Raw genomic sequence first — 57,671 nt, forward strand, 5'->3', positions numbered from 1 at the left:
CCCCCCCCCCCCCCCCCCCCCCCCCCCCCCCCCCCCCCCCCCCCCCCCCCCCCCCCCCCCCCCCCCCCCCCCCCCCCCCCCCCCCCCCCCCCCCCCCCCCCCCCCCCCCCCCCCCCCCCCCCCCCCCGCGGCACCCCGCCCCGCCCCTCTTCCTCCACTGGAGAACACCATGCCCATCCTGACCGCCGCCGTCGTGCTCGTCGGACTCCTGTGCGTGCTGGACCTGCTGCTCAGCTTCGGCATCATCCGGAGGCTGCGCGAGCAGAACGAGACCCTGAAGAACGTGCAACAGAACGCCGTCGCCCAACCGGAGATCGCGCTGCCCGCGGGCGCCACGATCGGCGCCTTCGCCGCCACCACGGTCCGCGGGGCGGACCTGACCAACGTGGACATCGAGGGTTCCCGCGCGCTCGTCGGCTTCTTCTCGCCGAACTGTGAGCCGTGCAAGGAGCGGATGCCCGAGTTCATCGAGTACGCCACCCGCTTCGAGGGGAAGGTGATCGCGATCGCCGCCGGGAGCGAAGAGGAGACGACCGACATGGTCGTCCGGCTCGGCGAGGTCGCCGAGGTGATCCGCGAGTTCGACGGTGGTGACGTGCACCAGGCCTTCGGTGCCTCCGGCTACCCCGCGCTCTGCGTGGTCGAGGCCGACCGGACCGTGCTGGCCAGCGGGTGGGAGATGTCGGCCCTGCCGGTACCGGCCAAGCTGTGAACACCTCCCTCGGCGCCCGCCGGGTCCTGAGCCTGCTGGCGGCGGCGATCCGCCTCACCAGGCAGGCCGCCCCGGTGGGCACGCCGCTGTACCTGGTGCTGTCCCTGCTCGCCGGTGCCGTCCCGATCGCGACCGCCTGGAGCACCAAAGTGCTCCTCGATGGGCTGGCCGCCGGCGAGGTCTGGCTGACGCTGCTGCCCTGGGCGGTCGCCCTCGCCGTCGCCGGCCTGATGGCGGGCTTGCTTCCCGTCGTGACGGAGTACCTGAAGCAGCGGCTCGACCGCTCGGTCGCCGTGGTGACGATGGACCGGCTCTACCGGGCGATGGGCAGGCTGGCCGGGATCGCGAGGATGGAGGACCCGCGATTCCGCGACAAGCTGAGGCTCGCCCAGCAGACCGGCCGCAGCGGTCCGGGCCAGCTCGTCGACGACGGAATCGGCTCGGTGCAGGCGGCCGTCATGCTCGGCGGCTTCCTGGGGACGCTGCTCGTGATCAATGCCGGGATGGCGTTGATCGTGCTGCTGGCGGCCATCCCCGCCTTGATCGCCAACCTGCGGTTGAGCCGGGCGAGGGCCCGCGTCATGTGGTCGATCGCGCCCACCGAACGCCGTGAGGTGTTCTATGCCGACCTTCTGGCGAGCCTGGACGCCGCCAAGGAACTGAGGCTGCTGGGCCTGGGCGACCTGTTCCGGCGGCGGATGCTCGTCGAGCTGACCGCCGCACACGCCGTCGTCGAAGGACAGGATCGCCGGGACGCGCGGATGCAGGGACTGCTGGCCGGGCTGACCGCGGCGGTTTCGGCCGGTGGCCTGGTCTGGGCGGCGTGGCTGGCCGCCCACGGCAGGCTCTCGCTCGGTGACATCGTGATCTTCGTGGCCTCGGTCGGCGGGGTGCAGAGCGCGCTGCAAAGCCTCGTCGCGCGGCTGGCTTCGGCGCATCATTCGACGCTGCTGTTCGACCACTACGAGGAGATCGAGTCGCAGGGCCCGGATCTTCCGGTTCCGCTCTCACCCCGGCAGATCCCGGTGCTGCGTTCGGGTATCGAGCTGCGCGATGTCTGGTTCCGGTACGCCGAGGATCAGCCGTGGGTGCTGCGCGGGGTGAACCTGACCATCCCGCACGGACGGTCCCTGGCGCTGGTCGGGCTCAACGGAGCCGGGAAGTCGACCATGGTCAAGCTGCTGTGCCGGTTCTACGACCCGGACCGCGGAGCGATCCTGTGGGATGGTGTGGATCTGCGCGACGTCCCGGTCGAGGACCTGCGCGCGCGGATCGGCGCGGTGTTCCAGGACTACATGTGTTACGACCTCAGCGCCGCGGAGAACATCGGGCTCGGCGATGTGTCCATTATGGAGAATCGTGACCGCGTGGTCGCCGCGGCACAACGCGCGGGCGCGCACGACATCGTGGCCGGGCTTCCGCGCGGGTACGACACCTTCTTGTCCCGGATGTTCTTCGACGAGGCGGACCGCGAAGACCCGGAGACCGGCGTGCTGCTGTCGGGCGGACAGTGGCAGCGGCTCGCGCTGGCGAGGGCGTTCCTGCGCGACCGGCGGGATCTGATGATCCTGGACGAGCCGAGCTCGGGCCTGGACGCGGAGGCCGAGCACGAGGTGCACAGCAGTCTGCGGCGGCACCGGGAAGGCGCGACGAGCGTGCTGATCTCGCATCGGCTGGGCACGGTCCGCGACGCCGCGGTGATCGCGGTGCTCGCCGAGGGCCGGGTCGCCGAACTCGGTACGCACGACGAACTGATGGCCACGGGCGGGGAATACGGGAGACTGTTCCGCCTGCAGGCATCGGGTTATGACGAGGTGGTGTCCCAGTGATGTACGTGGTACTCGCGGCGGCCGTGGTGGTCGTCGCCGTCGTCGGGTGGCTGGTAACGCTGCGCAGGCGGCTGATCGTGGTGACGGTGCACGGGGTGAGCATGGAGCCCACCTACTTCTCCGGCGACAGGCTCCTGGTGCGGCGGTCGCCGCTCAAGCGGGTGCGGACCGGGCAGATCGTCGTGGTGCAGGGCGGGCCCGGCACGCCGGGCGATCCGACCGCCGGACGGCTGGTGAAGCGCGCGGTGGCGGTGCCGGGTGATCCGGTGCCGTCGCAGATCCCGGTACCCGGCCCGGTCGTTCCCGCGGGGAACCTGCTGGTGCTGGGGGACAACCCCGCGCGCAGCAACGATTCCCGGCGGCTCGGCTATATCCCGGCGGACGCGCTGATCGGCGTCGTGCTCCGCCCGATCGGGCAGAGGTGAGTGATGGTCTACCTGGCGGTGTTCGCGATGGTCCTTTGTGGACTCGTGCTGCTGGTGTCCGCGGTCAGCAAGGTGCGGGGCAAGGCCGCCTACGCCGAGTTCGCGGCCTCGGTGCCCGCGTTCGGGATCCCGGCGCGCTGGACGTCGTTGTTCGCGGCCGCGACCGTCACCGCGGAGTTCGTGATCACGGCGCTGCTGCTTCCCGCGACCGCGTCGGTCCTCTTCGGATCTGCGTCCGGATGGTGGCTCGCCTTGGCTGGGCTGGTGTTCGCGGCCGGGTTGTTCGGCGTGCTGACCGCCGCGGTGTGGCGCGCGGTGGCGCGCCGGACCGGTGCGGTGTGCCGCTGTTTCGGTCCGGCGCGGACCGTGCTCGCGCACCGGCATGTGGTGCGCAACGCGCTGCTCCTGCTGGTGGCCGTGGCCGGCGCGATCGCACTGGCCGGGGCGTCCGCTATGTCCACTGTGGATCCGGTGGTGGCCGCGCTGTCGGCCGTCGTCGGTGCGGTGGGCGCGGTGGCGGTAGTGCGGTTCGACGATCTCGCCGAACTCTTCGCCGGGCCGATCCCCGACCCCCGTACACCTGCCCGCAAGTAGTCCTCCAAGGGCGTCGTTCAGACGGCGAAGACCTGGGAGTCGTCGGCGAAGGCTTTGAACTCCAGGGCGTTGCCCGCCGGGTCCAGCAGGAACATCGTCCACTGCTCGCCGGTCTGGCCCTCGAACCGCACGTAGGGCTCGATGACGAACTGGGTCTTCGCGGCACGAAGGCGCTCGGCCAGCTTCTGGAACTCCGGCACGGTGAGGATCAGGCCGAAGTGGGGGACGGGCACGTCGTGTCCGTCGACGGGGTTGTGGATCCGCTTCGGACGCTCGGGCGCGACGTGCGTGACGAACTGGTGCCCGTGGAGGTTCCAGTCGATCCACGTGTCGGAGCTGCGGCCCTGGTCGAGGCCGAGCACCTCGCCGTAGAAGGTGCGGGCGGCGGCCAGATCGTCGACCGGCATGGCGAGGTGGAAGCGCGGGACGGGCGAGTCGAGGACGGTCATTTCCCTGGTGATCCTTTCCGGCGGACAAACTCTTGTATCAATGTTAACATTACTACAAGAGTAGGGCGAAGATGCGGAGGATGGCGATGAGCGAACCCGGCCGAGTGGCGCCCGCGCGCCGTCGTGGGCTGGCGGACGAGGTCGCCGACAGGGTCAGGGACGCGATCTTCGGTGGCGCCTACCCACCCGGGGCGCAGCTGCGCGAGGTGGAGCTCTCGGCGGCGCTGGGCGTCAGCCGCGGCCCGGTGCGCGAGGCGCTGCTCAAACTGGAACGCGAGGGCCTGGTCCGCAGTGAATGGCATCGCGGCGCTCTCGTCACCACACTGTCCGATGTGGACGTCGCCGAGCTCGACAGTCTTCGTGCGGCGCTGGAACAACTCGCCGTCCAGCTGGTCGTCGCGAGAGCTTCCGACGCGGATCTGACGGCGATCGACGAGGTCGTCGAGCGGATGGATCGCGCGCGCGACGAACACGAGATGGTGCGCTGCGACATCGACTTCCACGACGCCGTGTACGCGGCTTCGGGGCACCGCCGGCTGAACGAGGCGTGGCAGGCCGTCCGGTCCCAGGTGCACCTGTTCCTGCTGACCCGGATCGGCGTGAGCTCCGAGGGCTATCTCGCGAGCATCCCGGCCGAACACCGGCGCCTGGCCTCGGCGCTTCGTGCGCGTGATAGCGAAAAGGCGCTCGAACTGTTCGCCACGCATCGCGGCGAGGCTTTCGCCGTGCTCACCGGTCAGAGTGCGATGCTCATCCACCCGGACGGGGTGAACGCCGGGTCCTGAAGCCGCATCCGGACCACCTCGGCGTTGTGGATCCGGTGCTGTGCCGAGTAAAGCTCAAGCGCTCGCGTCCAAGCGAGGCGCGCTTCGCCGTGGTTCCCCAGTGCGTGGTACGCGTCGCCGAGGTTCGCCTGGATCCCCGCCTCGTCGTACGCGTCGGCCGTGTCGTGGACCAGTTCGAGCGCGGCGCGGTAGTAGCCGAGTGCCTTGGCGTGCTCGCCGGTCTGCTGCGCGATGCAGCCCAGACTGTCCATGGTGACCGCTTCCGCGCGGCGGTTCCCATAGCGTCGCGCGAGCAGAAGTGCCTGCTCACAGAAGAACGCGCCTCGTTCGGGGCGGCCGAGCCTGGCGTAGAGCCGGCCCGCCGAATTGAGCGCGTCGGCTTCGCGGACCTTGTCGTGGCTCGCCCGGTAGAGGCGCAGCGACCGGTGCGCGTGCGGCAGGGCCCGCCGCGGCGAATTCCGCTGGTCCCAGAGCCGGCCCAGCGAGCGGTGGACATCGGCGAGCAGCGCGACGGAGTCCGCCTGGCCGGCCAGCGCCAGCGACGCGCGCAGGTGATCGAAGGCGTCGGCGTATTCGCCGACGCGGGCATAGGCGGTGCCGAGTCCGAGATGCGCGGTGGCCAGCGAGACCGGTTTCCCGATCACCTGCGCCGCGTCGAGGGCCGCCTGCCAGACGGTGACGTCCTCCCGGAGGTGGCCGCGGACGACGTGGAACGCGGTGAGGGCGTCGGCGATCGAGTACACCGCCGCGTGCGCGCCGAATTCCCTCCCCTTCTTCAACGCGAAGAGGAGACAGGTGTGCTCGGCGTCGAACCACGCCAGCGCGGCGGCCCGGTCTTTGAAGGCGATCGGCCCGTCGGGTTCCGGCGAACGCACCGGACGAAGCACGCGAGCCGCGGCCTGTGCGGTCCCTAGGTAGTACCCGGTCAGCCGGTCGCAGGCGGTTTCGCGCGCGGCGTCGTCGGCCAGTTCGCTGACGGACAACCGCACGAGGTCGTGGATCCGATAGCGGCCGGGTACGTGCTCCTGCAGGAGATGCGCGCCGACCAGCGTCCGCAGCACCGCGCGGGCCGACGGCCGGTCCAGCCCCGCCAGTGCCGCGGCGCCGGGCAGCCCGATGTCCGGGCCGGGTGCCATACCGAGAAGCAGGAACGCTTGGGCCACTTCGGGTTCGAGCGCGTCGTGGGACCACGAGATCACCGTGCGGACGCTGGCGTTGAGGTCTCCGGCGTCGAGCGCGTCGAGCCGCGCGGAGGTGTCCCGCAGTTCCTTCGCCAGGATCTCCAGCGGGAAACCCGGTTCCGCGGCCGCCCGCGACGCGACGATGCCGACAGCCAGCGGCAGCCCGCCGCACCAGCGCACGAGTTCGTCGACGGCCTCGGGCTCCGCTTCGACGCGGTTCCTGCCGAGACGGCGGCTCAGGAGCTCCCTGGCGTTGGTCTCCGCGAAGAGGTCCAGGCTCACCGGGCGGGCTCCGAGCACGCCGAGACCGCCCAGGCGGTTCCGGCTGGTCACGAGGACCGTGCAGGTCTCGCTGCCGGGCAGCAACGACCCCACTTGCGTGCTGTCGCGGGCGTTGTCGAGCAGGATCAGCAGCTTCCGGCCCGCCACCAGGCTGCGGTAAAGCGCGACCTGCCCGTTCTCGTCGACCGGGATCGCGGACGGGGCGACGCCGAGCGCGTCGAGGAAACCCCGCACGGCGACCATCGCCGCCATCGGCGTACCGGACGGGTCGAAGCCGCGCAGGTTCACGTGGAGCTGCCCGTCGGGGAAGCGGTCGATGTTCTGGTGCGCCCAGCGCAGCGCGAGCGAAGACTTGCCGATCCCGCCGGGGCCGCTGATCGTCGCCACCGGCATCGTCTCGCCCCGTGCCTCGACGACTTCGGTGACGGCCGCGAGTTCCGGTTCCCGGCCCACGAAACAGCTCGGCGGCGCCGGGAGCTGCCGGGGGACCGGAGCGCGCGCGGATCGCAGGGGCGTCAGGTGTTCCGGAGCCGAGCGCGGGACCGGAAGGTGCGGCTGGACGACGTCGAGCCCGGCGTCCGCGGTGAGGATGCGCTGGTGCAGTTCGCGGAGTTCGGCACCGGGGTCGGCGCCGAACTCGTCGGCGAGCCGGCGTCGCATGCGCTGGTAGTGGTCGAGCGAATCCGCCTGCCGCCCGGCGCGGTAGAGCGCGAGCATCAGCTGCGCGGCCATCCGTTCGTCGAGCGGATGCGCGGCGGCACGCGCGGAAACCTCAGGCAAGGCCGAGTTGTGCCCGCCGAGGCGCAACGCGAGATCGGTGCGATCGAGCTCGGCCGCGAGCCGTTCGGCTTCGAGGGTCTGGCGCATCGCGGCGCACCAGGGCGTGTCGACGTCGGCGAACGCGTCGCCACGCCACAACCCCAGGGCTTCGTCGAACAACGCCTCGTCGTATCTGGCCGGATCCTTGCCGGAGCGGGCTTTTGCGAGCAGGGCACGGAAGCGGTGGAGGTCGACGGCGTCCGGAGAGACTCTCAGGACGTAACCGCTCGCCTGTCTGCCTATTTCGACGTCCGTATCGGCCAAAGCCTTGCGTAGCCGCGAAAGATAGCTGGCGATCGAACGGTGCGCCCGGTGCGGTGGCCGGTCGGCCCAGACCCGTTCGGCGAGCTGATCGGTGGAGACCGGCCGGTTGGCGTCGGCGAGGAGGGCTCCGAGCACGCACCGCTGCAGCGAGTGGCCGAGGTCGACGGTGCGGCCGTCGGCGAAGGCCTCGATCGTGCCGAGCACTCCGAATCGGACTGTCACTTTTGCCCCCAGACTCATGTTCGTCCGTTCCTGGATACAGGCCACCACTTTGTTGACGGCACTTTTGCCGCCACCTCGGGGTTCAACATTCGCTCAACAGCCGCTCAGCCGCGCCCCCGCACTGTTGTCCTGCCCATGACCGGGCGAAGGAAGAAGGAGAGATCCATGCGCAAGAGTGTCGCCGCTGTCCTCGTGACCGCGGCCACCGTCACCGGGATGGGCTTCGCCGTCACTCCCGCCTCCGCGGCGGGCAGCTGCACCTCCGGCAACATCTGCCTGTTCGAGAACAACGACTACAACCAGGGGAACACCAACCACTGGCGGGACTTCCGCGGCAACATCCGCAACTTCAACGACTACAACTGGGTCGGGTCCAGCGACAACATGGACAACGAGACCAGCTCGATCAAGAACCGTCGCGGGTGCACCATCACCCTTTACCAGCACATCGCCTGGGAAGGCGCGAACAGCGACTTCTCCAACGGGGCCAACGACGGCTTCCTGGCGAACAACTCGGTCGGCGACAACCGTGCGTCGTCCATCGACAGCTGGTGCGACTGACCCGATGACTCCGCAGGGCCCGGCTCCCCAGTCCGGGCCCTGCGGTCCTTCCCGGAAGGCTCTGCAACGCGATGACTGTTCTCAAGCGTGGTCCGCTCGCCGCGGTGGTGATCACGGCCGCGTTGCTCCCGCTCGCGGCCTGCTCCAGCGAAGAGGCGCCGCCGCCGACTCCCGCCGGGCCGGTGTTCCGCCTCGCGCTGCCGTTCGACCAGTACCAGTGGACACCGCAGGAGAAGCAGACCCGGGAACAGGCGCGCTACCGGCTGGTCGGCCAGTGCGTGCGGGACCAGGGCATCGACTTCACGATGCCGGAGCCGAAGCCGGTCGTCGAGGCGGCGGACTTCTACGACAACAGCAGGCGTTATGGCGTGCTCGACGAGGGGCTCGTCGCCTCGTTCGGCTACCACCTGCCGACGACGGACGAAGGCAAGGAACGCGGCAAGAAGAACAACAAGTGGAACGGCGAGGTCCCGAAGGACCAGGAGCGCGCGATCTACGGCACCGGTGAAGACGATCCCGGTTGCTACGGCAAGGCCGACGCCGAACTCGCCAAGGACGTACCCGCCTCGGACACCGAATGGCTCGGGGACAGGAACGAGCAATCCCTCAATGAGACCGAGGAGGCCGAGGCCGTCGTCCGCGCCAAGGCGGCGTGGAAGGACTGCGTGGCTCGCGAGGGTCACTCCTACGACGTCCCGCGCTCGGCGAGCGGGGATCCGAAGTGGAAGCTCGAACTGCCCGAGATCGGTGACGAGGAGCGGAAGGTCGCGCTCGCCGACGTCCGGTGCAAACATTCCACCGGGCTGGTCACCGCCTGGCAGGAAGCCGAGACGGCGTGGCAGAAGCGGCTGATCGAGTCCGAACCGGAGCGGTTCCGCCGGCTTCAGGCGGCCAAGGACGCGACACTGGCGGCTGCGCGGCGTATCGCTTCTTGACCCGTCCCCCGACGTGAGGAAACAGCGTGAAGACCCTGCTGGGCGTGGTATCGCTCGTGTCCGTGCTGGTGAGCGGCGGCGGAACGGCCGCCGCTGACACCCCGTTCGCGTCGGCGGTCTTCAGAGCGACGCACAACAGCTATTCGGGGAACGTCGAGGGTGCGAAGAACTCCCTGACGTATCAGCTCGACCATGGCGTCCGCTATCTCGAACTGGATGTCCACGACAATGGCTACGGCTCGTCCGGTGACTACGGCGTCGGGCACGACAGCCCGGGGAACCAGGTCGACCACGCCGGCGGCAACCCGGCGTCCAACGCGCTGCGCGACTGGCTCCGGACGGTCAATACCTGGTCCGCCGCCCACCCGGACCACGCGCCGCTGGTGGTCATGCTCGACCTCAAGGACGACCTGACCGACAACGCCTCCTTCGCCGCGGGCAACCTCACCGCGCTCAACAAGGAACTCACCGGGGTCTTCGGCTCGAGGCTCGTCCTCGCCGAGGACCACCCGTCGGGGCTGCCGTCGGTCGACGCGCTGCGCGGCAAGGTGCTGACCCTGCTGTCCGGCGACGGCAAGAGCCGCACCGAGTACCGCCGGGACGTCGGCTACCACCCGGCCGTCGCGCTGAACGGGCGCGGCCAGATCGTCGAGGTGCACGACTCCGGGTCCGGGGCGCTCTGGTACTGGACCGGGACCTACGGCGCGGACGGCCGGGTGACCTGGCTGCGGCACGGCCGTTTCGACACCGGGAAGACGCCCGCCGTCGCGCTCAACGACAACGGGCAGCTCGTCGAGGTGCACCAGTCCCAGAGCGGCGACGCGCTCTGGTATCGCACCGGGAAGCTCGGCTCGGACGGCGAGATCACCTGGTCGATCAGCCGGAAGTACGACTCCGGCGCGCTGCCGACCGTGCGGTTCACCGATCCGGCGGGGACGACCGTGCGGGAGATCCACAAGAGCCAGGGGAGCAGCCAGAACTGGGCTTGGAAGGGCGTCTTCGACGGCGACGGCATCGTCTGGAGCGGGAACGCGAAGACCTCCGATGCCCGCTACGACGTCACTGTCGCCACTCGGGGCAGCTCGCGGGTCTCGGTGTGGACAGGCGCCGACGGCGCTTCGTCCGCTCAGACACTGCGCTACTCGACAGACCGGGTGACGGGCGCGCGGATCCGGTACGAGCAGACCGCGTTCGTCGAGTTCCAGGAGGGGAACAGCGCCGAACTGAAGCAGGGCGCGCTCTTCTACGCCGCGCCCGCCGGGAGCAAGTCGTTCATCACGTCGGCTCGGCAGGCGGGCCGGGTCGTGCGGGGCTGGGACTTCGACTCGGCCGGGCAGGCGACGTCGCCGCTCGCGAACTATCCGGCGACGAACCGGCCGTACGAGGGCTGGTACCAGACGTTGATGACTCAGGCGGGCGCGGTTCAGTAGGCGGATCGGTAGACGCCCTCGCCCGGACCGGGACCTTGGCCGCGGTCGGGTCGAGCCGTGCCGAATCTTTACGCCGAGCTGTGGACAGGAGCCCCGCGGGCATGTTGGGCTGTGACCCGGCCGAACCTGGTGTGGTCGGCGATTTTCTGCCCTGCGACATGGAGGAGCGGCGCCCTGAGCTTGTGGGAGTACCTCCAAGAGAACTGGATCGACGTCGTGAACGACGCGATCCTGCACGTGGATCTCACCCTGGCGGCGATGGCGCTGGCCGTGCTGGTCGGAATGACGATCGGCCTGCTCACCTACCGGCGGCGGTGGCTCGGCGCGATGGCGACCACGACGACGGCGGCGTTCCTGACCATCCCGTCGATCGCGCTGCTGGGCATCCTGATCGGCCCGTTCGGGCTGGGGCTGACGAATGTCCTGTGCGCACTGGTGCTCTACGCACTCCTGCCGATCACGCGCAACACGATCGTCGGGCTGCGTGGCGTCGACCCGGCCGTAGTGGACGCGGCGCGCGGGATGGGGCTCGGCCGCGTGCGGCTGCTGTTTCGCGTGCGCCTGCCGCTCGCCTGGCCGGTGATCCTTTCCGGCATCCGGGTCTCGACCCAGATCACGATCGGTATCGCGGCCATCGGCGCGTATGTCAAGGGCCCCGGCCTCGGCAACGAGATCTTCGACGGGCTCGGCCGGTTCGGCGCGGTCAACTCGCTGAACCAGGTGCTCACCGGAACGCTCGGGATCATGGTGCTGGCGCTGCTGTTCGACCTGGCCTTCGTGGTGGTCGGCAAGCTGACCACCCGGCGACGTCCCCTTGCCGGCCGAGCGGCGGCTCCGGCGACGTCGGGGGGAGCAGCCGGACTGGGCGGTGAGACGATCGAGCTGCGGGACGTCAGCAAGCACTACCCCGGACGAGCGGTACCGGCGGTCGAACGTCTGTCGATGCGCATCCCCGCGGGCGAAATCGTCGTGCTGACCGGTCCGTCGGGGTGCGGCAAGACGACGACCATGCGGATGATCAACCGCCTCGTCGAGCCCACCGCGGGCGTCGTCACGATCGGCGGCACCGACGTGTCGGCGCTCGACCTCGACGAACACCGGCGCAACACCGGCTACGTCATCCAGCAGATCGGGCTCTTCCCACACCTGCGAGTGGACGCCAACATCGGCGTGGTGCCGCGGGTGCTCGGCTGGACCCGCCGACGCATCGCCGACCGCGTGCGCGAGCTGCTCGACGTCGTCGGCCTGACCCGCGAGCACGGCATCCGTTACCCGCGTGAGCTTTCCGGCGGTCAGCAGCAGCGCGTCGGTGTGGCGCGGGCGATGGCCGCGGACCCGCCGGTCATGCTGATGGACGAGCCGTTCGGCTCCACCGACCCGATCACGCGCGCCCGGCTGCAGGACGAATTCCTTCGCCTGCAACGGGAAGTACGCAAGACGATCGTGTTCGTCACGCACGACTTCGACGAAGCGCTGAAGGTCGGCGACCGGATCGCCGTGCTGCGGCCGCGGTCGGTGATCGCGCAGTACGACACGCCCCAGGCGATCCTCGCCGCGCCGGCGGACGACTACGTCGCGAGCTTCGTCGGCTCGAAGCGGAACCTGAAGCGGCTCGCGCTGATCCGGGTGGGTGACCTGGACCTCCGGCCGGCGGCCGGGCCGGACGGCCTGCCTCCGGTCCGGCCCGACGACACCCTCCGGGACGTGCTGGACCTGATGGTGCGGACCGGCAGCACCGCGGTCGTGGTCACCGAGGACGACACCGCGCAGCCGCTGGGGGTGTGCGACGTGCCCGGCCTCTTCGCGGCGCTGAGACCCACCGACGAGGGGCCCGCCGACGACGCGCCCGCGAACCCGGACGCGGAGGAGGCGCCTGGCCCGGGTCCGGACACCACGGCGCCCGCGCGATCTCGCCGGCGCCGGCTCGGGCTGCTGGTGCGCCCGGTCCTGCTGATCCTCGCCTTGCTGGCGCTCTTCCTGATCGTGCGTGCGCACCCGCTCGACTCGATCGAACAGCGTTTCCTCAACGCCGACGAGATCCTCACCGAGCTGGGCGCGCACCTGCGGCTCACCCTGATCTCGACGGTGTGCACCATCGCCATCGCCCTCCCGCTCGGCATCCTGCTCACCCGCGCCGGCGCCCGCTGGGCCCGGCCCATCGGTCTGGGGCTGGGCAACCTCGGCCAGGCGATCCCGTCGATCGGGCTCGTCGTGCTGCTCGCGCTCTGGATCGGCACGGGCACCGCGACGGCGGTGACGGCGCTCGTCGTCTACGCGACCTTGCCGGTGCTGCGCAACACGATCGTCGGGCTCGACGGCGTCGACCCGACCCTCGTCGACGCCGCGCGTGGCATGGGCATGGGCAAGACGGCCATCCTGTGGCGGATCGAACTGCCGCTGGCCGTCCCGGTGATTCTCGCCGGGATCCGGACCGCGCTGGTGCTCACCGTCGCGAGCGCGACGCTGGCGACGTTCATCGGCGGCGGCGGTCTCGGCGGCGGGCTTGTCGCCGGGATCGGGTTGTACCGCCCGATCCTGAGCCTGACCTTCGGCATCATCGTCGCCGCACTGGCGCTCTTCGTCGACTGGCTGGGGCTGGTCGCCGAGGAGGTCCTGCACCCGCGCGGCATGTAGCTCGACCGACTTCAAGGAGGACCAACCCATGCGGATGCTCCAGCGCACGACCGCCGCCGTGCTCGCGCTCGTCGCGGCGGCGGCGCTCGCGGCCGGCTGCACGATCGGCAAGGACGAGACCGGCGCCCAGGTGGGCGCGGGGTCCATCAAGAAGATCGACGCGCTGAACGGTGCCCAGATCCGCGTCAGCTCCAAGGAGTTCGACGAGCAGCTGTTGCTCGGCCAGATCGCCCTCGTCGCACTGCAGGCGGCCGGGGCGAGCCCGCAGGACAAGACCAACATCACCGGCTCGAGCAACGTCCGCCAGGCGCTCACCAGCGGCGCGGTCGACCTGTACTGGGAATACACCGGCACCGCCTGGATCAGCTACCTCAACCAGACCAAGCCGATCAGCGACCCGCAGGCGCAGTACGAAGCGGTCAAACAGGCCGACGCCGCCAACGGCGTCACCTGGTGGGCACGCTCGCCGGCCAACGACACCTACGCCCTCGCCGGCAACCCGGCGACGCTGACCCGGACCGGTGTCAAGACGCTGTCCGACTACGCGGCACTGGTGAAGCGGGACCCGGCCGCGGCCTCGACCTGTATGGGCCCGGAGTTCAAGAGCCGGGACGACGGGTTCCCCGGCCTGGCGAAGACCTACGGGTTCACCCTGCCCGACCCGCAGGTGCACCTGCTCAACGACGCCGTCGTCTACCCGAGCATCGGCAAGGGGGACCCCTGCGGCTTCGGGTCGGTCGCCTCCACCGACGGGCGCGTGGCCGCGCAGCAGCTCACCGTGCTCGAGGACGACAAGCACTTCTTCCCGACGTACAACCCCGCCATCACGATCGCCACTCCGCTCGCCCAGAAATACCCGCAGCTGGAGCAGGTCTTCACGCCGATCGCCGCGAAGCTCGACACCGCGACGCTCACGGACCTGAACAAGAAGGTCAGCGTCGAAGGCCAGAAGGCCGCCACGGTCGCCCACGACTGGCTCAAGTCGGCGGGCTTCATCAGCTGAACCGTCCTCCCGGTCGAGCACCGCACAGGGCGGCGCTGACAGACTGCGGGGGTGATCGTCGGATACCTCCTCGCGCTGCTGGCGGCGCTGGCCTCGGGTAGCGGCTCGGTGCTGGAGTCGATCGGTGTCCGCCGCGCGGGCGCTTACGGCGGCAGCGCGCTGGACCTGGTGCGCTTGCGGCGCCAAGGGATCTACTTCCTCGGCATCGGCGTCGACCTGATCGGCTTCGCCTGCGCGGCGGCCGCGTTGCATCGGCTGCCGCTGTTCCTCGTCCAGTCGGTGCTGGCGTTCAGCGTCGGGGTGACGGCCACGATCTCCGCGTTCATGGGCACCCGGCTGGCGGCGCAGGGCTGGGCCGCGCTGGGAGTCGGGGCGGTCGGTCTGGTCTTGCTGGGCTTGTCGGCGCAGCCGGGGCCCGCCAAGACGCTCCCGCCGGCGTGGCGCTGGGTCCTGCCCGCGATGGCGTTGGTCGTGGGGGCGATCGCTTGGTACTTCAGGCGATTCGACCACCCCTGGGCCGCGCAGGTGCTCGGCTTCGCGACGGGAGTCGGCTTCAGCATGGTCGGTGTCTCGGCGCGCACCCTGGAGCTCCCGTCGGCGGGCTGGGCGATGCTGGTGGAACCGGCCTTGTGGGCGATGATCCTCAACGGCCTGGCCGCGGCGGTCGCGTTCGCCTTGGCTCTGCAGAAGGGTGGCGCGACGGCGGTCAACGCGATCATGTTCACCACGAATACGGCGTTGTCCTCGGTCATCGGCCTGGTTTTCCTCGACGACCGCGTCCGCGACGGCTTCTCCACCTTCACGGTCGCGGGACTGATCCTGGCCATGTCCGGCGCGATCGTCACCGCCCACTACGCCACCCAGGCCAAAGAACCGTCCGTGCGGCCCCGATGAGCTCGTGAGCCGCTTGCATCTTGGGGCTTGACGGCACGCTCGACCAAGGCTTAACTCAAGCCCTGAAATAAGGCGTGTCCCGGGTCACAGACGGGTATGCGGCTTGGCCACTCACCCCGAGGACCATCGATGCGAATCGGAAAGATCGCTCCTGCGCTCGTCCTGGCGCTGGCGGCCGCCACCACGACGGCGTGCGGCGGCGGCGACACGTCGTCCAACGCTCCCCAGGAGCTCGTGTACTGGGCGTCGAACCAGGGCACCAGTCTCGACAACGACAAGGCAGTCCTGCAGCCCGAACTCGACAAGTTCGAGAAGGCCTCCGGGATCAAGGTCAAGCTCGAGGTCATCCCGTGGACGGATCTGCTCAACCGGATCCTCGCGGCCACCACCTCCGGCAAGGGCCCGGACGTGCTCAACATCGGCAACACCTGGTCGGCCTCGCTCCAGGCGACCGGGGCGTTCCTGCCGTTCGACGACGCCGCGCTGGAGAAGGTCGGTGGCAAGTCGCGTTTTCTCGGCCCGTCGCTGGCGGCCACCGGGGCGAGCGGACAGCCGCCGGTCGGCGTACCGCTCTACGGCCAGGCGTACGGCCTCTACTACAACAAGAAGCTCTTCGCCGAAGCCGGCATCACCAAGCCGCCCGCCACCTGGGAGGAGCTCGTCGAGGACGGCAAGAAGCTGACCAAGCCCGACAAGGGGCAGTGGGGCTTGTCGCTCCAGGCGGGCCAGGTCACCGAGAACAGCCACCACGCGGCGATCCTCGGTGCCCAGCAGGGCGCGCAGTTCTTCACCGCCGAGGGTAAGCCGCAGCTGGCCTCCGACCCGTCGGTCGCGGCCGTGCAGCAGTTCGTCGACCTGATGCAGAAGGACAAGATCGTCAACCCGTCCAACGCGGAGTACGCCGACACCGCCAAGTCCCTCAAGGACCTGTCGGACGGCAAGGCCGCGATGTTCATGAACCAGGCCTCCGCGGGCTCGTTCAAGAACGTCGGGATGGACATGACCAACCTCGGCGTCGCGCCGATCCCGCTGCCCGCCAATCCTCCGGCCAACAGCCGGAAGGTGACCAGTTTCGTCGCGGGCATCAACGTGTCGGTGTTCAAGAGCACCAAGAACCCCGACGCCGCGCTGGACTTCGTCAAGTTCATGGTGTCGGCACCGGAGCAGGCCTTGCTCAACAAGACCTACGGCTCGCTGCCGACGGTCCAGGACGCCTACAGCGACACGGCGTTCCAGACCGAGGACGTCAAGGTCTTCCAGAGCGTGCTCGCGACGTCCTCGGAGCCGATGCCGCAGGTCCCGCAGGAGTCCCAGTTCGAGACCCTGATCGGCACCGCGATGAAGGGGATGTTCGCCGACGTCGCGGCGGGCAAGCCGGTCGACGGCGGGAAGATCCGGGAGCAGCTGAATCAGGCGGATCAGCAGATCGCGGCCGGTAGTTGATGCCGACCGCACTGAAGGGCGCCCCGGCCGTGAAAGCGGCCGGGGCGCCCGAACCCCAGGGCACCCGGCGCAAGCGGCGCCGGGTCGTCCTGCCGTATCTGCTGCTTCTTCCCGCGGTGCTGCTGGAACTGCTCGTCCATCTGATCCCGATGCTCGCCGGGCTCGCGATGAGCTTCTTCAAGCTGACCCAGTTCTACATCCGGGACTTCTTCTCGGCCCCCGCCGCGGGGCTCGACAACTACAAGTTCGTCCTGGACTTCAGTTCGGCGGCGGGCAAGTCGCTGCTGAGCTCGTTCTGGATCAGCATCCTTTACACCGTCCTCTCGGTCGGGTTCTGCTGGCTGTTCGGCACTTCCGCCGCCGTGCTCATGCAGAAGAACTTCCGCGGCCGCGGCGTCCTGCGCACGCTGTTCCTGGTGCCGTACGCGCTGCCGATGTACGCCGCGGTCATCACCTGGTCCTTCATGTTCCAGCGCGAGACCGGCCTGGTGAACGACCTGCTGGGCACCGATTCCTTCTGGCTCATCGGGGACAACAGCTTCTGGTCGCTGGTGATCGTCTCGGTGTGGCGCAACTGGCCGTTCGCGTTCCTGATCGTGATGGCCGGGCTGCAGAACATCCCCGGCGAGCTCTACGAGGCGGCCGCGATCGACGGCGCGAGCTGGTGGCGCCAGTTCCAGGCGATCACCCAGCCGATGCTGCGGCCGGTCAACCAGGTGCTGCTGCTGGTGCTGTTCCTGTGGACCTTCAACGACTTCAACACGCCGTATGTCCTCTTCGGAGCGTCCGCGCCGAAGGAGGCGTCACTGATTTCGATCCACATCTACCAGAGTTCGTTCGTCACCTGGAACTTCGGCCTCGGCTCGGCGATGTCTGTGCTGTTGCTGGTATTCCTCCTCCTGGTCAGCTCCGTCTACTTGGGACTGACCTCGCGCAGGAGGAACGCCGGTGTCTGAACCTCGCTGGGTCCCGTGGGCCCGCCGATTCGTGCTCGGCTTCCTCGCGCTGTTCACCCTGGTGCCGCTCTACGCGATGGTCTCCTCGTCGCTCAAGCCGCTCGGGGACGTCCAGGGCAAGTGGGAGTGGATCCCGACGCAGCTGACCCTCCAGCCGTTCATCGACATCTGGGACACCATCCCGCTGGCCGAGTACTTCGTGAACAGCCTGGTCATCTCGGGTTCGGCGGCGATCCTCTCGGTGCTGATCGCGATCTTCGCGGCGTACGCGCTGAGCCGCTACCGGTTCCGGGGCAAGAACTTCTTCAAGATGACCGTGCTGTCCACGCAGATGTTCCCCGGAATCCTGTTCCTGCTGCCGCTGTTCCTGATCTTCGTCAACATCGGCAACACCACCGGCATCGTCCTGTACGGCTCCCGGCTCGGGTTGATCATCACCTACCTGACCTTCTCGCTGCCGTTCGCCATCTGGATGCTCGCCGGCTACATCGACTCGATCCCCAAGGAACTCGACGAGGCGGCGATGGTCGACGGCACCGGGCCGATCGGCGCGCTGATCCGGGTGGTCATCCCGGCGGCCATGCCGGGCATCGTCGCGGTGGGGATCTACTCGTTCATGACGGCCTGGGGCGAGGTCCTGTTCGCCTCGGTGATGACCGACTCGAGCACGAGGACGCTCGCCGTCGGGCTCCAGGAGTACTCCACCCAGGTGCAGGTCTACTGGAACCAGGTGATGGCCGCTTCGCTCATCGTCTCCGTCCCGGTCGTCGCCGGATTCCTTCTGCTCCAGCGTTATCTCGTCGCCGGGCTCACCGCCGGTGCCGTGAAATGACCCCGCCGCCCGAGTCCGCGTCGCCACGACCAGAGAGGTCTGCCTTGAATCTGCACCTTCCCGCCGATTTCCTGTGGGGTGCGGCCACCGCCGCGTACCAGGTCGAAGGCGCCGTCGACGTCGACGGCCGGCTACCGTCCATCTGGGACGACTTCGTCCGGGTCCCGGGTGCCGTCGAGAACGGCGACACCGCCGACGTCGCCTGCGACCACTACCGGCGCTGGCCGGAAGACCTCGGCATCATGAAGCAACTGGGCCTGGACGCTTACCGCTTCTCCGTCGCCTGGCCCCGGGTGATCCCCACCGGGCGCGGTGAGGTCAACGCGCCCGGGCTCGACCATTACGACCGCCTCGTCGACGCGCTGCTCGAAGCGGGGATCCGGCCGTTCGCCACGCTGTTCCATTGGGACCTCCCCTCGGCGCTGCAGGCGAAGGGTGGCTGGCCGGAACGCGACACCGCGTACGCCTACGCCGAGTACGCCGCCGTCGTCGCGGCGCGGCTCGGCGACCGGGTCAAGGACTGGAACACCGTGAACGAGCCGCTGTGCTCGGCGTGGCTCGGTTACCTCGAAGGCCGGTTCGCCCCCGGCGTCAAGGATCTTAAGCAGGCCATCCACGCCTCCCACCACCTTCTGCTCGCGCACGGGCTGGGTGTGCAGGCCATCCACGCCAACGCCGCCGAGCCCGCCAACGTCGGTCTCGTGCTCAACCTGAGCGGAGTCGAGCCCGCGTCGGACTCCACCGCGGACGTCGAGGCGGCGGCCCGGATGGACGGGCACGTCAACCGGTGGTGGCTCGACCCGTCGAACGGCCGCGGCTACCCGGCGGACATGATCGAGGTCTACGGCGTCGAGCCGCCGGTGATCGGCGACGACCTCGAGGTGATCGCGGCGCCGGTCGGTTTCCACGGGCTGAACTACTACTTCCGCCAGATCGTCGAGGACGACCCGAGCGGTGCCGCGCCGCGCGCGCGTCAGGTGCCGGTCGAAGGCGCGGCGACCACCGCGATGGGCTGGGAGATCCACGGGCAGGGCCTCGCGGACCTGATCCACCGGCTCGCCAACGAATACGGCGCGCGGGCGATCTACGTCACCGAGAGCGGGGCGGCGTTCGACGACAAGGTCGCCGACGACGGTTCGATCGACGACGCCGACCGCATCGCCTACCTGGAAGAACACCTGGGCGCGGTGGCCGGGGCCGCCGAAGCGGGCGCGCCGGTGAAGGGCTACTTCGCCTGGTCGCTGCTCGACAACTTCGAGTGGGACAGCGGGCTGAGCAAGCGGTTCGGCCTGGTCCGGGTCGACTACGACACGCAGCTGCGGACGGTCAAGGCGAGCGGTCATCGCTACGCCGAGATCATCGCCGAACACCGTATTTCCAGTCCGTGAAGGCCTCCTTGAGGGACTCAGAGTCCCTCAAGGAGGCCTTCACGGACCGCCGATTCCTTGGTGGCGAGAGATTGCCAGGGCGTTCGTGTGCGCGGATGGAGTGAGGGCCCCGGATTCGTCGCCCGCTACGAACGGGCGGGTCGCGAAACCTCCTAGGGTCGCCTTGAACGAGGCGATCCTAGGAGGCGAAGTATGCGGGCACTCTTGCGTGGCGGTCGTGTCATCGACCCGGCGACGGGGTTCGACGGCGTGGCCGACGTGCTGATATCCGGCGGAGTGGTCACCGCCGTCGGGGAGGGTCTGCCTTCGGTGCCGGACCATCCGGAGATCGATGTCTCCGGGCTCGTCGTCGGCCCCGGGTTCGTCGACCTGCACAGTCACGTGCACACCATCGCCGGCCAGCGGCTGCAGGCGATGGACGGCGTGACGACCGCGCTCGACCTCGAAGCCGGGCTGATGCCCATCGAGCGGGCCTACGCCGAGGCGGCCGCGGCGGGACGTCCGCTGCACTACGGTTTCTCCGCGTCGTGGGGTGCCGCCCGGGCCCAGGTGCTCGCCGGGATCGAACCGGACGCCAACATCGACAGCGGGCTCGCGGTGCTCGGGAACCCGGCCTGGCAACGGTCTTCCTCGCCGACCGAGCTCGCCGCCTGGCTGTCCCTTGTGGACGGTGAGCTGGCCGCGGGCGCGCTCGGCGTCGGCGTGCTCCTCGGGTACGCGCCCGGCACGGACCCCGGTGAGTTCCTGGCGCTCGCCCGGCTCGCCAAGGAGGCGGGGGCGCCTACCTATACGCACGTCCGCGAGCTGGTCGAAGTGGACCCGTCGACGCCTGCCGACGGGTCGGAGGAGATCGCGATCGTCGCGGCCGAGACCGGCGCCGCGATGCACCACTGCCACGTCAACAGCACGTCGGGTCACCACATCGACCGCGTGCTCGCCGCGCTGGAAGCGGGTCGTGCCGCCGGGTCCCGGGTGACCGTGGAGGCTTACCCGTACGGCGCGGGCAGCACCGGGATCGGCGCGGCCTTCCTCTCGCCCGAGCGGCTGAAGATGAAGGGCCTGTCCCCGTCGAGCGTGATCATGCTGGAGTCGGGTGAGCGCATCTCCGACGAAGGCCGCCTGCTCCAGGTGCGCTCCGAGGATCCGGGTGCGCCGTGCATCCTGGAGTTCCTCGACGAGAGCAACCCGCGCGATCTCGGGCTGCTGCACCAGGCGCTCGCGTTCCCCGACGCCATCGTGGCCAGCGACGCGCTGCCCGTGTACTGGAAGAACGGCACCAGCGAGAGCACCGAATGGCCGCTGCCGCCCGGCGGCGCGACGCATCCGCGCACCTCCGGGACGTACGCCAAGACGCTGCGCCTGATGGTGCGCGAGAGCAAGGCCTGGACCTGGCTGGAGGCGTTCCGGCGCTGCTCCTACCTGCCGGCGCGTGTCCTCGACGAGGTCGCCCCCGGCGCTCGGGCGAAGGGCAGGCTCAATGCCGGAGCCGACGCCGACATCGTCGTCATCGACCCGAACGCCATCACCGACGCGGCCACGTATTTCGACTCGACGAGGCCCTCGGTCGGCGTCCGGTACCTGTTCGTCTCCGGAGTTCCCGTGGTCAGTGACGGAGAACTGCGCACCGACGCCTTCCCCGGGCAGCCGTTGCGGGGTGAGCCGCGATGACCGGGCTCCAAGAACTTCTCGCCGACATCGAGACGCTGGTCTGCTGCGAGTCCCCGTCCTCGGATCACGAAGCGGTGGCCCGCAGTGCCGAAGTGGTGGCGGCCCTCGGCCGGAAACTGCTGGCCGCGGAACCGGAGCGGATCGTCGTCGACGGGGTCACCCACCTGCGCTGGCGGTTCGGCGACGGGCCGCCGCGAGTGCTGCTCCTGGGCCACCACGACACGGTGTGGCCCACGGGATCGCTGCGGACGCACCCTTTTTCCGTGCGGGAAGGCGTGCTGCGTGGTCCCGGCTGCTTCGACATGAAGGCCGGGGTCGTGATGGCGCTGCACGCCGCCGCGACCGTGCCCGATCGCGCGGGACTGTCCATTCTGGTCACCGGCGACGAGGAGATCGGCTCGCCGTCGTCGCGCGCGCTGATCGAGCAGGAGGCGCAGGACTGTGACGCGGTGTTCGTGCTGGAGGCCTCGGCCGACGGCGGGGCGCTGAAATGCCGCCGCAAAGGCGTTTCCCACTACCGGATCGAGGTGACCGGCCGCGCGGCGCACGCCGGGCTCGAACCGGAGAAGGGGATCAACGCGGGCATCGAGATCGCGCACCAGATCCTCGCCGCGGCCGCGCTCGCCGATCCGGAGGCCGGCACCAGCGTGGTGCCCACCGTCGTCGCGGCGGGGACGACGGTCAACACCGTTCCCGCGGCCGCGAGTGTGGCCGTCGACGCCCGGGTGTGGAACGAGGCCGAGCAACTGCGGGTCGATCGGGCCATGCGCGCGCTACGGCCAGTTCTGGCGGACGCGACCGTCCGGATCACCGGCGGCATCAACCGTCCGCCGCTGGAGGAGAGTTCGTCGTCCGGGTTGTTCCGGCTCGCGCAGGACCTGGCGGCCGACCTCGGACTCGGTGAGCTGACCGCGGCGTCGGTCGGTGGCGCTTCGGATGGCAATTTCACCGCGGGAATGGGAATTCCGACACTCGACGGCCTCGGTGCCGTCGGCGGCGGGGCGCACGCGGACCACGAACACGTCGTCGTCGCGGAACTGCCGCGACGCACCGCTTTGCTCACCGCCCTGGTCGAAAACGTGCTCGCGAAGAGGGATCCGTCCGACGCGACGAATCCCGCGGGCGATTCTGGTACGGCACGACGGTGACTCGGCGGGGGAGCCGGGAAAGGATTGTCCCGTGACGAATCTTGCGACGAATACGGAAAGCCTGGTCTCCCGGGAGGTGCGCGACGAGGCCGTCGCCGCCGCGCGGGCTTCGGCCGTGGCTTCGGGCGTCGAAGTCCGCGAACTCATCGAAATCGACGATCTGGCGGCGGTGGTCGGCCTGTTCGAGTCGATCTGGCAGTCCGCGCCGGGTGCCCGGCCGGTCAGCACGGAACTGCTCCGGGCGATGTCCACGGCCGGGAACTACGTCGCGGGCGCGTTCGAGCACGGCGAACTTCTGGGGGCCTGTTTCGGTTTCTTCGGTAATCCGGGGAAGGCGAGCCTGCACAGTCATATCGCCGGGGTCGCCCGCGCCGGGGCGGGCCGGGGGATCGGTCACGCGCTCAAACTGCACCAGCGCGGCTGGGCGCTGCTCCAGGACGTTTCGGTGATCACCTGGACGTTCGACCCGCTGGTGTGCCGCAACGCCTATTTCAACCTCGGCAAGCTCGGCGCGCTCCCGATCGGGTACCTGCCCGATTTCTACGGGCCGATGGAGGACAGCATCAACGGCTCGGGCGACACGGACCGGCTGATGGTCGGCTGGGACCTGACGAGCCCGGCCGTGCGGGCCGCGTCGTTCGGCGAACCGGTCCTGACCGACGCCGGTGCGCTGCGGGAACAGGGCGTGGCGGCGGCCCTTTCGGTCGCCGCGGACGGCGGTCCGATCGTCGGCCCGGCCGACACGCCGACCGTACTCGTCGCCGTCCCGCCCGACATCGAACGGTTACGCCGCACCGATCCCGGTCGCGGCAACGCGTGGCGCGTCGCGCTGCGTGAAGTCCTCGGTGGACTGATGGCCGACAACGCCCGCGTCACCGGTTTCGATCGAGCCGGCTGGTATGTGATCTGTAAGGAGCAGTCGTGAAACTCAGCGGTGTGGAACTGCGCCGGGTCCGGATGCCGCTCGTGGCCCCGTTCCGGACGTCGTTCGGGACGCAGTCCGAACGGGAACTCCTGCTCGTGCGCGCGGTGACGCCGGCGGGTGAGGGCTGGGGCGAATGCGTCGCGATGGAGGCCCCGCTCTACTCGTCGGAGTACAACGACGCGGCCGAACACGTGCTGCGCACCCACCTGATCCCGGCTCTGCTGCAGGCGGGCGATCTCACCGCGTACAAGGTGACGCCGCTCCTGGCGAAGTTCAAGGGTCACCGGATGGCGAAGGCCGCGCTGGAGATGGCCGTCCTCGACGCCGAACTCCGGGCGCACGAGCGGTCCTTCGCGGCCGAGCTGGGGTCCACCCGGGACTCCGTGGCCTGCGGCGTCTCGGTCGGGATCATGGACTCGATCCCGCACCTGCTCGACGTCGTCGGCGGCTACCTCGACGACGGCTACGTCCGCATCAAGCTGAAGATCGAACCCGGCTGGGACGTCGAGCCGGTGCGTCAGGTGCGGGAGCGCTTCGGTGACGACGTGCTGCTGCAGGTCGACGCCAACACCGCGTACACCCTCGGCGACGCGCCCCTGCTGGCCCGGCTCGACCCGTTCGACCTCCTGCTGATCGAGCAGCCGCTCGAAGAGGAGGACGTGCTCGGCCACGCCGAACTGGCCAAGCGCATCCGGACACCGATCTGCCTCGACGAGTCGATCGTCTCGGCGAGGGCGGCCGCGGACGCGATCAAGCTCGGGGCCTGCCAGATCGTCAACATCAAACCCGGCCGCGTCGGCGGCTACCTCGAAGCCCGCCGCGTGCACGACGTCTGCGCGGCGCACGGGGTCCCGGTGTGGTGCGGCGGGATGATCGAGACCGGGCTCGGCCGGGCGGCCAACGTCGCCCTCGCCTCGCTGCCGGGCTTCACCCTCCCCGGCGACACCTCGGCGTCCGGCCGGTTCTACCGCACGGACATCACCGAGCCGTTCGTGCTGGAGGCGGGGCACCTGCCGGTGCCGACCGGGCCGGGGCTCGGAGTCACTCCCATTCCCGACCTCCTCGACGACGTCACCACGGCGAAAGCGTGGATCGGTTCGTAGCGGACTACGAATTCCGGGGTTAGATTTGGTCGGATCGGACCATTCGGTTCGGTGAGGCCGGGTTTAACTTCGGGGGGTGCTGACACCGGTGCCCAGCAAGCCGCACACGAGTTTGGGGCGCGTCCTCGAAGACCTCGGGGACGTGCTCCTGGAGCCGGTCGCGGTCGGCCGGACCACCCGCAAGCAGCTCGGCGGGGTGGTCATCCACGATCCGCACGACGAGTCCGAATTTCCCGGCCGGGCCGTCGTGCTCGGCGTCGGGGTGCGGGAGCACGACGAGGTCGTCCGCCTTTTGCACGACGTGGGTGCGCGAGGCGCGGCGGCGCTCGTCGTCCGTTCTCCCGTCACCCCGACGCCGGAACTCCGGCGGGTCGCGGAGTCGTCCGGGGTCGCCCTGCTCGGGCTGGCGCGGGGCGCTTCCTGGGCCCAGCTCGCCGCCATGCTCCGGACTCTCTTGGCCGAAGGGGACGTCGGCGACGTCTCGCCGCAGACCCTTGGCGGAATGCCCTCGGGTGATCTTTTCGCACTGGCCAACGCCGTGGCGGCGTTGCTGGACGCGCCCGTCACGATCGAGGACCGCAACTCGCGGGTCCTCGCGTTCTCCGGCCGTCAGGACGAGGCGGACCCGTCCCGCGTCGAGACCATTCTCGGCCGTCAGGTGCCGGAGCGGTTCACTCGCGGCCTGGAGCAGGACGGCGTCTTCGAGAAGCTGTACCGCGACCACGCCCCCGTCTACGTCGATCCGAGCCGCTACGACGACAACGCCATCGCGCTTCCCCGGGTGGCGCTCGCCGTCCGTGCCGGCGACGAGGTGCTCGGGTCGATCTGGGCGGCGGTCCGCGAACCGCTCAGCGAGGAGCGCACCCAGGCGCTGGTGGACGCCGCCAAACTGGTCGCGCTCCACATGCTCCGGTTGCGCGCGGGCGCCGACGTCGAACGAAGGCTGCGCGCCGACCTGGTGAGCACCGCCCTCGAAGGCGGAACCGGGGCGCCGGAGGCGATCGCCCGGCTCGGCCTGCTGGGCCAGCCGTCGATCGTGCTCGCCATGGGACTGCTCGGCACACCCGCATCCGAAGACGACCTCCGCCTGGCCGCGGACCGCCAGCGGGTCGCCGACGCGCTGGCCATGCACCTGAGCGCGGTCCAGCCCCGGTCGGCCGTCGCCCTCGTCGGCGACGTCGCCTACGGAATCGTCCCGATGCCGGGGAACCACGCCGACTGCCTGGAACGTTCGGTGCGGGTCGCGACCACGTTCCTGGAACGCACCGGACGTCGTGCGGCGGCGGCGATCGGGATCGGGCCGCTCGCGCTCGACGGGTCCGGCCTGCGTGCCTCGCGCGACGGCGCGGACCGGGCGTTGCGCGTGCTGCTCACCAACGGCGGCGCCAAACGCGTGGCGACCGCCGACGACGTCCACGTCGACGCGCTGATGCTGGAACTGGCCGATCTCGCCGCGGCCAGGGGAGACGTCGCGACGGGATCCGTGGCGCGGCTGCTCGCCTACGACACCCAGCACCAGTCCCAGCTCGTGCACACCCTGCGCTGCTGGCTGGACGCCTTCGGCGACATCGGCGCCGCGTCCGCCGCTGCCTACGTCCATCCGAACACCTTTCGCTACCGGCTGCGGCGGCTCGCCGAAGTCGGCGAGATCGACCTCGACGACGCGGGGGAGCGGTTCGCGGCGATGCTGCAGCTGCGGTTGCTGCCCCGGGACCGGCAAACCGGGCAGCCGCCGGTGGAAGAGACCTGACGATCGCCGGACTTGGTCTCCCCGGCCCGAAAGACCGCCGGATGTTCGTGTGATCGCACGAACCCCGCGAAGAGCGCGCTGATCAGAATAAGTGATCCGGCGTGACCTACGCGACACACCCCTGCCGCGTCCCACGCCGTTCTCCTTCTCTCCCAACGTTTTCTCGCGGAGGCGCCATGACAGTGGTCAAAGAGGACACCTGGACAGCGCGGCGGATCAACCGGACGGCCCTGATCACCATGGTGGTGATGCTGTTCGCCTGGTCGGTCGACTACATCGACCGGTTCTCCATCGGGATGGCGCTGCCGATGATCGGCGCCGAGTTCGGGCTCAGCAAGACCGACCAGGGCTGGCTCGTCACCGTTTTCGCGTTGGTCTACATGATCTGCCAGATCCCGGCCGGATTCCTCGCCGACCGCTACGGTTCCCGGGGACCGATGCTGGTCACGCTGCTGCTCTGGTCGGGTTTCACCGCGATGACCGGGATGGCCGGCACGTTCGGCATGTTGCTGTTCGTTCGCGGCCTTTTCGGTGTGTGCCAAGGACTTTTCCCGGCGGCGTCGTTCAAGGCCGTCGCGGAACGGACGACACCGCGCAACCGCGCGACGGTCACCGGCGTGATGCTGGCCGCGGGCGGGGTGGGCGCGGGGCTGGCACCGCTGATCGTCGGTCCGCTGCTGATGGCCGTCGGCTGGCGCCACACCTTCTTCTGGATGGCGGGGATCGGCGCGCTCGTCGGCGTCGCGGTCTGGGCGATCCTGCCCAAGGCGCTGCCGAAGTCGCTCAGCAGTCTCCCGCGCGACGAGGCGAAAACGCCCGAGGTGTCGCGCAAGCAGGTGCTGAGGTCCCCGGTGGTCTGGAAGTTCACCCTGTTGTTCTGTGCCACCAACATGCTGAACTACGGCCTGATCACCTGGGTACCCAGCTATCTGCTGGAGGCGCGGGGCCTGACGCTGAACCAGACCGGGGTACTGGCCGCGATCCCGATGCTGGTCAGCATCGGCACGACCATCCTCGGCGGCTGGCTGTTCGACCGCTACTTCCACGACAAGGGCCGCTGGTACCTGGGTTCGGTCGCGCTGGTCACCGTGGTGCTGCTGACCCTGATGGTGACCGCGGAGACCACCGCGGAGTTCACCCTCTACGAAACGCTCGCCGTCGCGGTGTTCGGCATGGCGACGATGTGCGTGTTCGGCCTTCCCCTGCGGGTGCTGCCCACGGCGGTCACCGGGATCGGCATGGGGGTGATGAACTTCGGCGGCCAGGTGGCCGGCGCGGTCGCCCCGGTGGCGATGGGTTTCCTGGCCGACGCCTTCTCCTACACCGCCGCGTTCTGCTTCCTCATCGGTACCACGCTGCTCACCGCCGTGATGGCGTTCTGGGTACCGCAGACCCCCGCGCAGTTCACCTTCTCCCCGGCGAGTCCGAAGTAGACAGGAGTGTCATGACCACCGCGTCCGAAACAGTCGAAACGATCAACCGTCGCGCGAAAGAAGTAGGAGTCCGGGTCCGGCTGCACGCGGCCGAGATCGACGGCACCCGCCGGATCGGCATCGACGAAGGCGACTCCGTCGTCACCGCGTCGGTGTTCAAAGTGCCGATCGCGCTGGAACTGGCCAGGCAGGCCTCGGAAGGCGAGCTCGACCTCGCCGAGCGGGTCACCGTCCCACCCGGACATCCCACCCCGAGCCCGTACGGCCTGGCGACCTTCCGGCACGAGATCTCGATGTCCTGGCACGACCTCGCGATCCTCATGATCGGGATCAGCGACAACGTGGCGACCGACCTGATCCTCGCCAGGGTCGGGAAGGACGCCGTCACCGAAACCCTGCGGAAGCTCGGTTTCGAGCGGACCACGGTCCCGCAGGACTGCGGCGAAGTGTTGAGCGGCATCGGGGAGGACCTCGGACTGTCCTACGAGGACGATGAGCGGCTGTTGTCGGAACTGCCGTTCGAACGGCTTGCCGCGTTGCGCGCCCTGCAACCGGAGCACACCTGCGCCACGACGGCCGCCGAGATCACCGGGCTGCTCGGGCAGATCTGGCGCGACGAGGCGGCGTCGCCCACGGCGTGCGCGGACGTCCGGCGCTGGCCGGAACTCCAGGTGTGGCCGCACCGGCTGCGGTCCGGGTTCCCCGACGACGGGATCCGGGTGAGCGGCAAGACCGGAACTCTGCCGTCCGTGCGCAACGAGGTCGGCGTGGTGGAGTACCCGGATGGGGGCCGTTACGCGGTAGGGATTTTCACGAGCGCCGTCGACTCGCGGTCGAGAGTCCCGGAGCGGGACGCGTTCATCGGCTTCGCCGCCGCGCAAGCGGTCGAATGGCTGAGGCTTCCCTAGTGTCGCGTGATCCTGCTGCGTTGCGGCGCTGTGGATCCACGTGGTTCCTGGCAAGGCGGAGGAAAGCCACTCGTACTGGACGTACTTGGGCTTTCTCTGACGCAGCCAGGGGCCGCGTGGGCCGCAGCGGCGTAAGGCAAGCAGGGTCACGCGACACTAGGCCGCGGGCGAATGATTCGTCCTCCCGGATGAATTTTCCCGCCCCTCTCGTCGTTCCGCACGAACCGGTGACGCCGGTCACCGCCATAGCATTCCGGCAACCGCCGGTCCACCCTTTCCCGGACAAGAGGTACGCATGTCGAAACTCTCCGAAATCGATGCCTGGCTCGAACAGAACCTGCCCTCGCTCCTGGCCGAACACCAGGTGCCAGGCGCGGCTGTCGCGGTCTTCGCGAACGGCGAGGTGATCGACCACGCGGCCGGCCTGCTGAACACCGGCACCGGTGTGGAGTCCACAGTGGACTCGGTGTTCCAGATCGGCTCCATCACCAAGGTATGGACGACCACCCTGGCCATGCAGCTCGTCGACGAGGGGCGGCTGGACCTCGACAAGCCGGTCCGCGACTACCTTCCCGAGTTCGCCCTCTCCGACGACGACGCCGCGGCGCGGATCACCGTCCGGCAGCTGACCTGCCACACGTCCGGGTTCGAAGGCGACATCTTCACCGACACCGGCCAGGGCGACGACTGCGTCGCGAAGCTCGTGGCGACGCTGTCCGATGTGCCGCAGCTGTTCGGCCCGGGGGAGATGTTCTCCTACAACAACGCCGGGTACTGCGTGCTCGGCAGGCTGATCGAGGTGCTGCGCGGCAAGTCCTACGACGACTGCCTGCGCGAGCACCTCTTCGCGCCGCTGGGGCTGACCCACGCCGCCGCCGGACCCTACGAGGCCATCCGGTACCGCGCCGCGATCGGTCACCTCCAGGAGTCGCCGGACGCCGCGCCCGCCCCGGCGCCGGTCTGGGCGCTGACCCGGTCGAACACCCCCGCCGGTTCCCACCTCGCCATGCGCCCGCGTGACCTGCTGACCTTCGTGCGTATGCATCTCAACGAAGGCCGCGCGGACGACGGCACCCAGGTGCTCAAGCCCGACACCGCGCGCGCCATGTGGGAGCGGCAGGTCGAACTGCCCTACCTCGGCCTGATGGGCGGCGCGTGGGGTCTCGGCTGGATGATCTTCGACTGGGAAGGCGGCCCGGTGATCGGCCACGACGGCGGAACCATCGGGCAGTCGGCGTTCCTCCGGGTGGTGCCGGGCAGCAACGTCGCGGTGGCGCTGCTGACCAACGGCGGCAAGCCGCTGCACCTGTACCTGGACATCTTCCGGAAGGTGCTGGGCGACCTGGCCGACGTCGAGGTTCCCTCGCTGCCCGAACCCAACGCCGCCGAAACGCCCGCCGACGCCTCCCGGTTCGTGGGCGAGTACTCCTCGCAGGTCGCGGACATCGTCGTCAGCCAGGACGAGGACGGTGGCCTCTGGCTGGAACGAACCCCGAAGGGGGTGTTCGCCGATCTCGGTGGGCCGCCGGAGAAGAGCAGGCTCCAGGGCTACAAGGGCGACACCCTGGTCGCCGAACACGACGGGCTGGGCCTGCACATGCCGCACGCGTTCGTCGGTGACGACGGGACAGGGCGGGCGCTGTACGTCCACACGGGACGCGCGGACCGACGAGTGAGCCGATGACGGAGATCGCAGGCGAGATCGAAACCACCTTCGCGGAAGCGGGAGCGCGGGGTTTCGTGCACGCCCGGGAGATCGGCGTGCCCGGCGGCCCCGAGGTCGGCGTCGGAGCGGACGACCAGGTCGTGCTGGCCTCGGTGTTCAAGATCCCGGTGGCGCTCGCCTACGCCCGGGAGGTGTCGGCCGGGCGGCTCGACGAGACCGAGCGGACCCGCGTCACCGCGCGGTACCGGATCGGCGGGATCGGCACCGCCGGCTGCGCCGACGACGTCGAGATGACCTGGCGCGACCTCGCGCATTTCATGCTGACGATGAGCGACAACGCCGCGACCGACCTGATCTACCACCGGGTCGGGCAGGAGGCGGTGGACCGCGTCCTCGCCGACCTCGGACTCGTCCGCACCCGGCTGATCGGGTGCTGCGAAGACCTGTTCGAGTCGGTGATCGCCGACCTCGGCGCGCGGCCCGACGACGATCTGGAGGCGGTCTTCGCCGCCGCCACCGAAGAACAGCTGTGGAAACTCGCGGTGGTCGACCCGGAACGCACCACGTCGTCGACTCCGCGCGAGATCACCGAACTGCTCGACGCGATCTGGACCGACCGGGCCGGTGACCCGGCCGCCTGCGCCCAGGTACGGAAGACCATGGCGCAGCAGATCTGGCCACACCGGATCTCGTCCGGCTTCCCCGCCGGCGTCGCGATCGCGGCGAAGACGGGGACTTTGCCCGCCGTCCGCAACGAAGCGGGCGTGGTGACCTATGTGGACGGTCGCCGCTACGCCGTCGCGGTGTTCACCCGTGCCGATTCTCTCGAAGACCGCTTGCCCGCGGTCGATTCCGCCATCGGCAAGGCCGCCCGCCTCGCCGTGGACCACCTTCGCGCGCAGACCGTGACCCCGTAGGAGAACCCCATGAAGACAGCTCGGATCACCGCCGCGATCGCGGGCGTGGTGGCCTTGACCGTGAGCGCGTGCGGGGGAACGTCGCAATCCGGGGAAGACCGGACCGCGAACCAGAAACTGACCGACGGCAAGACCTTCACCATGGCGGTCGCGTCCGATCCGGGGACGCTGGACCCGGCGATGACGGTCCTCGCCATCGCCCTCCAGATGGACCGCTTCCTGTACGACGGCCTGATCGACCTCGATTCCTCGGGGAAGCCGCTCCCGCTCCTGGCGGAGAAGTTCGAGGCCACGACGACCACGGCCTCGTTCACCCTCCGGAACGGGGTCACCTGCGCCGACGGCGCACCGCTGACCGCGGCCGACGTCGCGGCGAACATCAACTTCGTGGGCGACCCGGTGAACAAGTCCGCGATGCTCGGCCTGGCGATCAAACCGGGGACGAAGGCAGTCGCCGACGAGGCGGCCCGGACCGTCACGGTCACCAGCGGCGGGCCGGACGCGTTCCTGCTCCGCAACCTGGGGAGCCTCGGGATCGCCTGCGGCAAGGGACTTCAGGACCGGACGGCGCTGGCCAAGGGGCAGCACGGCACCGGCATGTACACCATGACCGAGCTCGTGCCGAACGACCACTACACCCTCACCCGCCGCAAGGACTACGCCTGGGGCCCGGGGCAGTGGCAGCGCGAACAGCCCGGCCTGCCCGAAAAGGTGGTCGTCCGGGTCATCCCGAACACCACGACGGCGGCGAACCTGTTGCTGTCCCGCGAGCTGAACGCCGCCACGATCAACGGACAGGACCAGCAACGGCTGCGTGCCCAGAAACTGTTCCACTCCGACTTCTTCGCGCCGATGGGCGAACTGTTCTTCAACCAGGCGCCCGGACGCATCGGGCAAGACCAGACCGTACGCCGGGCCTTCGTGCAGGCACTCGATCTCGCGCAGATCGGCAAGGTGCTCACCAGCGGCAACGGCGAACCCGCGAAGGGAATGGTGACCGCCGAACCGCGGCCGTGCTCGGGTGACTCGGTCACCGGCAAGCTGCCCTCGTTCGACGTCGCCGCGGCCAAGTCCGCGCTCGACGAGGCGGGCTGGGTCCCGGGCACGGACGGGGTGCGGGTCAAGGACGGCAAGCGGCTCGCTCTCACCGCCCTCTACGGTCAGCAGCTCGGGCAGACCATGGGGTCGGCCGCCGAACTGATGCAGCAGGCGTGGAAGGGCATCGGCGCCGACGTCACGCTCAAGGGCGCCGACAGCCCGGGCACCAGCCAGGTGCTGTTCGGCACCGGGGAATGGGACATCTCGATGGCGCCGGTGGGCTTCGTGCTGCCGAGCCAGTCCGTGCCGTTCATGTCCGGGCCGAAGCCGCCGGACGGCACCAACTTCGCGCATATCGAGAACCCGGAGTTCGACTCGCTGGTCGCCCAGGCGGCGAACATGCCCGGTGAGGCCGGTTGTGCTACCTGGTCGGCCGCCGAAACGGCGCTGGTCACCCGAGTGGACGCGGTGCCCTACGTCAACACGGTCGTCCCGATCTTCGGCAGCGACGCCCGGTTCGAGGTCAACCTCGGCTCGATCACCCCGTCGACGATCCGGATGTATTCCTGATGACCAGCGCTCTCGCGGCGTCCGGCCTGCGGAGCAGCCCCTGGCTGTCCTTCGCGGGCCGGCGCCTCGGCCGGTTCGCCGTCTCGCTGTGGGTGCTGGTCACGATGGCGTTCCTGATGATCCAGCTGATCCCGGGCGACCCGGTCCGCGCGGCGCTCGGGCTCACGGCTCCGGTCGACCTGGTGAACGCCCGGCGGGAGGCGCTCGGGCTCGACGACCCGCTGTGGATGCAGTACCTCGACTACCTCGGCGGGCTGATCACCGGTGACTTCGGGACGTCGATGACGAGCGGGCTGCCGGTCTCGGACGTGATCGGCGACCGGCTCCCCGCGACGCTCGAACTGGCGTTGCCCGCGTTCGCGGTGGTCATCGCCGTGGCGATCCCGCTGGGCGTCCTCTTCGCCGTGCTGACCCGCGGCGGACGTCGCCGCGGCGGTGAACTGGCGTTCACCTCGACGACGGTGCTGCTCGCAGCGATCCCGGAGTTCCTGCTCGCGGTGGCGCTGGTGGCGTTCTTCGCCGTCCAGCTCGGCTGGTTCCCGGTCGCCGGAAGCGAAGGGGCGGGATCACTGGTGCTCCCGATCATCGCGCTGGCACTCGGCCCGGCGTCGGTGCTGGCCCGCATCGTCCGGGTGGAGATGCTTTCGGTGCTGGGCCACGACTTCATCCGCACGGCGCGGGCCAAACGGTTACCGGCGCGGCTGGTCTACGTGCGGCACGCGCTGCCGAACGCGCTGACCGCGACACTGACCCTCGGCGGGCTGATGCTGACCGGCATGGTCGCCGGGACGGTGCTGGTGGAGAACGTCTTCGCCTGGCCTGGTCTCGGTTCGACGATCGCGCAGTCGATCCTGCAGAAGGACTACCCGCTGGTGCAGGCGATCGTGCTCGTCTACGGCATCGGGGTGCTGCTGGTGAACCTGACGGTGGACGTTCTGCTGGCCGTGCTCGATCCGCGTTCGACGATCCGGGAGAGCTGAGATGGTGAAAAGGCGCGGAGCGACGTGGCTCGCGGCCCTGCGCACTCCGGTCGGCGCGTTCGCGGCGACCCTGCTGGTAGTGGTGATCGCCCTCGCGGTACTGGCGCCGATCCTGTGGCACGACAAGGCTTACGAGATCGACACCGACGCCATCGGCCAAGGGGCGTCGGCGGCGCACTGGCTGGGCACCGACGACCTCGGTCGCGACATCCTCTACCGCGTGCTGGTGGCGACCCGGCTTTCGGTTCTGCTGGCGGTGGTCGCGACGGTGATCGGGGTGGTGACCGGGCTCCTCCTCGGCACCCTGCCTTCCTTGTTGCCGCGGCCGGCCGCGCGGCTGGTGACGGCGGCGGTGAACATCGCGGTCGCCTTCCCCGGGCTGCTGCTGGTGCTGTTCTTCTCGGTGATCTTCGGCGTCGGAGCGCAGGGCGCCGTGTTGGCGGTCGGTTTCGCGCTGGCACCGGCGTTCGCCCGGCTGGCGCAGACACTCGCCGCGTCCGTCGCGGGCCACGACTTCGTCTCGGCCGCCCGGGTCTCCGGCGTCGGCCGGCTCCGGTTGCTGTTCCGGCACATCCTGCCCAACATCGGCGAGCCGCTGGTGGTGAACGCGACCATCGGCGCGGGTGCCTCGCTGCTCGCGTTCTCCGGGCTGTCGTTCCTCGGGATCGGTGTCCAGGCACCGGATTACGACTGGGGACGGTTGCTCGGCGAGGGCCTCGACGGGATCTACATCAACCCGGCGGCCGCGCTGGCGCCGGGTGTCGCCGTCGTCCTGGCCGGGCTGGCGTTCAACCTGGTGGGGGAGACCGTCGCCGGAGTCGTCGGCGTGCGTACTCCCTCGGCCCGGCTGAAGGCGCGTCCGGTCGCCGCCACTCGCGAGGACGTCGTCGAGGACCGTGACGACGATGCCGTGCTGCTGGTGGAAAACCTCCAGGTCGCGTTCCCCCGTCCGGCGGGGTGGACCGTCCCGGTGCGAGGGGTGAGCTTCACGGTCCGCGCGGGCGAGGCCATCGGCGTCGTCGGCGAATCCGGTTCGGGCAAGAGCCTGACCGGGCTGGCGGTGTCGCGGTTGGTCGAAGCACCCGGCGTGGTCACCGCGGACCGCCTGGAGTTCGCCGGGAAACCCTTGCTGACGACGCCGGAACGGGAGTTGCGAAGCCTGCTCGGTACGTCGCTGGCGATGGTGTTCCAGGATCCGATGACCTCGTTCAACCCGACGCGGCGGATCGGGCGGCAACTCGCGGAGGTGTCCGAGCAGCACCAGGGAATGTCCCGGAGCAAGGCACTCGCGCGGGCCGTCGACCGGCTGCGCGCGGTGCGGATCCCCGCCGCCGAGCGGCGCGCCCGGCAGTACCCGCACGAGTTCTCCGGCGGGATGCGCCAGCGCGCGATGATCGGCATGGGCCTGATGGGCCAGCCAAGGCTGATCATCGCCGACGAACCGACCACCGCGCTGGACGTCACGGTACAGCGGCAGCTGCTGCGCCTGCTGGCGCGGACCCGGGCCGAACGGAACACGGCGATCGTCCTGATCAGCCACGACATCGCGGTCGTTTCCCAGACCTGCGAACGGATGCTGGTCATGTACGCCGGTCGGGTCGTGGAAGATCTGCCGTCCGCCGGCCCCTCGGTGACCCCGCGGCATCCGTACACGCGGGCGTTGCTGGCCGCGACGCTCGACCTGGACACCGATCGCGACGCGCCGCTCGCGGTGATCCCCGGCCGCCCGCCGGAACCGGATCGCATGCCCGCCGGCTGCGCGTTCGCCGACCGGTGCCCGGCGGTGACCGACCGCTGCCGGGCCGAAGACCCGGTACTGGAGCGAGTGGCGGACGCGCACCGCGTCGCCTGCTGGCATCCGCACGACGTACCGCCTTCCGGACCGGCGAGGGCCGAATCCGTCAAAGAGAGCGTGACCGCCGGAGGTGCGGAGTGAGTGATCTCGTCTTCGACGGGGTGAGCGTGCGGTACGGCGGGAGACGCGGTCTCACGGCCGTTGACCACGTCAGCCTGACCGTCCCTTCCGGACAGGTCGTCGGACTGGTCGGCGAGTCCGGGTCGGGGAAATCGACGCTCGCCCGCGCCGCCGTCGGGCTGTCCCCGGTCAGCGCGGGCCGGGTCCTGCTCGGCGGTGTCGATGTGCGCCGGCTGCCCCGGCGACGGCCACTGCAGATGGTCTTCCAGGATCCGTATTCCTCTTTGGACCCCCGGATGAGCATCGGCGAGTCGATCACCGAAGCGTTCCCGCGCGGTGACTTCGCCGGCCGGGCGGCGCGCCGGGACGAGGTCGCCAGGTTGCTGGAACTGGTCAACCTCGATCCGGATCGCGCCGCGCAGTTGCCCGGACAGCTTTCCGGCGGCCAGCGCCAGCGGGTGGCACTGGCCCGGGCGCTGGCCGGGCGGCCCGACGTGCTGATCGCGGACGAGATCACCTCCGCGCTCGACGTCTCGGTGCAGGGCGCGGTGCTCAACCTCGTCCGGTCGGTGCAACGGCGGCTCGGGCTGTCGATGCTGTTCATCTCGCACAACCTCGCCGTGATCCGCTATCTCAGCGACATCGTCGCGGTGATGTACCTCGGCCGGATCGTCGAAGTGGGCCCGGCGGAGCAGGTGCTCAGCGATCCGCAGCATCCCTACACCCGCGATCTGCTCGCCGCCGCGCCCTCCGCGCACGCTTCCCTGTTCGACACCGGCGCGGACGAAGCCGGCGCGATCGCCGACACCGAACCCGCCGATCCGCACCATCCGCCCGAGGGCTGCCGCTACCACACCCGCTGCCCGATCGGCCCGCTCGTGCGCGCCGATCGCGAACTCTGCCTCCAGGTGGATCCCGCCGAGGACGCGGCACCCCGACGTCACTCGGCGGCCTGCCACTTCAGTGAAAACGAGAGCCACCAGCCCGCGATCTCCCGAGGAGCCAGCGCATCATGACCCGACGCCTAGGCATCGATGACCTGTACGACATCGCCGTTCCCAGCCAGCCGACGCTGTCGCCCGACGGCGGCCGGATCGTCTACGTCCTGCGCACCACCGACCGCGACGAGGACAAGAACCTGGACGCGCTCTGGGAAGTCGGCACCACCACCGGTGAACCCCGGCAGCTCACCCGCGGAACCACCGATCAGGCCCCGAAGTGGGCGCCGGACGGCACCAGGATCGCCTTCCTGCGCGCCAAGGACGCTCCGCCGCAGCTGTGGTTCCTGCCGGTGGCGGGCGGGGAAGCCGAGCAGGTCACCGAACTCCCGCTCGGCGCCGGCCCGGCCGTGTGGAGCCCGGACGGGACCAGGATCGCTTTCTCGGCGGCGATCGATCTGGCCGCGGGTGACCACGCTCCGCCGTCGAACGCGCCGGTCGTCGCGGACAAGCTGGACTTCAAGGCCGATGGTGCCGGACTGCTGAAGACGATCCGCAAGCACCTGCACATTCTGGACGTCGCCACCCGGGAAGTCCGCCAGGTCACCTTCGGCGACTGGCACGCGAGCGACCCGGCGTGGTCTCCGGACGGTTCGCAGCTGGCGTTCGCCGCCGCGCGAGACGCCGACGCCGACCTGACTTTCCGTTCTGGCGCCTATGTTCTCGACGTGTCGGTGAAGACCGCCGAGCCGCGTCTCATCGGTTCCGGTGAAGGCATGGTGGGCACCGTCGGCTGGACCGCCGACGGTGGCGCGCTGCTGGTGGTCGGCCGGGCCGACACCGAGGTCGGCCACGGCGGATTGCTGCGAGTGCCGCTCGACGGCGGGAACGCTGTCGAGCTGACGGAATCGTTGGACCGCAACGTGATGACCGGTGGCCCCGGCTACCCGGGCGCGCTCCCGCAGCTGACCGAAGACGGCGGCGCCGTACTGTTCGGCGTCCGCGACCGCGGCTGTACGCATCTGTACGAAGTGGACGTCGCGGGGGGAAGCCCTCGGCCGGTCCTGGCAGGTGCGGATCGCGTGGTGTCCGGAATGGACATCGCGGGCGGCAAGGCTGTGGTCGTCCTGGCCACGAACACCTCGTACGGCGAGATCGCGGTCGTCGATCGGGCGAGCGGCGCCGTCGACGTGCGCACCGCGCATGGCGATTCCCTCGGCGAGGTGGAGCTCTTCACCCACGAGGAGCGGGAATTCACCATCGGCGACGGCACCGTCGTGCACGGCTGGCTGCTGCGCGATGCCGCCCGAAGCGGTCCATTGCCGCTGTTGCTGGACATCCACGGTGGCCCGCACAACGCCTGGAACGGTGCGGCCGATCCCGTGCACGTCTACCACCAGGCCCTGGCGGCACGCGGCTGGGCGGTGCTGCTGCTCAACCCGCGCGGCAGCGACGGCTACGGCGAGGAGTTCTTCAACGCCGCCGTCGGCGCGTGGGGGCTGGCCGATTCCCACGACTTCCTCGAACCGCTGGACCAGCTGGTGTCGGAAGGCATCGCCGACGCGGACCGGCTCGCCGTGGCCGGGTACAGCTACGGCGGGTTCATGACCTGCTATCTGACCAGCCGCGACGACCGCTTCGCCGCCGCTGTCTCCGGCGGTGTCGTCAGCGACCTGACCAGCATGGTGGGTACCTCGGACGCCGGGCACTACCTGGGCGTCGGTGAGCTCGGCGGACTCTCGTGGGACGCGGAGTACGCGACGCTTTCGCCGTTCGCTCAGGTCGAAAAGGTGCGGACGCCGACGCTGATCATCCAGGGCGCCGAAGACGAACGCTGCCCGGTCGGCCAGGCCGAGCAGTGGTTCGCTGCCCTTCGCGGGCGCGGTGTCCCGTCCCGGCTGGTGCTGTACCCCGGTGGCTCGCACCTGTTCATCCTCGACGGCCCGCCCTCGCACCGCGTCGACTTCAACCGGCGCGTCGTCGACTGGGTCGAGCAGTACGCGGGCGCGCCGGGCGGGCCGGCGCGGGTGCCGATCGAGGCGGCGCACTGGCAGCGGCGGCTGTCCGAACTGGCGCGCAAGCACCGCGTTCCCGGTGCCGCACTGGGTATCGTGCGGATCGGCGATGGCGCGGAGGTGCATGCGACGCATGGCGTGCTGAGCACGGCGACCGGGGTCGAGGTCACCGAGGACTCGGTGTTCCAGATCGGCTCGATCTCCAAGGTCTGGACCTCGACCGTGGTGATGCAACTGGTCGACGACGGTCTCCTCGACCTGGACGCGCCGGTCGCCGACGTGCTGCCCGAACTGCGGCTCGCGGATCCCGACGTCGCCAAGCAGGTGACCATGCGGCATCTGCTGACCCACACCAGCGGGATCGACGGCGACGTCTTCACCGACACCGGCCGCGGCGACGACTGCCTCGAGCGCTACGTCGAAATCCTCGACGAGGCCGCGCAGAACCACCCGCTGGGCGTGACTTTCTCCTACTGCAACTCGGGTTTCGTGCTGATGGGCCGGGTGATCGAGAAGCTCACCGGGCAGACCTGGGACGCCGCGATGCGGGAGAAGCTGTTCACCCCGCTCGGCCTGGAGCACACCGTCACGCTGCCCGAGGAGGCCCTGTTGTTCCGAGCGGCTGTCGGGCACGTCGCCTCGGGTGACGGGGACCCGGCGCCCGCGCCGGTGTGGGGGCTGCCCCGGAACATGGGGCCCGCCGGGCTGATCACCGCCACGACCGCGGACGTCCTCGGTTTCGCGCGACTGCACCTGACCGGTGGCCTGGCCCCGAACGGCGACCGGCTCCTGACGACCGCGTCCGCCACCGCGATGGCCGAGAAGCAGACCGATATTCCCGACAAGCACTCGCTCGGTGATTCGTGGGGCCTCGGCTGGATCCGCGACACCTGGGGTGGCCGCCGGGTCATCGGCCACGACGGCAACACGATCGGGCAGGCGGCGTTCCTGCGGCTGCTGCCCGATCAGGGTCTCGCCGTCACCCTGCTCACCAACGGCGGCAACGGCCGGGACCTGTACGTGGAGCTGTACCGGGAGATCTTCGCCGAACTCGCCGACGTGGCGATGCCGAAGCCTCTCGAACCGCCCGCGACCCCGGTCACCGTCGACGGGTCCCGGCACGTCGGTGTGTACGAACGGGCCGGTGCGACGATGGAGGTTCTGGCGGAAGGAGACGGGCTGCGGTTGCGGCAGACCGTCACGGGTCCGCTCGCCGCTCTCATGCCGGAGGCGACGCAGGAGTTCGAGCTGGTGCCGGTGACCGATTCGCTTTTCGTGGCCCGGGAGCCGGGAACCCAGACTTGGATGGCGATCACTTTCTACACGCTGCCGACGGGTGAGGCTTATATGCACTATGGGGTGCGGGCGACGCCGAAGATTTCTTGAGTGTTCTTTGTTTTGTGCTCTTCGTGCCCGGGAGCGGCCTGGTGGCCGGCCGCCCCCGGGCATGTTTCTACGCTTTGCGCCGGGCGAGGTGACGGACGATCAGGAGCACGATGCAGACCACGGAGATGCCGCCCGCGATCATCCGGAAGGTCCAGTCCAACCCGGCGAACTGACCGATCGAGTTGGTCGCCGCGCTGATGAGGAGGACTAGCCAGAGGGAGACGGTGACTGTGGTGCCGCTGGACTTTTCGGTGCTGGTCATGGGGTTTACGTTAGGGAGAGGTGGGCGGTGGGGGTAGGGGAGTGGCCCCCGGGTGTGGGGTGGTGCCTGGGCTACCTGGGGTGGGTTCGGATGCTTGAGACTGTCGTTCGGTCAGTGTGGACGAACGCGGTCCGGCGTTCTTGACCCGGTTCGTGAAGGTCCGGGACGCCTGCCGAACCGCGCGCCGCTCGGCCTTCAACGGCCAGTACTGTCACGTCCCGTTGTTGTTCAAGGCGGCCGATCCATGTGGCATTCACACGGAACGACAGATTCTGCGCTTAGTCTCCAACGCGATCAGCTCACGCTCACACGGCCGAGAACGTGGCCCCACGACTGGCCGACAAGATGTTTTGCGATCCGCGCTCACCTTGGCAACGTGGCAGCAATGAGAACACCGATGGATTACTGCGCCAATACCTCCCCACAGGAACCGAAGTCTCCGGATATTCACAGGATGAACCGGCTGCGGCAGACCTTGGGGTGGTTTAAGCTGATCGAAGCGTTCAGCAAAGTGTTGCTAGACTCGAGGCGGCGCACTCGCCAGTTGAAGCCGCCAAGGAAATTAGCTGACAGTCGAACGCTAGTTCGAGTATAATCATTGTCATGAACCTTAAGCTCGTTTATCAAACTCAGGCCGCGCGTTTCCTTGAGGCCTCGTTTGCCGAGGAGTTGGTGCTTCGGCGGGCGCAGGGTCGTCAGGTGCGTGCGTTAGCGCAGTTCGCTGGAATCGGTGGGTCGCGAAGATCGGTGACCGAGGAGGTCGCTTTGCGCTTCTCGGTCTCTCGTAATCAAGCGTTCCTGCTGCTCGAAATCTCCTGTGCTCTCGTGTCACGGTTGCCGAAGACGTTGGCAGCGTTGGACTGTGGCGACATCGACCTGTTCAAAGCATCCAAAGTCACCCAGCTGACACGCGAAGTCTCCGACGAGGTCGCCGGGCTGGTTGATGAGCACATGTCGTCTCGGCTGGCCGACCGTGACCCGGGTGCGATTCGCAGTTCGGTCGATTGGGCGGTCAAGAAATACGACCCCGACGGCTATCGCGACCGAGCCAAGAAGAAACGCGCATTGCGGCATGTGTCCCTGCAGCATGAGGGCGAGACCATGTCCACCCTCTCCGGGTATCTCCCCTCCGAAGTCGCCAGCTCCGTTTATGCCTCACTCGACCGCGGGGCACACACTCGGCGGGACAACGACAAGTCCAAGACGCTGGATCAGCACCGTGCTGATCTGTTCGCTGAGCGCTTGTTGGCCGAAGACGGGCACGGTAAGCCGAAGGCGCACATCCACGTGTATGTGGATTTCCTGACCCTGACCGGGGCCCGTAACGATCCGGCGTTCCTCGCCGGATATGGCCACATCCCCGACTGGCTGGTTCGGGAGATCGCCTCGGATCCCGGCTCGACCTGGTCGCGGTTGATCACCGATCCCGCCACCGGGCAACTCCTCGAAGCGGGCGCTGACAAATACCGATCACCAGCCTCCCTCGCACGGTTGATCAAAGCCCGGGATCGGGAATGCACCCAGCCTGGATGTCACCGTCCGGCCGAGTTCTCCGAGATCGATCACATCGTTACGTGGGCGCAGAACGGCAAGACGAACCATCACAACTGTCACGGCTACTGCAAGATCCACAACCTGCTCCGCAACGAACCAGGTTGGTTGGCAGAGCCCACTGGGAACGGCGGCATGACGATCACGACTCCCAGCGGCCACACCTACGACGCGACACCCGAACCACTCCACGACCCGAGACCCGAACCCGACGAAGAGCCTCCGCCCTTCTGAGCAGGCGATCGTGCACTACGACCCTGGGTGGAGGTCACCAGGGCAGCTGATCATGCCTTGGGGGCGGCATGGTGCCCCAGTCCGTAACGAGGAGGATCCGCCGGTCAGCACTGAGCCGCAGTCGGTCGTCTCCGACGTCGAGCGCACCAGGGCCCAGCGTTCCTCCCTCTACGCCGACGGAGGGGCGCAGCGCTCGGATCCACCCGAAGGCCCTCAAGGGCGTCCTGGCGATCCTCAAGCCAGGTCCACGTTCGCGCCGCATTCGGCACAGCTCGGCAGTCCTTCACCGGCGCCGGGCCGGGCATCGATCGAGGCGGTCGACGTCCATCGTCAATTCTGTCCTCTTCGGACTGAGACGGAGGCAGAGGCAGAGGCAGAGACGGAAACAGGCCGCCCTCAGCCCTTCCCGCTCAAATAGGCCAGAACAGCCAGCACCCGTCGATGCCCGCTGTCCTCCGGCAGTCCCAGCTTCGCGAAGATGTTCCGGATGTGCTTGTGCACGGCCCCGTCGCTCACGACCAGTAGCTCGGCGATGGTCGTGTTGTTGTACCCCTCGGCCATCAGCCCGAGCACCTCCCGCTCCCGCGCGGTCAGCCCCTCCAGCGGATCGGTCGCCCGCCGGTGCGCCATGAGCTGCGTGATGACCTCGGGGTCCATGGCCGTCCCGCCTTTGACGACCCGGTCCAGCGCGTCGATGAACTTCTCGACCTTGCCGACCCGCTCCTTGAGCAGATAACCGACCGCGCCCTTGCCGTCGGCGAGGAGTTCGGCCGCGTATCCCGTCTCCACATGGGCGGACAGCACCAGGACGGGAAGCCCGGGGTGCATTTTCCGTGCCTGCACGGCGGCCCGGAGGCCTTCGTCGGTGTGGGTGGGAGGAAGCCGCACGTCCGTGATCACCGCGTCGGGCCGCTCCGCGGTGACGATGGTGATGAACTCGTCCACGTTGTCGACGGCCGCGGCCACCTCGATGCCCACGGTGTTCAACAGCATGACCAGGCCTTCGCGCAGCAGCGCGTCGTCCTCGACGATCACGACCCGCATGGCAACTCCACTTTCAGTACGGTCGGCCCGCCGGCCGGGCTGGTGAGGGTGACGGTCCCGTCGAAGGCTTCGGCGCGTTTGCGGATCCCGGCGAGCCCGCTGCCGTGGGATTCGTCGGCGCCACCGCGACCGTCGTCGCGGATTTCGATGAGCAGAGTGTCGGCGGTGCCGTCGAGGCTGATCCAGGCGCGGTCCGCGCCTGAGTGCTTGGTCACGTTGGCGAGCATCTCGGCGACGACGAAGTAGGCGGCCGCTTCCACGGCGGCGGGCCTGCGGCTGCTGCTGCCGACGTCCACAGTGCACGGAACGGGGCAACGATCGGCGAGGGCGGTCACCGCGCCGTCCAGGCCGCGGTCGGTCAGCAGCGGCGGATAGATACTGCGCACCACGGTCCGGAGTTCGGCCAGCGCACCGGTCGCGGTGTCCTGGGCCTTGCCCAGCAACTCCCGCGCCCGCCGCGGGTCCTTGTCGAACAACGAATCGGCGATCCCCAGTTGCAGTACGACGGCGGCGATCCTGGCCTGCGTCCCGTCGTGCAGATCACGTTCGAGACGCCGGAGTTCGGCACCGTGCGCCTCCAGCGCGGCGGCACGCGACGCGGCCAGTTCGACGACCCGGTCGGTGAGCGCGACACCGGGTGCGGGCGCGAGCAGCTTCCGTGCGGCGGCCGCCTGCCAGCGGGCCACCCGGGGGAGCAGGAAGGTGATCGCGACCATGGCGACGCCGGTGATCGCGCTGAGCGCGGCCAGCGGCCAGGACGTCACGATGAAGCCGAGCGAGCTTTCCACCCCGCCGGGAATCGACCACCAGATCACCGACGAGACGATCTGCCGAAGCCCGCCGAGCGGCAGCGCGATGGCGAACGTTCCGATCACGAAACCGGTGGCACCGTGGAACGCGAGCCAGCCGAGATCCCGCCGCGAGGCCGGGTCGGTCACCGGATTCCCGGAGCGGTACGGCTCGGGGATCGGTTCGCCCAGCAGCCGTGCGGCGCGGCGGCGTTCGAAGTTGACCGGGCGCCGGATCAGCTGGAGCGCGATCGGCAACGCCGGGATCCCGACGCCGAACGGACACATCAGCAGCACGAACAGCATGCCGACGAGAACGAACCAGGCAACCATGGAACTGGCCGCTCCGATGGCGAGATACCGGATCGCGGACCAACAGGAACGCAGCCGGGTGATCACGGGTAAGAGTGTCCCATCCGGACTCGAGCGGCCTCATGGTGGTGCCTGCCCTACCAAGAGTCTTCCCTCACGCGGGATCGATCCGAGCCCCCGGCGACCGTAGTTTCGGTGGAGACAGATCACCGCCGCTTAAGGGGAAATTGATGAGTACAGCGGGCGCTTGCGCCTTGGAGCTGGAATCCGTGAGCAAGGTCTACGGTTCCGGTGACGGTGCGGTCACGGCTTTGAACGGGGTGACCGTCGGGGTGCGCAGGGGCACGTTCACCGCCGTGATGGGACCGTCGGGATCGGGCAAGAGCACCTTCCTGCACTGTGCGGCCGGGCTGGACAGACCGAGTTCAGGGCGGGTTCTGCTGGGGGACACGGAACTGAGCAAACTGCGGGAGAAAGCGCTCACCGAGCTGCGAAGGACCCGGATCGGGTTCATCTTCCAGGCCTACAACCTGTTGCCGTCACTGAACGTTCTGCAGAACATCACGTTGCCGATGCGGCTGGCCGGGCAGAAGCCCGATCCGGATTGGCTGCGCGAGATCGTTGAAGGAGTCGGGATCGCGAAGCGGCTCGAGCACCGGCCGTCGGAGCTTTCCGGTGGCCAGCAGCAGCGGGTCGCGATCGCCCGCGCGCTGATCACCCGCCCGGAGGTGGTGCTCGCCGACGAGCCGACCGGTGCGCTGGACACCCGCACCGCACGCCAGGTGCTCGACCTGCTCCGCTCCGTCGTGGACGACATGGGACAGACCGTGTTGATGGTCACGCACGACCCGGTGGCGGCGTCGGCCGCGCACGGGGTGCTGTTCCTGGCCGACGGCAAGCTGGCCGGTCACCTCCAGCGGCCCACGCCGGATCTGGTCGCCGAGCGCATGACCCACCTCGGGGAGTGGTGACGTCATGTGGGATTTGGCATGGCAGACGACGAAGACCCGTTTGAGCGGTTTCGTCGGCGCGTTCATCGCGGTCCTCTGCGGCACGGCGCTGGTCGCCGGCTGCGGGGTCCTGATGGAATCCGGGCTGCGGGCGGGTGTCCCGACCCAGCGGTACGCCGACGCGGCGGTCGTGGTCGGCGGACAGCAGACGGTCGACCCGCCCGGGGTGGGCGCCCTCGAAACCCAGCAGGTCGCCGAGCAGGCCTCGGTTCCGGTGACGCTGGCCGGGACGATCACCGCGGTCCCCGGCGTCCGCGGCGCGGTGGCGGAGCAGAGCTTCCCCGCCAACGTCGTGGCCGCCGACGGTCAGGCACTGACCGGGCCGGAGGGTGGCCAGTCTCTGGGCCACAACTGGGACGCCGCCGCGCTGGCGCCGTTTTCGCTGCGCGACGGCCAGGCACCCGCCGGCGGTGACGAGGTCGTCCTCGACGCCGCTCTGGCGGCCCGGAGCGGGGTGACCGTCGGGCAGCGGGTGAAGATCGCGACCCGGTCGACCCCGGCGGAATTCCGGGTTTCCGGGATCGCCGCCCCGAAATCGGGTGACGGCCTTTCGAGGCAGTCCGCGATGTTCTTCTCGCAGGAGAAGGCCGCCGAACTGGCCGGGAAGCCGGGCCGGGCGCACGCGATCGGTGTGCTGGCCGACCCGGGGGTCTCACCGGGTGACCTGGCCGACCGGATCCGCGACGCCGTCGGCGGCGACGTGACGGTGACGACCGGGGTGGAACGCAGCACGGTCGAGTTCCTCGACGTCAGCCAGACCCGGATGCTGCTGATGGCGCTCGCGGGCTCGTTCGGCGGCTTCGCGATCCTGATCGCGGTGTTCGTGGTGGCCAGCACGCTGGCGCTGGTCATCAACCAGCGTCGCCGGGAGTTCGCGTTGCTGCGGGCGATCGCGGCGACGCCCCAGCAGATCCGCAAGCTCATCGGCGCCGAGACCATGCTGGTCGCGGGGGGCGCCGGGCTGCTGGGAGCCGGGCTGGGGGTGGCGGTGGGGTACGGGCTGAGGAACGCCTTCAGCGCCATCGGAGTGATCCCGCCGGACTTCGAACTGGCGATCAGCCCGATCCCGCTCGTCGCCGCCTTGCTGCTCGGCCTCGGCGCGGCCCGGCTGGCCGCGTGGTCGGCTTCTCGGCGCCCGTCGTCGATCCGCCCGGTGGAGGCGCTCGGCGAGGCCGCGGTGGAGCGGCGTGAACTCGGGCGCATCCGCGTCACCATCGGCTGCGCGCTGGTGGCGGTCGGCCTGGCCGGCACGCTGGTCCCGGTCTTCCTGAGCGGTGAGCCGGGGCTCGCGGCCTCGTCGTCGTCGGCGCTGATCATCGTGATCGGACTGGCCGTGGTCAGCCCGAAGGTGGTCGCGTTCATGACACGGCTGATCGCCCCGGTGCTCAACCGGACCTCCCGGATCAGCGGCTACCTGGCCGCCGCGAACAGCCAGGCCAACTCGCGACGGCTGGCCGCCGCGGTGACCCCGGTGATGCTGGCGGTCTCGTTCGCCCTGACGATGTTCTACAGCCAGACCACCGCCGCCGCCGCACGGCAGGAAGAGACCGTGGCGTCGACGTCGGCCGACCACGTGATCGGGAGCAGCACCGGCGGTCTCTCGCCGGAGGTGGCCGAGGCCGCGCGGCGGATTCCCGGTGTGGCCGCCGCGACCCCGGTCGTGCGCACCGAGGTGCTCAACACGGTGCAGGAGCAGGAAAGCCTGCGCGTCGAGCGGTACCCGGCGCAAGGTCTGGCCGGTGACCAGGTACGCGGAAACCTCGACCTGGGCGTCGTTTCGGGCAGGATCGCCGACCTGACCGGCGACACCGTGGCGATGAGCGAGTCCGAAGCCGACTGGTACGAAAAGAAGATCGGCGACGAGGTCGAGTTCTTCTTCGGTGACGGGTCACCGGCCAAGCTGCGGCTGGTCGCCACCTACACCCGCGATCAGGCGTTCGGCCGCTACGTGCTGCCCGCCGAACTGGCTCGGGCGCACACCGGCGACCGGCTGGACGACTCGGTGCTGGTGCGGGAGCAACCCGACGCCGATTCCACGGTCGTGACCGCCGCTTTGCGTGACCTCGCGGTCCGCTATCCGGGCCTGGCCGTGGCTCCGGGATCCTCCGTGGCCGCCCCCGGCGGAGGCCAGCAGCAGGCCCAGTTCTACGTGAACCTGGTCGCGGTCGGGGTGATCCTCGGCTACGTCGTGATCTCGGTGGCCAACACGCTGGTGATGAGCACGGCACAGCGATCCCGCGAGTTCGCCCTGCTGCGCCTGATCGGTACCACGAAGCGTCAGGTGGTGCGGATGATGCGGTTCGAAGCACTGGTGACGGTCGGGGTCGCGGCCCTGCTGGGGACGATCGTGGCGGGGGTTCCCCTCGCCGTGCTGAACCTCGCCCTGCGCGGCAACCCGGTGCCGCCGGGACCGGTCGCCGTCTTCGGCGGGATCATCGCCGGGGCGATCCTGCTCGGCCTGGTTTCGCTCGGTCTCGCGACCCGGGTGGCGCTGCGGTCGAAGCCGATCGAGGCGATCGGCCTCCGGGAATAGGTGCGCTCCCCGTCGTCCGGTCAGCTCTTCGCGGCGGGCCGGACGGCGGGGATCTTCCCGCCCCGGAAGGCATCGACGAACAACCGGTGGTCCTCTCGGGACTGCTCGGCGTAGGCCATCCCGAACTCGGTGAGCGTGCGGACGAACTCGTCCTCGCGCTCACCGATCACCGCGGCGATGGCCGCTTCGCTCTGGAAGTCGACCAGGGTCTGCTCGGAATCCGAGTCGGAGACGCAGTGCATCTTCGCGGTGGCCCGGCCGAGGTAGTCGAGTACCGGCCGCATTTCGGCGGGCTCGGTCAGATCCGACCAGTCCAGATCGTCCACATAGGGCGACAGCTCCGAGACGACGAAGCCGACCCCGTCGATTTCCGTGTGACCGAGCCAAGGATCCGCGTGCGCCTGCAGAGCGCGTTGTGAGACGGCGGTGCGGTGGCCCTCGTTGCTGAAGTAGTCGCGGATGCGCTGGTCGGACACGAGCCGGCTCGGCGCGGCGATATTGCCCTGTTTCATCGAGAGGACGACGTCGTTCTCGAGCGCCTGAGTCCGGCCTTCGACGAGGATGTTGTACGCGGGCAGCCCGGCCGAGCCGATTCCGAAGCCGGTCCGGCCGACGATGTCCTTGACCCGGTAGGTGATACTGCCGAACCGCTTGCCCTTCGGGATGGTGTCCAAATAGGACTCGAAGGCGCTGATCGCGGTCGCGCGTTCGGCGTCCTCCAGGATCCGCGTCCCCGGGCTGTGCCGGAACCGGCGGTCGTAGTCCTCCACCGTGGTCACTTCGTCCAGCAGGTCGATCCGGGTCTTCAGCCGGGCGCGCAGCAGGATGTCGTGCAGGACGCCCTCGGTGCTGTCCAGCTGGAGCCGGACGAGTTCGTCGCCGGGACGCTCGGCGTACTCGCGCACCTGCTTCACATACGCCCGCAGATAGGTTTCGATCAGCGTCGCGATGTCGTCGTCCGAGATCGCCTTGCTCCAGGCCAGCAACGCGACGCTGGCCGCGAGGCGCTTGAGATCCCAGGTGAAGCTTCCGAGGTAGGCCTCGTCGAAGTCGTTGACGTCGAACACCAGTGTCCCGGACGAGTCCATATAGCTGCCGAAGTTCTCGGCATGGAGATCGCCCTGGATCCACACGCGACCGGTCTCGTCGTTCGCCCACGGGTCGTCCTCGTGCGCCATGTCGGCGTAGAACAGGCATGCCGAGCCGCGGTAGAAGGCGAACGGCGCCGCGGCCATCTTGCGGAACTTGCGGCGGAACGCGTCGGCGTCCGCCCGCATGAGGTCGTCGAAGGCCTCCACCAAGACGTCGACGATCCGCGTCTGCCGCTCGTCCGCACCCTGCTCGCGAATCCGCCCGATCACACCTGTCATCACGACCTCCAGACGAGTTCACCGTGCCACAGGTCGTCGCGCCGGGCAGATCAGATCTTGCGGAAGCGCGCGTCCAGGATCGCGAAGGCCCCGAAGGCGGCGATCCCGGCCGCGAGCGTGAGGAGCATCGGGCTGCCGTAGGGCTGGGCGAGCAGCGTCTTCAGCGCGATGTCGAGGCCACTCGCCTTGGCGGGGTCGAAGGTGACCGCGGCGATCACCGTCAGCACGCCGATGGTGCCGTACGCGGCGGAGAGCGCGATCCAGCCGACCTGGCCGAGCTGGATCGTGATGGTCTTGGTCGTGGCGGTGGCGCGGCCGAAGTCGAGTTCCCGCACGAAGGTCTTCCGGAGCCCGCGCGAGGCGAGGAACACCGCCACCCCGACGACGACGATCCCGATGACGGTCACCAGCACCTGGCCGTAGGACTCGGCGAGGATGTCCGCGACCAAGGAGGACTGTCCCTCATCCGCGCCCGAGACGGCGACCTTCGCCGCGCTGTAGGCGATCAGGCCGTACAGGACGACCTCGATCCCGCTGACGATCCGGCGCAGCACCCGTCGTCGCTCGTCGACGTGCCGGTGCCCGGTGATCGCCTCACTCAGCTGCCACAGGGCCAGCACTCCGAGGCCGGCGACGATCACCCAGAGCAGCCACGCGCCCCCTTCCGCGACCACCACCTGCAGCGCGCCGGCCTTGTCCGCCTTGCCGACGTCGCCGAGGGCGAGCTGTGCCGCGAGCCAAGCGACGAGCAGGTGCACGACGGCGTAACACACGAGCCCGCCCCGGGCGATCAGTTGGAACACCTTGCCGCTGTCGCTCATCGGGCGATCCTCGCCGAGTGAGCGGCCGTTCACCAGGGCCGGTGGGAGCAATGTGTCCGATCTGTCAGCTTTCGAGGTCGTCCCGGGATCCGCCCGGCCGCACCCCCACGCGGCCGGGCGGAAAGCTATGCCGCCTTTTCGGTACGCACGGGGTAGCGGAGCTTGGCGAAGGTCTCCGGTAGATGCGTCGCGAGCCTGCGTGTCGCGAGGGCGCCACCGAGCCAGGCACCCGCGAAGGCGTTGACCACGGCCACGGCGAGGGTCGCCGCCCCGAACCACGAAGGGAGCGAGGCGCCGGCGAAGGCCAGCGCCGCCGCCATCCCGGTGGTCGGCGCCGTCGCCCACAGCTGGATCTGGAACGCCGCGAAGATCCCGACGGTGTTCTCGCCCGCGTCGGTGGCGTTGACCCGCTTGTGCGGATCGACGCCGGGTGTCGCGCCGAGCACCGACATCACCACCGCCGTGCCGCAGCCGACCCCGAGCAGCGCTGTCAGCGTCGCCAGGATCGGGACGACGTAGTCGAAGATCCCCGTCACGGCCATCATCGCCACGCAGAGCACGAACGCGGGAAGTCCGAAAAGGACGGTGATACCGATCTGGCGGCCACGGATGTCCGCGCGCACCGACTCCCGGCTTTCGGCCACCACGAGCTGCCACAACGCGGTGCCGTCCTGGCCGAAGAGGTTGGCACCGCTGAGCGCGACCGTCAGCGCGACGGCGACACCGGCGAGCCCGGCGATCTCGGGCACCCCGGCGATCGCCGCGTACACCGCGATGAACACGCCGAACCAGATGGCCGAGCGCACTTCCAGGCTCCGCCAGGGATCCCGCCACCAGGTGCGGAGTTCCTTGCCGACGACCGCGCCGAGCGGGCTCGCGGGCAACAGCCGGGCGCGAGTGAGCGCGCGGCTGCCCCAGGGGCGCCGACGGCGGCGCGCGGTGCGGTCGCCGACGTGCGGGGTCAGCAGCGCGATCGCGGCGAGCGTCACGACCGCGGTGACGGCGGCGAGCAGGGCGATGGAACCCACCGCGGACCACGGCCGCCCGGCCGCCATCGCGTCCACGGCGCGGACGGGCAGCCCGAACGGCGTCCACTCCAGTGCCGCCCGGGCCGGGATGGTCCCGAATCCGTCGCGCAGGAACACCGGAAGGGAACTCAGGACCGGGCGGACCACGGCCCAGCCCGCCGTCATCGAGGAGAGCAGCAACCCGTACTGGACGGCCGCGAGTTCCACGCCCAGGTTGGTGCGCATCGCCGCGCCGAGCAACGCGTAGACGGCGCGGGAGAGCGCGACCACGAACACGAGCAGGAGTTTCGCGCCGATCAGCCCGGTCACGGCCGCCGCGATGGCGGTGGAGTCGTCGGCGCTGACGAGCGCGTAGGCGATCAACGCCAGCGACGCGATCGCCGTCACCGCACCACCGACACCGACGAACGCGGAGGCGAGCAGTCCGGTCCCGAGCGTGCGCCGGCGCAGCGGCAGGAGGGTGAAGTACTCCGGCCGGAGCATCGCCGCACCGGAGGTGAGGACGGGGCCGACGATCCAGCCTGCCGTCCAGGCCGCGAGGACGAGCAGCAGGACGTCCGTGCGGGCGGCGGGTTCGGCGACGAACACGATCGCCCAGGTGCCCGCCGCCGCGAGGAGGCCGGACACCAGCCCGAGGAGCCGTTTCCAGCTGTGCGTGTGCCGCTGGATCGTGAGTTTGAGCCGGATCAGGTCGCCAACCACAGCAGGTCCTCCTCTCCGACACCGCGGTCGCCGACGAGCCGGACGAAGACGTCTTCGAGCGTCGAGCCGCCGCGTACTTCGGCGAGCGTGCCGTTCGCGACGACCTGACCCTCGGCGATGACGGCCACGCGGTCGCACAGGCCCTCGACCAGCGACATGACATGCGAGGAGATGACCACCGAGCCGCCCGCGGCCACGAACCTCAGCAGCATCGCCCGCAGGACCCGCGCCGACACCGGGTCGACGGCCTCGAACGGTTCGTCGAGCACGAGGACCTTGGGCGCGTGCAGCAACGCCGTCGCCAGGCCGATCTTCTTGCGCATCCCGGTCGAGTACTCGATCACGAGCACACCGCGTTCCTCGGCTTCGTCGAGTTCGAGGATCCGCATCAGTTCGATCGCCCGGGATCGCACGACGGCCGCGTCCATGCCCCGCAGCAGGCCCCAGTAGGTGAGCAGTTCGCCTCCGGTCAGGGCGTTCGGGCAGGGCGAGGCCGTCGGGCAGGACCCCGAGCATGGTCTTCGCCTTCGTGGGTTCGGTCCAGACATCGACGCCGTGTACCACCGCCGTCCCGGAGTCGGGCCGCAGCAACCCGACGGTCATCGCGAGCGAGGTGGTCTTGCCCGCGCCGTTCGGGCCGACGAGCCCGGTCAGGGAACCGGTGGGCACGGTCAGGCTCACGCGGTCGGCGGCGGTCTTCCCGGAGAACGTCTTCGTCAGCCCGTCCAGCCGCAGGGCGGGCATCGTTTCGGTCTGCATGGCCTCACGATGGCCGGTGCCGGGGGAGCGTCGCCTCGGTCCGCGGGGCACATCGCCTGGCCAGGTGGCCGCGAAGAATATGGCCACTTGTCCGGACTGTCCTTATCTACACTGCTGACCATGGCCATGACGCCGTCGGTGGACCGCTGGATGCTGCCCGGTGAGCTCGCCCGTGCCGACGAGCCGGGTGAGCGGTCCGGCGCGGACCGGCGCACGCCCCGCGACTGGGCAGTCGATCTCACGATGTTCGCGATCGCGGCGCTGGTCTGGCTGGCCGAGCTGGCGTACTTCGTGGTCCCCGACGTGCTGGGCCTGCCCGGATGGGCCCAGATCGCCGACCCGGTCGCGGGCGCGGCGGTCTGTCTCGCGATCTGGTGGCGGCGGCGATTCCCGGTGGTGACCGGGCTGCTGGCCGGGACGGCCGGGGCGCTGGCGAACACCGCGGCGGCCGCGATGATCCTCTTGCTGTTCTCGCTCGCGCTGCACCGCGGCTGGAAAGCGGCCGTGCCGATCACCGCGGTCGCGGTGCTGATCAGCGTGCCCTACATCTACCTGTCCTTTCCCAACGCGGACCGGCAGCCGTTGCCGTGGCTGGTGAGCCTCGTGCTCGGTGGAGCACTGGTCGTGACGGCCGGGCTCGCGGTGCGTGCGCGCAGGCAGGTCGTGCTGGCCCTGCGGATGCGCGCGGACGCCGAGCGGCGCGGGCACACTCACGAGCTGGAGGAGAGCCGCCGAGCCGAGCGGCAGCGGATCGCGCGGGAGATGCACGACGTCCTGGCGCACCGGATCTCGCTGCTCGCGGTGCACGCCGGAGCGCTCGAATACCGCACGAAGCAGGCGGAACAGGGTGCCGCGCCGGAACCTTCGGCGGCCGAGGTGCGGGATGTGGTCGGCGTCGTGCGGTCGAACGCCAACCTGGCGCTCGAAGAACTCCGCGAGGTGCTCGACCTGTTACGCCAGGAGCCGGACGGCGAGAACGGGCGGGAGGCGCCGCAGCCCACGGCGGACCGGCTGCCGGACCTCCTCGACGAGGCCCGGCGCAGCGGGCAGCAGATCCGGGCCGACTTCGCCGCCGGGCTCGGGAAACTGAGGCCGCAGGTTCAGCGCACGATCTACCGGATCGTCCAAGAAGGACTGACGAACGCCCGGAAACACGCTCCCGGCGCCGCCGTCGACGTGCTCGTGAGCGACGCGGCGGCGGGCGAGGTGCTGGTCCAGGTCGCGAACGCCGCGCCGATCGGCGTCACCACGAGCGAGCTCCCCGGTGCCGGCGCGGGCCTGATCGGACTCGCCGAACGGGTCGCGCTGCACGGCGGGGAACTGACCCGGGAGATCAGCGAAGGGGAGTTCCGCATGCGGGCCCGGATACCGTGCACATCGTGATCAAGGTGCTCGTGGTCGACGACGACCCTCTTGTCCGCGGTGGCCTCAAACTCATGCTGGGCGGCGCCGCCGACGTGGAGGTCGTCGGCGAGGCGGCGGACGGCGCCGACGTGGTGGACGCCGTGACACGGCTGCGGCCGGACGTCGTGCTGATGGACGTCCGGATGCCGGTGCTCGACGGGATCGCCGCCACCGCCGCGCTCGGCCGCCGGACCGGCGCGCCCGCACCCGCCGTGGTCATGCTGACGACGTTCGACACCGACGAAACCGTGCTCGCCGCCTTGCGCGCCGGAGCGGCGGGTTTTCTGCTCAAGCACACCCCGCCGGAGGAGATCGTCGACGCTGTCCGGCGCGCGGCGGCGGGGGAACCGGTGCTGTCCCCGGACGTCACCCGGAGCGTGATCGCGATGGCCGCGCGGCGAGGGCCGGATCCCGGTTCCGCGCGGGCCCGGATGGACCTGCTCACCGAGCGGGAACGCGAAGTCGCGCACGCCGTCGCGGAGGGGCTGAGCAACGTGGAGATCGCCGAGCGCCTGCACCTTTCGCGCTCCAGCATCAAGGCGACGATCTCCAGCGCGCTGACCCGGCTCGACCTGACCAACCGGATCCAGCTCGCGATCATCGCGCATGAGGCAGCTCACTCTTGATCTCCACCGAGGTGGAGGTTGAATCCTGAACTCCTGAACATCTGTTGAGGAGTGAAAATGACCGAGGACAAGGGCTTCTACTCGATCATCGAGTACGCGACCGACGGCCGCGCGACCCAGGCGGCGCTGGTGGACGCCTTCGCCGAGATCCAGGAGCGCTGGGTCCGGTTCTACCCGGGCTACGTCTCGTCGCGCTTCCACGTGAGCATCGACGGCACGAGGGTCTTCAACCTCGTCAGCTGGGCGACCGAGGCCGACTACCGGCACTTCGAGGAAACGTCGGATACCGCGGGCCGTATCGAAGCCATCCAGGCGGCGCTCGACGGCTTGCCCGGCGAGGTGGAGTCACGGGTGACCGCGAACCCGCGGTACCGAGTGGCGCGGGAGATCGGTCCGGGCCCGAGAGCGGAGTAGGGGGCGGGTCGGGCTCACCGGGATTCCGCAGCTGGTGGTCGGCGTCCGGCACCGGCCGGACTGAACCGGCGGACGAGGCCACGGACACCGAAGGCCGCCAGCAGCCCGAGGACGGCGAGCCCGATCGGCCGGAGCGTGACCGTCCACGGCCACGCCGAACCGCTGAGCGTGAGGTGTTCGGTCGGATACTCCAGTGTCCTGGCCGTCCACCGCGTGGTCGCGGTATCCGTGAGGCGCACCAGGTCTTCGAGCACGGCGTCGAACGGGAAACCCGCTTCACCGTGCAGGTACACGGGTGCGAGCCCGGCGTACTGGTCGGCGGCGCGCCGGGCGGCCGCGTCGGCGCCGGGCACGATCAGCCGGTCGAGGTCGTCCGCCACCGCGCCGGGGGTGTCGCGCGGAGCGAATGTCAGCCCGTGCCGCGACTGGATCGGCGCACCGTCGAGGCCGACGGCCAGGGTGGTGACGGCCAAGGACTCCCCGTAGGTGTCGAAGACGGCGGCGAGTTCCAGCTCCCGGATCCCGGTGGTCAGCAGCACCCCGAGATTCTGCTTGTCCCAGCGGAACGCGGTATTGAAGCCGACGACGGCGTCCGCGGCCTCGAAGGTGTTCTGCACCATCGGCTTGCTCGCGCCGGGGGAGTAATGTGCCCACCCGACGGCGTCGGCCGCCTTCCGCGCGGCTTCCGGGCCGGCGAGGCGCTCGGTGACCCGGAGCGCGCCGTCGATCCCGGACAGGATCCCGGCGGTGGTCAGGATGTTCCCGTCGTCGACGTAGCGCGTGCCGCGAATCCAGTCCACGGCGGGGAACTCGTCGTCGAAGCCGCCGATGCGGAACCAGTGCGCCGTCGCGTGCCGGCCGTCCAGCAGGCCGGCCGACGCGAGGACGCCCGAACCGTTGCAGACACTCATGAGCAGCGTGCCCTTCGCCGACTGCTGCTTCAGCCAGTCGGTGACCGGGCGGGTGCTCGGCTCGCCGAGATCGGGCAGCGCGGGCACCACCACGACGTCCGGGGCGGCGGAACCGAGCAGCCGGTCGAGGCCCGCGAAACTCAGGTCCGGGACGAGGTCGAGGCCACCGGTCAAGGTGACCGGCCGGGCTTCCGGCGCGACCGTGTAGACGTTGAACGCGCCCGTCGTCGCCAGGACCTCGTAGGGGGCGAGGGTGTCGGAGACGACGGCGCCTTCGTTGCCCACGACGACCACCGCGGTGGGCTTGGCGGGATCGTGCGCCCGATGCACCGGTTGCGGCGAGAGACCGTCGGTTCTTGGCGTGTAACGGTTTTCGAAGCTGGCGCTGAGTGTGACACCGCCGAGTGTGAGCGGCAGGGCCAGTGCGGCGACCACGAAGGCGAGCACGGTCAGCGTGACACGGACAAAGGTACGCATCGTCAGGCTCCGTACTCGGTGCGACGGCGGAACATGGCCGCGAGCATCGCGGGCACCATCAGGACATGCCCGGCCATCATCAGGGTCGAGCCGGAAACCAGGCCGGTCCAGAAGAACGGCATGAAGATCACGTAGGGCAGGTACATCGCGGCCGACATCTCCGCGATCGAGGCCCAGCCGTGGCGGCGGATCCGCATCCACAGCGCCATGCCGAGCGACATGTTCGTCGCCATGACGAGCGCGCTCGCGGTGACGTTCCCGGCGAGACCCGGCCAGGCGAACGACCAGACCGGTTCGAGGACGATCATCCCGGCCACCATGGCGAGGAGCATCTCCACGGCGTGGCGGGTGAAGTGGAGGACGGCCCGTTTGCGGGTCCCGGTTTCCGTCGTGGCCGGTGTGTGGTTCATCTTTGGCTCCCTCGCGGTTCGGTGCGACGGGAGCAATGTTCGGCCGCGCGGGGGCATATCGGCAGGTGCCGGAAGTCATGGGCGAGGTCATGTGACCCCCGCATGCTCAGAACAGGCCGAGTTCTTTGGCGCGCAGGGCGGCCTGGGTCCGGTCCCGCACCTGGAGCTTGGACAGCACGCTCGTCACGAGGTTCTTCACCGTGCCCTCGGCGAGGAACAGGGCCTTCGCGATCTCGCGGTTGCTGTGGCCGTCCGACAGCAGCCGGAGCACTTCCAGTTCACGGTCCGAAAGCGGCGTGGCCAACGGGCGCGGGGTTTCGGCCGGCATCTGCGCCACCTTGGCCACGAGTTTCGCGGCGACCGACGGCTGCAGCACCGATTCGCCGCGTTGGGCGGCGACCAGCGCCTCGACCAGCCGCGTCGACGAGACGTCCTTGAGCAGATACCCGACGGCGCCCGCCCGCAGCGCGGCGAAGACGTCCACGTCGTCGTCGAACGTCGTCAGCGCCAGCACCCGTACCCCGGGTTGTTCGGCTCGCAACCGGGCGGTGGCCGCGATCCCGTCCAGCACCGGCATCCGCAGATCCATCAGCGCGACGTCGGGCCGCAGTTCGGCGCAGAGCCCTACGGCCTGCTCCCCGTCGGCCGCCTCGCCGACGACGTCGATCTCCGGCTGGACCTCCAGCAGTGTCGCCAGCGCCTCCCGGAACAGGGCCTGGTCGTCGACGATCAGCACACGGACGCTCATCCCGGCACCTCCACGGTGAGGGTCAGCCCGTGTCCTTCGGCGGACTCCACCGAGACCCGGCCGCCGAGGCCGCCCACCCGTTCCCGCAGACCGACGAGCCCGAAACCGTTACCCGTCGCGGAATCCTCGGGCAATCCGAGGCCGTCGTCGCGGATTTCGAGCCGCACCAGATCGGTGCCGGCGTAGTCGAGCACGACGTTCGCGGCCTTGGCCCGCGCGTGCTTGCGCACGTTGGTCAGTCCCTCCTGGGCCGCCCGGAACAGCGACTC

48 protein-coding genes and 2 pseudogenes (1 of these 50 running past the window's edge) are annotated in these 57,671 nt (G+C 69.7%); 36 read left to right on the plus strand and 14 right to left on the minus strand.

Annotated elements, in window-relative coordinates; genetic code table 11:
- Window positions 1–169: 169 nt before the first annotated feature.
- From ACLJRL_RS33325 to ACLJRL_RS33340, 4 genes are read left to right on the plus strand one after another with little or no spacing between them, the layout of a single operon-like run.
- Entirely contained in the window at window positions 170–712 is a 543-nt protein-coding gene (locus tag ACLJRL_RS33325) for a TlpA family protein disulfide reductase (protein WP_410660327.1), read from the plus strand.
- The gene (locus tag ACLJRL_RS33330; RefSeq protein WP_410660328.1) at window positions 709–2,541 is read left to right on the plus strand and encodes an ABC transporter ATP-binding protein; all 1,833 of its coding nucleotides are present in this window, start codon (window positions 709–711) and stop codon (window positions 2,539–2,541) included. The genes ACLJRL_RS33325 and ACLJRL_RS33330 overlap by 4 nt, the downstream gene beginning before the upstream one ends.
- Entirely contained in the window at window positions 2,541–2,966 is a 426-nt protein-coding gene (locus ACLJRL_RS33335) for a S26 family signal peptidase (RefSeq protein ID WP_410660329.1), read from the plus strand. The genes ACLJRL_RS33330 and ACLJRL_RS33335 overlap by 1 nt, the downstream gene beginning before the upstream one ends.
- 3 nt (window positions 2,967–2,969) lie before the next feature.
- Window positions 2,970–3,560 (plus strand): MauE/DoxX family redox-associated membrane protein, encoded by a 591-nt coding sequence (locus ACLJRL_RS33340; protein WP_410660330.1) that lies wholly within the window; start codon window positions 2,970–2,972, stop codon window positions 3,558–3,560.
- Window positions 3,561–3,577: 17 nt separating this feature from the next.
- Here ACLJRL_RS33340 and ACLJRL_RS33345 read toward each other — a convergent pair whose 3' ends face one another.
- The gene (locus ACLJRL_RS33345) at window positions 3,578–4,009 is read right to left on the minus strand and encodes a VOC family protein (RefSeq protein ID WP_410660331.1); all 432 of its coding nucleotides are present in this window, start codon (window positions 4,007–4,009) and stop codon (window positions 3,578–3,580) included.
- An 86-nt stretch (window positions 4,010–4,095) separates the two neighbouring features.
- Here ACLJRL_RS33345 and ACLJRL_RS33350 point away from each other — a divergent pair, with 86 nt between their 5' ends.
- Window positions 4,096–4,794 (plus strand): GntR family transcriptional regulator, encoded by a 699-nt coding sequence (locus tag ACLJRL_RS33350; protein WP_410660332.1) that lies wholly within the window; start codon window positions 4,096–4,098, stop codon window positions 4,792–4,794.
- Here ACLJRL_RS33350 and ACLJRL_RS33355 read toward each other — a convergent pair.
- Window positions 4,746–7,562: an AfsR/SARP family transcriptional regulator gene (locus tag ACLJRL_RS33355; RefSeq protein ID WP_410660333.1), complete on the minus strand. Its 2,817-nt coding sequence runs from the start codon at window positions 7,560–7,562 to the stop codon at window positions 4,746–4,748. The two genes, ACLJRL_RS33350 and ACLJRL_RS33355, sit on opposite strands and share 49 nt — an antisense overlap.
- Before the next feature lie 165 nt (window positions 7,563–7,727).
- Between ACLJRL_RS33355 and ACLJRL_RS33360 the strand changes: the two genes are divergently transcribed.
- The 24 genes from ACLJRL_RS33360 to ACLJRL_RS33475 all read left to right on the plus strand — a co-directional run bounded on the left by ACLJRL_RS33360 (window position 7,728) and on the right by ACLJRL_RS33475 (window position 39,998).
- Window positions 7,728–8,123 (plus strand): peptidase inhibitor family I36 protein, encoded by a 396-nt coding sequence (locus ACLJRL_RS33360; RefSeq protein ID WP_410660334.1) that lies wholly within the window; start codon window positions 7,728–7,730, stop codon window positions 8,121–8,123.
- A 71-nt stretch (window positions 8,124–8,194) separates the two neighbouring features.
- Window positions 8,195–9,058 carry a hypothetical protein gene (locus ACLJRL_RS33365; RefSeq protein WP_410660335.1) on the plus strand — a complete coding sequence of 288 codons (864 nt, stop codon included), beginning with the start codon at window positions 8,195–8,197 and terminating at the stop codon, window positions 9,056–9,058.
- Window positions 9,059–9,084: 26 nt separating this feature from the next.
- A complete protein-coding gene (locus ACLJRL_RS33370; RefSeq protein WP_410660336.1) occupies window positions 9,085–10,488 on the plus strand; it encodes a phosphatidylinositol-specific phospholipase C domain-containing protein in 1,404 nt (467 codons plus the stop codon).
- Window positions 10,489–10,668: 180 nt separating this feature from the next.
- Window positions 10,669–13,122, plus strand: a complete 2,454-nt coding sequence (locus ACLJRL_RS33375) for an ABC transporter permease subunit (RefSeq protein WP_410660337.1) — start codon at window positions 10,669–10,671, stop codon at window positions 13,120–13,122.
- Between the two features lie 28 nt (window positions 13,123–13,150).
- On the plus strand, window positions 13,151–14,125 hold the full coding sequence (locus tag ACLJRL_RS33380; RefSeq protein ID WP_410660338.1) for a glycine betaine ABC transporter substrate-binding protein: 975 nt from the start codon (window positions 13,151–13,153) through the stop codon (window positions 14,123–14,125).
- Between the two features lie 51 nt (window positions 14,126–14,176).
- Window positions 14,177–15,019, plus strand: coding sequence for a hypothetical protein (locus tag ACLJRL_RS33385; protein WP_410660339.1), 843 nt, complete (start codon window positions 14,177–14,179; stop codon window positions 15,017–15,019).
- A gap of 129 nt (window positions 15,020–15,148) precedes the next feature.
- Window positions 15,149–16,462, plus strand: coding sequence for an ABC transporter substrate-binding protein (locus ACLJRL_RS33390; protein WP_410660340.1), 1,314 nt, complete (start codon window positions 15,149–15,151; stop codon window positions 16,460–16,462).
- Window positions 16,462–17,418: a carbohydrate ABC transporter permease gene (locus ACLJRL_RS33395; RefSeq protein ID WP_410660341.1), complete on the plus strand. Its 957-nt coding sequence runs from the start codon at window positions 16,462–16,464 to the stop codon at window positions 17,416–17,418. Before ACLJRL_RS33390 ends, ACLJRL_RS33395 begins: the two co-directional genes overlap by 1 nt.
- Window positions 17,411–18,250 (plus strand): carbohydrate ABC transporter permease, encoded by an 840-nt coding sequence (locus ACLJRL_RS33400; protein ID WP_410660342.1) that lies wholly within the window; start codon window positions 17,411–17,413, stop codon window positions 18,248–18,250. Before ACLJRL_RS33395 ends, ACLJRL_RS33400 begins: the two co-directional genes overlap by 8 nt.
- A 44-nt stretch (window positions 18,251–18,294) precedes the next feature.
- On the plus strand, window positions 18,295–19,638 hold the full coding sequence (locus ACLJRL_RS33405) for a GH1 family beta-glucosidase (protein ID WP_410660343.1): 1,344 nt from the start codon (window positions 18,295–18,297) through the stop codon (window positions 19,636–19,638).
- A 192-nt stretch (window positions 19,639–19,830) separates the two neighbouring features.
- The gene (locus ACLJRL_RS33410; RefSeq protein ID WP_410660344.1) at window positions 19,831–21,306 is read left to right on the plus strand and encodes an amidohydrolase family protein; all 1,476 of its coding nucleotides are present in this window, start codon (window positions 19,831–19,833) and stop codon (window positions 21,304–21,306) included.
- Window positions 21,303–22,454 (plus strand): M20 family metallopeptidase, encoded by a 1,152-nt coding sequence (locus ACLJRL_RS33415; protein WP_410660345.1) that lies wholly within the window; start codon window positions 21,303–21,305, stop codon window positions 22,452–22,454. The genes ACLJRL_RS33410 and ACLJRL_RS33415 overlap by 4 nt, the downstream gene beginning before the upstream one ends.
- Window positions 22,455–22,485: 31 nt before the next feature.
- Window positions 22,486–23,379, plus strand: a complete 894-nt coding sequence (locus ACLJRL_RS33420) for a GNAT family N-acetyltransferase (protein WP_410660346.1) — start codon at window positions 22,486–22,488, stop codon at window positions 23,377–23,379.
- On the plus strand, window positions 23,376–24,482 hold the full coding sequence (menC, locus tag ACLJRL_RS33425) for an o-succinylbenzoate synthase (protein WP_410660347.1): 1,107 nt from the start codon (window positions 23,376–23,378) through the stop codon (window positions 24,480–24,482). The genes ACLJRL_RS33420 and menC overlap by 4 nt, the downstream gene beginning before the upstream one ends.
- 76 nt (window positions 24,483–24,558) lie before the next feature.
- Entirely contained in the window at window positions 24,559–26,232 is a 1,674-nt protein-coding gene (locus ACLJRL_RS33430) for a PucR family transcriptional regulator (protein ID WP_410660348.1), read from the plus strand.
- A 176-nt stretch (window positions 26,233–26,408) separates the two neighbouring features.
- Window positions 26,409–27,665 carry an MFS transporter gene (locus ACLJRL_RS33435; RefSeq protein ID WP_410660349.1) on the plus strand — a complete coding sequence of 419 codons (1,257 nt, stop codon included), beginning with the start codon at window positions 26,409–26,411 and terminating at the stop codon, window positions 27,663–27,665.
- A gap of 11 nt (window positions 27,666–27,676) precedes the next feature.
- Window positions 27,677–28,573 carry a serine hydrolase gene (locus tag ACLJRL_RS33440; protein WP_410660350.1) on the plus strand — a complete coding sequence of 299 codons (897 nt, stop codon included), beginning with the start codon at window positions 27,677–27,679 and terminating at the stop codon, window positions 28,571–28,573.
- A 295-nt stretch (window positions 28,574–28,868) separates the two neighbouring features.
- Window positions 28,869–30,257 (plus strand): serine hydrolase domain-containing protein, encoded by a 1,389-nt coding sequence (locus ACLJRL_RS33445; protein WP_410660351.1) that lies wholly within the window; start codon window positions 28,869–28,871, stop codon window positions 30,255–30,257.
- On the plus strand, window positions 30,254–31,156 hold the full coding sequence (locus ACLJRL_RS33450; RefSeq protein ID WP_410660352.1) for a serine hydrolase: 903 nt from the start codon (window positions 30,254–30,256) through the stop codon (window positions 31,154–31,156). The genes ACLJRL_RS33445 and ACLJRL_RS33450 overlap by 4 nt, the downstream gene beginning before the upstream one ends.
- Before the next feature lie 9 nt (window positions 31,157–31,165).
- Complete coding sequence (locus ACLJRL_RS33455) at window positions 31,166–32,764, plus strand: ABC transporter substrate-binding protein (protein WP_410660353.1); 1,599 nt, start codon at window positions 31,166–31,168, stop codon at window positions 32,762–32,764.
- Entirely contained in the window at window positions 32,764–33,744 is a 981-nt protein-coding gene (locus ACLJRL_RS33460) for an ABC transporter permease (protein ID WP_410660354.1), read from the plus strand. The genes ACLJRL_RS33455 and ACLJRL_RS33460 overlap by 1 nt, the downstream gene beginning before the upstream one ends.
- 1 nt (window position 33,745) lies before the next feature.
- Window positions 33,746–35,680 (plus strand): dipeptide/oligopeptide/nickel ABC transporter permease/ATP-binding protein, encoded by a 1,935-nt coding sequence (locus ACLJRL_RS33465; protein ID WP_410660355.1) that lies wholly within the window; start codon window positions 33,746–33,748, stop codon window positions 35,678–35,680.
- Window positions 35,677–36,675: an ABC transporter ATP-binding protein gene (locus ACLJRL_RS33470; protein ID WP_410660356.1), complete on the plus strand. Its 999-nt coding sequence runs from the start codon at window positions 35,677–35,679 to the stop codon at window positions 36,673–36,675. Before ACLJRL_RS33465 ends, ACLJRL_RS33470 begins: the two co-directional genes overlap by 4 nt.
- Window positions 36,672–39,998: a serine hydrolase gene (locus tag ACLJRL_RS33475; RefSeq protein WP_410660357.1), complete on the plus strand. Its 3,327-nt coding sequence runs from the start codon at window positions 36,672–36,674 to the stop codon at window positions 39,996–39,998. Before ACLJRL_RS33470 ends, ACLJRL_RS33475 begins: the two co-directional genes overlap by 4 nt.
- Window positions 39,999–40,065: 67 nt before the next feature.
- Here the strand turns inward: ACLJRL_RS33475 and ACLJRL_RS33480 are convergent, their stop codons facing one another.
- Complete coding sequence (locus ACLJRL_RS33480) at window positions 40,066–40,260, minus strand: hypothetical protein (RefSeq protein WP_410660358.1); 195 nt, start codon at window positions 40,258–40,260, stop codon at window positions 40,066–40,068.
- Window positions 40,261–40,608: 348 nt separating this feature from the next.
- Here ACLJRL_RS33480 and ACLJRL_RS33485 point away from each other — a divergent pair.
- A pseudogene (locus ACLJRL_RS33485) lies at window positions 40,609–40,719 on the plus strand (IS30 family transposase); the annotation flags it as partial.
- A 288-nt stretch (window positions 40,720–41,007) separates the two neighbouring features.
- Window positions 41,008–42,045, plus strand: coding sequence for a DUF222 domain-containing protein (locus ACLJRL_RS33490; protein WP_410660480.1), 1,038 nt, complete (start codon window positions 41,008–41,010; stop codon window positions 42,043–42,045).
- Between the two features lie 396 nt (window positions 42,046–42,441).
- Here ACLJRL_RS33490 and ACLJRL_RS33495 read toward each other — a convergent pair whose 3' ends face one another.
- Window positions 42,442–43,089, minus strand: a complete 648-nt coding sequence (locus ACLJRL_RS33495; protein ID WP_410660359.1) for a response regulator transcription factor — start codon at window positions 43,087–43,089, stop codon at window positions 42,442–42,444.
- Window positions 43,077–44,276 (minus strand): sensor histidine kinase, encoded by a 1,200-nt coding sequence (locus ACLJRL_RS33500; RefSeq protein WP_410660360.1) that lies wholly within the window; start codon window positions 44,274–44,276, stop codon window positions 43,077–43,079. The genes ACLJRL_RS33495 and ACLJRL_RS33500 overlap by 13 nt, the downstream gene beginning before the upstream one ends.
- A gap of 143 nt (window positions 44,277–44,419) precedes the next feature.
- Here ACLJRL_RS33500 and ACLJRL_RS33505 point away from each other — a divergent pair, with 143 nt between their 5' ends.
- Both ACLJRL_RS33505 and ACLJRL_RS33510 read left to right on the plus strand, forming a co-directional pair.
- A complete protein-coding gene (locus ACLJRL_RS33505) occupies window positions 44,420–45,160 on the plus strand; it encodes an ABC transporter ATP-binding protein (RefSeq protein WP_410660361.1) in 741 nt (246 codons plus the stop codon).
- Between the two features lie 4 nt (window positions 45,161–45,164).
- Window positions 45,165–47,732, plus strand: coding sequence for an FtsX-like permease family protein (locus ACLJRL_RS33510; RefSeq protein WP_410660362.1), 2,568 nt, complete (start codon window positions 45,165–45,167; stop codon window positions 47,730–47,732).
- Window positions 47,733–47,752: 20 nt separating this feature from the next.
- Here the strand turns inward: ACLJRL_RS33510 and ACLJRL_RS33515 are convergent, their stop codons facing one another.
- The 5 genes and pseudogenes from ACLJRL_RS33515 to ACLJRL_RS33535 form a co-directional block, all read right to left on the minus strand.
- On the minus strand, window positions 47,753–49,102 hold the full coding sequence (locus ACLJRL_RS33515) for a DUF2252 domain-containing protein (protein ID WP_410660363.1): 1,350 nt from the start codon (window positions 49,100–49,102) through the stop codon (window positions 47,753–47,755).
- A 50-nt stretch (window positions 49,103–49,152) separates the two neighbouring features.
- The gene (locus ACLJRL_RS33520) at window positions 49,153–49,923 is read right to left on the minus strand and encodes a DUF1206 domain-containing protein (RefSeq protein WP_410660364.1); all 771 of its coding nucleotides are present in this window, start codon (window positions 49,921–49,923) and stop codon (window positions 49,153–49,155) included.
- A 125-nt stretch (window positions 49,924–50,048) separates the two neighbouring features.
- A complete protein-coding gene (locus ACLJRL_RS33525) occupies window positions 50,049–51,653 on the minus strand; it encodes a hypothetical protein (RefSeq protein ID WP_410660485.1) in 1,605 nt (534 codons plus the stop codon).
- Window positions 51,638–52,201, minus strand: coding sequence for an ATP-binding cassette domain-containing protein (locus tag ACLJRL_RS33530; protein ID WP_410660481.1), 564 nt, complete (start codon window positions 52,199–52,201; stop codon window positions 51,638–51,640). The genes ACLJRL_RS33525 and ACLJRL_RS33530 overlap by 16 nt, the downstream gene beginning before the upstream one ends.
- Before the next feature lie 13 nt (window positions 52,202–52,214).
- Window positions 52,215–52,412 (minus strand): annotated as a pseudogene (locus ACLJRL_RS33535) (ATP-binding cassette domain-containing protein); the annotation flags it as partial.
- 120 nt (window positions 52,413–52,532) lie between these two features.
- Between ACLJRL_RS33535 and ACLJRL_RS33540 the strand changes: the two are divergent.
- The 3 genes from ACLJRL_RS33540 to ACLJRL_RS33550 are packed head-to-tail and all read left to right on the plus strand — an operon-like array spanning window position 52,533 to window position 54,856.
- Window positions 52,533–53,795 carry a sensor histidine kinase gene (locus tag ACLJRL_RS33540; RefSeq protein ID WP_410660365.1) on the plus strand — a complete coding sequence of 421 codons (1,263 nt, stop codon included), beginning with the start codon at window positions 52,533–52,535 and terminating at the stop codon, window positions 53,793–53,795.
- Entirely contained in the window at window positions 53,792–54,442 is a 651-nt protein-coding gene (locus ACLJRL_RS33545) for a response regulator (protein ID WP_410660366.1), read from the plus strand. The genes ACLJRL_RS33540 and ACLJRL_RS33545 overlap by 4 nt, the downstream gene beginning before the upstream one ends.
- Window positions 54,443–54,499: 57 nt before the next feature.
- Window positions 54,500–54,856, plus strand: a complete 357-nt coding sequence (locus ACLJRL_RS33550) for an antibiotic biosynthesis monooxygenase (RefSeq protein WP_410660367.1) — start codon at window positions 54,500–54,502, stop codon at window positions 54,854–54,856.
- 14 nt (window positions 54,857–54,870) lie between these two features.
- On the opposite strand, the gene ACLJRL_RS33555 is transcribed toward ACLJRL_RS33550, so the two are convergent.
- From ACLJRL_RS33555 to ACLJRL_RS33570, 4 genes are all read right to left on the minus strand, one after another.
- A complete protein-coding gene (locus ACLJRL_RS33555) occupies window positions 54,871–56,244 on the minus strand; it encodes a DJ-1/PfpI family protein (protein ID WP_410660368.1) in 1,374 nt (457 codons plus the stop codon).
- 2 nt (window positions 56,245–56,246) lie between these two features.
- A complete protein-coding gene (locus ACLJRL_RS33560) occupies window positions 56,247–56,654 on the minus strand; it encodes a hypothetical protein (RefSeq protein WP_410660369.1) in 408 nt (135 codons plus the stop codon).
- Between the two features lie 106 nt (window positions 56,655–56,760).
- The gene (locus ACLJRL_RS33565; RefSeq protein ID WP_410660370.1) at window positions 56,761–57,402 is read right to left on the minus strand and encodes a response regulator; all 642 of its coding nucleotides are present in this window, start codon (window positions 57,400–57,402) and stop codon (window positions 56,761–56,763) included.
- Window positions 57,399–57,671: the 3' portion of a sensor histidine kinase gene (locus tag ACLJRL_RS33570; RefSeq protein ID WP_410660371.1), read on the minus strand. The gene runs 831 nt beyond the window's last position; only the last 273 of its 1,104 coding nucleotides appear in the window; its start codon lies off the right edge, out of view; it ends in the stop codon at window positions 57,399–57,401. The genes ACLJRL_RS33565 and ACLJRL_RS33570 overlap by 4 nt, the downstream gene beginning before the upstream one ends.

Source organism: Amycolatopsis sp. lyj-112 (assembly GCF_046549055.1).
GTDB lineage: Bacteria > Actinomycetota > Actinomycetes > Mycobacteriales > Pseudonocardiaceae > Amycolatopsis.

Excerpts from the sequence above, each read along its gene's own strand:
- ACLJRL_RS33560 (WP_410660369.1), bottom strand. The coding sequence starts at position 56,654 with ATGAACCACACACCGGCCACGACGGAAACCGGGACCCGCAAACGGGCC.
- ACLJRL_RS33540 (WP_410660365.1), top strand. The coding sequence starts at position 52,533 with ATGGCCATGACGCCGTCGGTGGACCGCTGGATGCTGCCCGGTGAGCTC.
- ACLJRL_RS33360 (WP_410660334.1), top strand. The coding sequence starts at position 7,728 with ATGCGCAAGAGTGTCGCCGCTGTCCTCGTGACCGCGGCCACCGTCACC.
- ACLJRL_RS33345 (WP_410660331.1), bottom strand. The coding sequence starts at position 4,009 with ATGACCGTCCTCGACTCGCCCGTCCCGCGCTTCCACCTCGCCATGCCG.
- ACLJRL_RS33435 (WP_410660349.1), top strand. The coding sequence starts at position 26,409 with ATGACAGTGGTCAAAGAGGACACCTGGACAGCGCGGCGGATCAACCGG.
- ACLJRL_RS33510 (WP_410660362.1), top strand. The coding sequence starts at position 45,165 with ATGTGGGATTTGGCATGGCAGACGACGAAGACCCGTTTGAGCGGTTTC.
- ACLJRL_RS33380 (WP_410660338.1), top strand. The coding sequence starts at position 13,151 with ATGCGGATGCTCCAGCGCACGACCGCCGCCGTGCTCGCGCTCGTCGCG.
- ACLJRL_RS33475 (WP_410660357.1), top strand. The coding sequence starts at position 36,672 with ATGACCCGACGCCTAGGCATCGATGACCTGTACGACATCGCCGTTCCC.
- ACLJRL_RS33350 (WP_410660332.1), top strand. The coding sequence starts at position 4,096 with ATGAGCGAACCCGGCCGAGTGGCGCCCGCGCGCCGTCGTGGGCTGGCG.
- ACLJRL_RS33565 (WP_410660370.1), bottom strand. The coding sequence starts at position 57,402 with ATGAGCGTCCGTGTGCTGATCGTCGACGACCAGGCCCTGTTCCGGGAG.
- ACLJRL_RS33555 (WP_410660368.1), bottom strand. The coding sequence starts at position 56,244 with ATGCGTACCTTTGTCCGTGTCACGCTGACCGTGCTCGCCTTCGTGGTC.
- ACLJRL_RS33335 (WP_410660329.1), top strand. The coding sequence starts at position 2,541 with ATGTACGTGGTACTCGCGGCGGCCGTGGTGGTCGTCGCCGTCGTCGGG.
- ACLJRL_RS33465 (WP_410660355.1), top strand. The coding sequence starts at position 33,746 with ATGGTGAAAAGGCGCGGAGCGACGTGGCTCGCGGCCCTGCGCACTCCG.
- ACLJRL_RS33460 (WP_410660354.1), top strand. The coding sequence starts at position 32,764 with ATGACCAGCGCTCTCGCGGCGTCCGGCCTGCGGAGCAGCCCCTGGCTG.
- ACLJRL_RS33455 (WP_410660353.1), top strand. The coding sequence starts at position 31,166 with ATGAAGACAGCTCGGATCACCGCCGCGATCGCGGGCGTGGTGGCCTTG.
- ACLJRL_RS33390 (WP_410660340.1), top strand. The coding sequence starts at position 15,149 with ATGCGAATCGGAAAGATCGCTCCTGCGCTCGTCCTGGCGCTGGCGGCC.
- ACLJRL_RS33450 (WP_410660352.1), top strand. The coding sequence starts at position 30,254 with ATGACGGAGATCGCAGGCGAGATCGAAACCACCTTCGCGGAAGCGGGA.
- ACLJRL_RS33550 (WP_410660367.1), top strand. The coding sequence starts at position 54,500 with ATGACCGAGGACAAGGGCTTCTACTCGATCATCGAGTACGCGACCGAC.
- ACLJRL_RS33440 (WP_410660350.1), top strand. The coding sequence starts at position 27,677 with ATGACCACCGCGTCCGAAACAGTCGAAACGATCAACCGTCGCGCGAAA.
- ACLJRL_RS33505 (WP_410660361.1), top strand. The coding sequence starts at position 44,420 with ATGAGTACAGCGGGCGCTTGCGCCTTGGAGCTGGAATCCGTGAGCAAG.
- ACLJRL_RS33480 (WP_410660358.1), bottom strand. The coding sequence starts at position 40,260 with ATGACCAGCACCGAAAAGTCCAGCGGCACCACAGTCACCGTCTCCCTC.
- ACLJRL_RS33515 (WP_410660363.1), bottom strand. The coding sequence starts at position 49,102 with ATGACAGGTGTGATCGGGCGGATTCGCGAGCAGGGTGCGGACGAGCGG.
- ACLJRL_RS33445 (WP_410660351.1), top strand. The coding sequence starts at position 28,869 with ATGTCGAAACTCTCCGAAATCGATGCCTGGCTCGAACAGAACCTGCCC.
- ACLJRL_RS33365 (WP_410660335.1), top strand. The coding sequence starts at position 8,195 with ATGACTGTTCTCAAGCGTGGTCCGCTCGCCGCGGTGGTGATCACGGCC.
- ACLJRL_RS33495 (WP_410660359.1), bottom strand. The coding sequence starts at position 43,089 with ATGCGGGTCGTGATCGTCGAGGACGACGCGCTGCTGCGCGAAGGCCTG.
- ACLJRL_RS33395 (WP_410660341.1), top strand. The coding sequence starts at position 16,462 with ATGCCGACCGCACTGAAGGGCGCCCCGGCCGTGAAAGCGGCCGGGGCG.
- ACLJRL_RS33325 (WP_410660327.1), top strand. The coding sequence starts at position 170 with ATGCCCATCCTGACCGCCGCCGTCGTGCTCGTCGGACTCCTGTGCGTG.
- ACLJRL_RS33340 (WP_410660330.1), top strand. The coding sequence starts at position 2,970 with ATGGTCTACCTGGCGGTGTTCGCGATGGTCCTTTGTGGACTCGTGCTG.
- ACLJRL_RS33520 (WP_410660364.1), bottom strand. The coding sequence starts at position 49,923 with ATGAGCGACAGCGGCAAGGTGTTCCAACTGATCGCCCGGGGCGGGCTC.
- ACLJRL_RS33415 (WP_410660345.1), top strand. The coding sequence starts at position 21,303 with ATGACCGGGCTCCAAGAACTTCTCGCCGACATCGAGACGCTGGTCTGC.
- ACLJRL_RS33410 (WP_410660344.1), top strand. The coding sequence starts at position 19,831 with ATGCGGGCACTCTTGCGTGGCGGTCGTGTCATCGACCCGGCGACGGGG.
- ACLJRL_RS33530 (WP_410660481.1), bottom strand. The coding sequence starts at position 52,201 with ATGTCTGGACCGAACCCACGAAGGCGAAGACCATGCTCGGGGTCCTGC.